Annotated in this window: 57 protein-coding genes (2 of these 57 running past the window's edge); 37 read left to right on the top strand and 20 right to left on the bottom strand. The window is 71.5% G+C overall.

The genetic code is table 11. The features are described 5' to 3' along the window. The 5 genes from WJM95_RS14995 to WJM95_RS14975 all read right to left on the bottom strand — a co-directional run. Nucleotides 1-1761: the 5' portion of an RNA degradosome polyphosphate kinase gene (locus tag WJM95_RS14995; RefSeq protein ID WP_339130249.1), read on the bottom strand. Its footprint begins 471 nt before the window's first position; the window shows 1761 of its 2232 coding nt (coding positions 1-1761); it begins with the start codon at nucleotides 1759-1761; the stop codon falls past the left edge of the window. 307 nt (nucleotides 1762-2068) lie between these two features. Continuing rightward, nucleotides 2069-3004 (bottom strand): hypothetical protein, encoded by a 936-nt coding sequence (locus WJM95_RS14990; RefSeq protein ID WP_339130247.1) that lies wholly within the window; start codon nucleotides 3002-3004, stop codon nucleotides 2069-2071. After that, nucleotides 3001-3963: a hypothetical protein gene (locus WJM95_RS14985; protein ID WP_339130246.1), complete on the bottom strand. Its 963-nt coding sequence runs from the start codon at nucleotides 3961-3963 to the stop codon at nucleotides 3001-3003. The genes WJM95_RS14990 and WJM95_RS14985 overlap by 4 nt, the downstream gene beginning before the upstream one ends. After that, a complete protein-coding gene (locus tag WJM95_RS14980) occupies nucleotides 3960-4883 on the bottom strand; it encodes an ABC transporter ATP-binding protein (protein ID WP_339130244.1) in 924 nt (307 codons plus the stop codon). The genes WJM95_RS14985 and WJM95_RS14980 overlap by 4 nt, the downstream gene beginning before the upstream one ends. Continuing rightward, nucleotides 4880-5266: a GntR family transcriptional regulator gene (locus WJM95_RS14975; RefSeq protein ID WP_339135571.1), complete on the bottom strand. Its 387-nt coding sequence runs from the start codon at nucleotides 5264-5266 to the stop codon at nucleotides 4880-4882. Before WJM95_RS14975 ends, WJM95_RS14980 begins: the two co-directional genes overlap by 4 nt. A gap of 189 nt (nucleotides 5267-5455) precedes the next feature. Between WJM95_RS14975 and WJM95_RS14970 the strand changes: the two genes are divergently transcribed. The 5 genes from WJM95_RS14970 to WJM95_RS14950 are packed head-to-tail and all read left to right on the top strand — an operon-like array spanning nucleotide 5456 to nucleotide 10041. After that, the gene (locus WJM95_RS14970; protein WP_339130242.1) at nucleotides 5456-5998 is read left to right on the top strand and encodes an RNA polymerase sigma factor; all 543 of its coding nucleotides are present in this window, start codon (nucleotides 5456-5458) and stop codon (nucleotides 5996-5998) included. Then, the gene (locus WJM95_RS14965; protein ID WP_339130241.1) at nucleotides 5995-6906 is read left to right on the top strand and encodes a zf-HC2 domain-containing protein; all 912 of its coding nucleotides are present in this window, start codon (nucleotides 5995-5997) and stop codon (nucleotides 6904-6906) included. The genes WJM95_RS14970 and WJM95_RS14965 overlap by 4 nt, the downstream gene beginning before the upstream one ends. Next, nucleotides 6903-7763 (top strand): ABC transporter ATP-binding protein, encoded by an 861-nt coding sequence (locus WJM95_RS14960; RefSeq protein WP_339130239.1) that lies wholly within the window; start codon nucleotides 6903-6905, stop codon nucleotides 7761-7763. The genes WJM95_RS14965 and WJM95_RS14960 overlap by 4 nt, the downstream gene beginning before the upstream one ends. Then, nucleotides 7760-9331: an ABC transporter permease gene (locus WJM95_RS14955; protein ID WP_339130238.1), complete on the top strand. Its 1572-nt coding sequence runs from the start codon at nucleotides 7760-7762 to the stop codon at nucleotides 9329-9331. Before WJM95_RS14960 ends, WJM95_RS14955 begins: the two co-directional genes overlap by 4 nt. Beyond that, nucleotides 9319-10041: an ABC transporter gene (locus WJM95_RS14950; protein WP_339130237.1), complete on the top strand. Its 723-nt coding sequence runs from the start codon at nucleotides 9319-9321 to the stop codon at nucleotides 10039-10041. Before WJM95_RS14955 ends, WJM95_RS14950 begins: the two co-directional genes overlap by 13 nt. 36 nt (nucleotides 10042-10077) lie before the next feature. Here the strand turns inward: WJM95_RS14950 and mshD are convergent, their stop codons facing one another. Further along, nucleotides 10078-11004 carry a mycothiol synthase gene (gene mshD / locus WJM95_RS14945; RefSeq protein WP_339130235.1) on the bottom strand — a complete coding sequence of 309 codons (927 nt, stop codon included), beginning with the start codon at nucleotides 11002-11004 and terminating at the stop codon, nucleotides 10078-10080. A gap of 343 nt (nucleotides 11005-11347) precedes the next feature. Here mshD and WJM95_RS14940 point away from each other — a divergent pair, with 343 nt between their 5' ends. Then, a complete protein-coding gene (locus WJM95_RS14940) occupies nucleotides 11348-13144 on the top strand; it encodes a bifunctional metallophosphatase/5'-nucleotidase (RefSeq protein WP_339130234.1) in 1797 nt (598 codons plus the stop codon). A gap of 62 nt (nucleotides 13145-13206) precedes the next feature. Here the strand turns inward: WJM95_RS14940 and WJM95_RS14935 are convergent, their stop codons facing one another. The 4 genes from WJM95_RS14935 to WJM95_RS14920 all read right to left on the bottom strand — a co-directional run bounded on the left by WJM95_RS14935 (nucleotide 13207) and on the right by WJM95_RS14920 (nucleotide 16916). Beyond that, nucleotides 13207-14676: a HAMP domain-containing sensor histidine kinase gene (locus tag WJM95_RS14935; RefSeq protein WP_339130233.1), complete on the bottom strand. Its 1470-nt coding sequence runs from the start codon at nucleotides 14674-14676 to the stop codon at nucleotides 13207-13209. Continuing rightward, a complete protein-coding gene (locus WJM95_RS14930) occupies nucleotides 14676-15407 on the bottom strand; it encodes a response regulator transcription factor (protein ID WP_037622391.1) in 732 nt (243 codons plus the stop codon). The genes WJM95_RS14935 and WJM95_RS14930 overlap by 1 nt, the downstream gene beginning before the upstream one ends. 79 nt (nucleotides 15408-15486) lie before the next feature. Continuing rightward, complete coding sequence (locus WJM95_RS14925) at nucleotides 15487-15666, bottom strand: hypothetical protein (protein WP_339136052.1); 180 nt, start codon at nucleotides 15664-15666, stop codon at nucleotides 15487-15489. 14 nt (nucleotides 15667-15680) lie between these two features. Further along, a complete protein-coding gene (locus WJM95_RS14920) occupies nucleotides 15681-16916 on the bottom strand; it encodes a trypsin-like peptidase domain-containing protein (protein ID WP_339130232.1) in 1236 nt (411 codons plus the stop codon). A gap of 500 nt (nucleotides 16917-17416) precedes the next feature. On the opposite strand from WJM95_RS14920, the gene WJM95_RS14915 reads away from it, so the two are divergent. After that, the gene (locus tag WJM95_RS14915) at nucleotides 17417-19129 is read left to right on the top strand and encodes a trypsin-like serine protease (protein ID WP_339130230.1); all 1713 of its coding nucleotides are present in this window, start codon (nucleotides 17417-17419) and stop codon (nucleotides 19127-19129) included. A gap of 115 nt (nucleotides 19130-19244) precedes the next feature. On the opposite strand, the gene WJM95_RS14910 is transcribed toward WJM95_RS14915, so the two are convergent. Further along, nucleotides 19245-20267 (bottom strand): LacI family DNA-binding transcriptional regulator, encoded by a 1023-nt coding sequence (locus WJM95_RS14910; protein WP_339130229.1) that lies wholly within the window; start codon nucleotides 20265-20267, stop codon nucleotides 19245-19247. A gap of 23 nt (nucleotides 20268-20290) precedes the next feature. After that, nucleotides 20291-21109: a response regulator transcription factor gene (locus tag WJM95_RS14905; protein ID WP_339130227.1), complete on the bottom strand. Its 819-nt coding sequence runs from the start codon at nucleotides 21107-21109 to the stop codon at nucleotides 20291-20293. A gap of 256 nt (nucleotides 21110-21365) precedes the next feature. Between WJM95_RS14905 and WJM95_RS14900 the strand changes: the two genes are divergently transcribed. The 8 genes from WJM95_RS14900 to WJM95_RS14865 all read left to right on the top strand — a co-directional run bounded on the left by WJM95_RS14900 (nucleotide 21366) and on the right by WJM95_RS14865 (nucleotide 27383). Beyond that, the gene (locus tag WJM95_RS14900; RefSeq protein ID WP_339130226.1) at nucleotides 21366-22250 is read left to right on the top strand and encodes an alpha/beta fold hydrolase; all 885 of its coding nucleotides are present in this window, start codon (nucleotides 21366-21368) and stop codon (nucleotides 22248-22250) included. Between the two features lie 195 nt (nucleotides 22251-22445). Continuing rightward, complete coding sequence (locus WJM95_RS14895; protein ID WP_037622382.1) at nucleotides 22446-22700, top strand: MoaD/ThiS family protein; 255 nt, start codon at nucleotides 22446-22448, stop codon at nucleotides 22698-22700. An 8-nt stretch (nucleotides 22701-22708) separates the two neighbouring features. Further along, entirely contained in the window at nucleotides 22709-23896 is a 1188-nt protein-coding gene (locus WJM95_RS14890) for a hypothetical protein (RefSeq protein ID WP_339135569.1), read from the top strand. A 179-nt stretch (nucleotides 23897-24075) separates the two neighbouring features. Then, nucleotides 24076-24819, top strand: a complete 744-nt coding sequence (locus tag WJM95_RS14885; RefSeq protein WP_339130225.1) for a DUF2993 domain-containing protein — start codon at nucleotides 24076-24078, stop codon at nucleotides 24817-24819. A gap of 545 nt (nucleotides 24820-25364) precedes the next feature. After that, nucleotides 25365-26210, top strand: coding sequence for a sulfurtransferase (locus tag WJM95_RS14880; RefSeq protein WP_339130224.1), 846 nt, complete (start codon nucleotides 25365-25367; stop codon nucleotides 26208-26210). Nucleotides 26211-26240: 30 nt separating this feature from the next. Continuing rightward, entirely contained in the window at nucleotides 26241-26528 is a 288-nt protein-coding gene (locus WJM95_RS14875) for a DUF1416 domain-containing protein (protein ID WP_054232391.1), read from the top strand. A gap of 161 nt (nucleotides 26529-26689) precedes the next feature. Beyond that, entirely contained in the window at nucleotides 26690-26953 is a 264-nt protein-coding gene (locus tag WJM95_RS14870) for a DUF3099 domain-containing protein (RefSeq protein WP_339130222.1), read from the top strand. Nucleotides 26954-26987: 34 nt separating this feature from the next. Further along, complete coding sequence (locus WJM95_RS14865; protein WP_339130221.1) at nucleotides 26988-27383, top strand: VOC family protein; 396 nt, start codon at nucleotides 26988-26990, stop codon at nucleotides 27381-27383. A 61-nt stretch (nucleotides 27384-27444) separates the two neighbouring features. Here the strand turns inward: WJM95_RS14865 and WJM95_RS14860 are convergent, their stop codons facing one another. Further along, the gene (locus WJM95_RS14860) at nucleotides 27445-27807 is read right to left on the bottom strand and encodes a DsrE family protein (RefSeq protein WP_339130220.1); all 363 of its coding nucleotides are present in this window, start codon (nucleotides 27805-27807) and stop codon (nucleotides 27445-27447) included. A gap of 155 nt (nucleotides 27808-27962) precedes the next feature. Here WJM95_RS14860 and WJM95_RS14855 point away from each other — a divergent pair, with 155 nt between their 5' ends. The 6 genes from WJM95_RS14855 to WJM95_RS14830 all read left to right on the top strand — a co-directional run bounded on the left by WJM95_RS14855 (nucleotide 27963) and on the right by WJM95_RS14830 (nucleotide 32915). Further along, nucleotides 27963-28730 (top strand): hypothetical protein, encoded by a 768-nt coding sequence (locus WJM95_RS14855; protein ID WP_339130219.1) that lies wholly within the window; start codon nucleotides 27963-27965, stop codon nucleotides 28728-28730. Continuing rightward, entirely contained in the window at nucleotides 28727-29605 is an 879-nt protein-coding gene (locus WJM95_RS14850) for a hypothetical protein (RefSeq protein ID WP_339130218.1), read from the top strand. Before WJM95_RS14855 ends, WJM95_RS14850 begins: the two co-directional genes overlap by 4 nt. Beyond that, complete coding sequence (locus WJM95_RS14845; RefSeq protein WP_339130216.1) at nucleotides 29602-30567, top strand: hypothetical protein; 966 nt, start codon at nucleotides 29602-29604, stop codon at nucleotides 30565-30567. Before WJM95_RS14850 ends, WJM95_RS14845 begins: the two co-directional genes overlap by 4 nt. Nucleotides 30568-30828: 261 nt before the next feature. Beyond that, nucleotides 30829-31404, top strand: a complete 576-nt coding sequence (locus WJM95_RS14840) for an FABP family protein (RefSeq protein WP_339130215.1) — start codon at nucleotides 30829-30831, stop codon at nucleotides 31402-31404. A 76-nt stretch (nucleotides 31405-31480) separates the two neighbouring features. Further along, entirely contained in the window at nucleotides 31481-31906 is a 426-nt protein-coding gene (locus WJM95_RS14835; RefSeq protein ID WP_339130214.1) for a Fur family transcriptional regulator, read from the top strand. Between the two features lie 43 nt (nucleotides 31907-31949). Beyond that, nucleotides 31950-32915 carry a folate-binding protein gene (locus tag WJM95_RS14830; RefSeq protein ID WP_339130212.1) on the top strand — a complete coding sequence of 322 codons (966 nt, stop codon included), beginning with the start codon at nucleotides 31950-31952 and terminating at the stop codon, nucleotides 32913-32915. A 3-nt stretch (nucleotides 32916-32918) separates the two neighbouring features. On the opposite strand, the gene dtd is transcribed toward WJM95_RS14830, so the two are convergent. Further along, nucleotides 32919-33344, bottom strand: a complete 426-nt coding sequence (gene dtd, locus WJM95_RS14825) for a D-aminoacyl-tRNA deacylase (protein ID WP_339130211.1) — start codon at nucleotides 33342-33344, stop codon at nucleotides 32919-32921. A gap of 194 nt (nucleotides 33345-33538) precedes the next feature. Between dtd and WJM95_RS14820 the strand changes: the two genes are divergently transcribed. The 3 genes from WJM95_RS14820 to WJM95_RS14810 all read left to right on the top strand — a co-directional run bounded on the left by WJM95_RS14820 (nucleotide 33539) and on the right by WJM95_RS14810 (nucleotide 36816). Continuing rightward, a complete protein-coding gene (locus tag WJM95_RS14820) occupies nucleotides 33539-34195 on the top strand; it encodes an AmfC protein (protein ID WP_339130209.1) in 657 nt (218 codons plus the stop codon). 145 nt (nucleotides 34196-34340) lie between these two features. Beyond that, nucleotides 34341-35357 carry an asparaginase gene (locus WJM95_RS14815; protein ID WP_339130207.1) on the top strand — a complete coding sequence of 339 codons (1017 nt, stop codon included), beginning with the start codon at nucleotides 34341-34343 and terminating at the stop codon, nucleotides 35355-35357. Nucleotides 35358-35526: 169 nt separating this feature from the next. After that, a complete protein-coding gene (locus WJM95_RS14810; protein ID WP_339130205.1) occupies nucleotides 35527-36816 on the top strand; it encodes a GNAT family N-acetyltransferase in 1290 nt (429 codons plus the stop codon). Between the two features lie 199 nt (nucleotides 36817-37015). Here WJM95_RS14810 and WJM95_RS14805 read toward each other — a convergent pair whose 3' ends face one another. Beyond that, nucleotides 37016-37201, bottom strand: coding sequence for a hypothetical protein (locus WJM95_RS14805; protein WP_339130203.1), 186 nt, complete (start codon nucleotides 37199-37201; stop codon nucleotides 37016-37018). 187 nt (nucleotides 37202-37388) lie between these two features. On the opposite strand from WJM95_RS14805, the gene WJM95_RS14800 reads away from it, so the two are divergent. Continuing rightward, nucleotides 37389-38291: a GntR family transcriptional regulator gene (locus tag WJM95_RS14800; RefSeq protein ID WP_339130201.1), complete on the top strand. Its 903-nt coding sequence runs from the start codon at nucleotides 37389-37391 to the stop codon at nucleotides 38289-38291. Here WJM95_RS14800 and WJM95_RS14795 read toward each other — a convergent pair. Next, entirely contained in the window at nucleotides 38281-38475 is a 195-nt protein-coding gene (locus WJM95_RS14795) for a hypothetical protein (protein ID WP_339130199.1), read from the bottom strand. The genes WJM95_RS14800 and WJM95_RS14795 overlap by 11 nt on opposite strands. Before the next feature lie 188 nt (nucleotides 38476-38663). On the opposite strand from WJM95_RS14795, the gene WJM95_RS14790 reads away from it, so the two are divergent. The 7 genes from WJM95_RS14790 (at nucleotide 38664) to WJM95_RS14760 (ending at nucleotide 46625) form a co-directional block, all read left to right on the top strand. After that, entirely contained in the window at nucleotides 38664-39554 is an 891-nt protein-coding gene (locus WJM95_RS14790) for a winged helix-turn-helix domain-containing protein (protein ID WP_339130198.1), read from the top strand. Then, nucleotides 39551-40297, top strand: a complete 747-nt coding sequence (locus tag WJM95_RS14785) for an HAD-IA family hydrolase (RefSeq protein WP_339130196.1) — start codon at nucleotides 39551-39553, stop codon at nucleotides 40295-40297. The genes WJM95_RS14790 and WJM95_RS14785 overlap by 4 nt, the downstream gene beginning before the upstream one ends. Nucleotides 40298-40542: 245 nt before the next feature. Next, nucleotides 40543-41676, top strand: coding sequence for a phosphotransferase (locus WJM95_RS14780; protein WP_339130194.1), 1134 nt, complete (start codon nucleotides 40543-40545; stop codon nucleotides 41674-41676). Continuing rightward, nucleotides 41673-42422: an HAD family hydrolase gene (locus tag WJM95_RS14775; RefSeq protein ID WP_339130192.1), complete on the top strand. Its 750-nt coding sequence runs from the start codon at nucleotides 41673-41675 to the stop codon at nucleotides 42420-42422. Before WJM95_RS14780 ends, WJM95_RS14775 begins: the two co-directional genes overlap by 4 nt. Nucleotides 42423-42554: 132 nt before the next feature. Continuing rightward, complete coding sequence (locus WJM95_RS14770; RefSeq protein ID WP_339130190.1) at nucleotides 42555-43511, top strand: ATP/GTP-binding protein; 957 nt, start codon at nucleotides 42555-42557, stop codon at nucleotides 43509-43511. 195 nt (nucleotides 43512-43706) lie between these two features. Further along, complete coding sequence (locus tag WJM95_RS14765; protein ID WP_339130189.1) at nucleotides 43707-44336, top strand: TetR family transcriptional regulator; 630 nt, start codon at nucleotides 43707-43709, stop codon at nucleotides 44334-44336. A 183-nt stretch (nucleotides 44337-44519) separates the two neighbouring features. Next, nucleotides 44520-46625, top strand: a complete 2106-nt coding sequence (locus tag WJM95_RS14760) for an AAA family ATPase (RefSeq protein ID WP_339130187.1) — start codon at nucleotides 44520-44522, stop codon at nucleotides 46623-46625. A gap of 10 nt (nucleotides 46626-46635) precedes the next feature. Here WJM95_RS14760 and WJM95_RS14755 read toward each other — a convergent pair whose 3' ends face one another. Beyond that, nucleotides 46636-47307: an SDR family NAD(P)-dependent oxidoreductase gene (locus WJM95_RS14755; RefSeq protein WP_339130186.1), complete on the bottom strand. Its 672-nt coding sequence runs from the start codon at nucleotides 47305-47307 to the stop codon at nucleotides 46636-46638. Nucleotides 47308-47443: 136 nt separating this feature from the next. Here WJM95_RS14755 and WJM95_RS14750 point away from each other — a divergent pair, with 136 nt between their 5' ends. The 3 genes from WJM95_RS14750 (at nucleotide 47444) to WJM95_RS14740 (ending at nucleotide 49073) form a co-directional block, all read left to right on the top strand. Further along, the gene (locus WJM95_RS14750) at nucleotides 47444-47974 is read left to right on the top strand and encodes a helix-turn-helix transcriptional regulator (protein WP_339130185.1); all 531 of its coding nucleotides are present in this window, start codon (nucleotides 47444-47446) and stop codon (nucleotides 47972-47974) included. A 57-nt stretch (nucleotides 47975-48031) separates the two neighbouring features. Then, complete coding sequence (locus WJM95_RS14745; protein ID WP_339130184.1) at nucleotides 48032-48619, top strand: hypothetical protein; 588 nt, start codon at nucleotides 48032-48034, stop codon at nucleotides 48617-48619. A 115-nt stretch (nucleotides 48620-48734) separates the two neighbouring features. Continuing rightward, complete coding sequence (locus WJM95_RS14740) at nucleotides 48735-49073, top strand: DUF2516 family protein (RefSeq protein WP_339130183.1); 339 nt, start codon at nucleotides 48735-48737, stop codon at nucleotides 49071-49073. A 129-nt stretch (nucleotides 49074-49202) separates the two neighbouring features. On the opposite strand, the gene WJM95_RS14735 is transcribed toward WJM95_RS14740, so the two are convergent. The 3 genes from WJM95_RS14735 to WJM95_RS14725 all read right to left on the bottom strand — a co-directional run bounded on the left by WJM95_RS14735 (nucleotide 49203) and on the right by WJM95_RS14725 (nucleotide 53107). Continuing rightward, entirely contained in the window at nucleotides 49203-50549 is a 1347-nt protein-coding gene (locus tag WJM95_RS14735; protein WP_339130182.1) for a SpoIIE family protein phosphatase, read from the bottom strand. A 382-nt stretch (nucleotides 50550-50931) separates the two neighbouring features. Then, entirely contained in the window at nucleotides 50932-52023 is a 1092-nt protein-coding gene (locus WJM95_RS14730; protein ID WP_339130181.1) for an NlpC/P60 family protein, read from the bottom strand. A gap of 268 nt (nucleotides 52024-52291) precedes the next feature. After that, entirely contained in the window at nucleotides 52292-53107 is an 816-nt protein-coding gene (locus tag WJM95_RS14725) for a class I SAM-dependent methyltransferase (protein ID WP_339130180.1), read from the bottom strand. A gap of 485 nt (nucleotides 53108-53592) precedes the next feature. Between WJM95_RS14725 and mshA the strand changes: the two genes are divergently transcribed. Continuing rightward, complete coding sequence (mshA, locus tag WJM95_RS14720; protein ID WP_339130179.1) at nucleotides 53593-54930, top strand: D-inositol-3-phosphate glycosyltransferase; 1338 nt, start codon at nucleotides 53593-53595, stop codon at nucleotides 54928-54930. An 83-nt stretch (nucleotides 54931-55013) separates the two neighbouring features. Then, nucleotides 55014-55343 carry the 5' portion of a YbjN domain-containing protein gene (locus WJM95_RS14715; RefSeq protein WP_339130177.1) on the top strand. Its footprint extends 162 nt past the window's final position, so 330 of the gene's 492 nt are visible here — the first part of the coding sequence; its start codon is at nucleotides 55014-55016; its stop codon lies off the right edge, out of view.

Here is a 55343-nt window from a genome sequence, read left to right as displayed (position 1 = left end):
CTTGATGCGGACGAAGGCGGGACGCCCGGCCTTGTGGTGCTGGACTTCCTTGTTGATCCGCGCGATCAGGCCGTCGCGCAGGGACTTGGGCGCGACGAGCAGACGGCGGTAGGTCTCGCGGCGCGAGTAGCCCGAGAGCCGGTTGAAGAGGTCGGAGAGGTCCGCGCCGACCTGGGGGTCGGCGGTGAGCAGTCCGAGGTCCTCGTACAGCCGGGCGGTCTTCGGGTGGTAGTTGCCGGTGCCGACGTGGGAGTAGCGGCGCAGGGTGTCGCCCTCCTGCCGGACCACGAGCGACAGCTTGCAGTGGGTCTTCAGACCGACGAGGCCGTAGACGACGTGGCAGCCGGCCTCTTCGAGCTTGCGGGCCCACTTGATGTTCGCCTGCTCGTCGAAGCGGGCCTTGATCTCGACCAGGACGAGGACCTGCTTGCCGGACTCGGCCGCGTCTATCAGCGCGTCCACGATCGGGGAGTCGCCGGAGGTGCGGTAGAGCGTCTGCTTGATCGCGAGCACGTCGGGGTCGGCCGCGGCCTGTTCCAGGAAGGCCTGCACCGAGGTAGAGAAGGAGTCGTACGGGTGGTGCAGCAGGACATCGCGCTCGCGCAGGGCGGCGAAGATGTCCGGCGGGGAGGCGGACTCGACCTCCGCGAGGTCGCGGTGGGTGCCCGCGATGAACTTGGGGTACTTCAGCTCGGGACGGTCGAGCGCGCCGATGCCGAAGAGGCCGGTGAGGTCCAGGGGACCCGGCAGCGGGTACACCTCCGCCTCGGAGATCTTCAGTTCGCGTACGAGGAGGTCCAGGACGTACCGGTCGATGGACTCCTCGACCTCCAGGCGCACCGGCGGGCCGAAGCGGCGCCGCATGAGTTCCTTCTCCAGGGCCTGGAGCAGGTTCTCGGCGTCGTCCTCCTCGACCTCCAGGTCCTCGTTGCGGGTGAGGCGGAAGGTGTGGTGCTCCAGGACCTCCATGCCCGGGAAGAGCTCCTCCAGGTGGGCCGCGATCACGTCCTCGATGGGGACGTAGCGGTTCGGGGAGGCCTCCAGGAAGCGGGAGAGCAGCGGCGGGACCTTGACGCGCGCGAAGTGGCGGTGGCCGCTGACCGGGTTCCGTACGACGACGGCGAGGTTCAGGGACAGGCCCGAGATGTACGGGAAGGGGTGCGCGGGGTCGACCGCCAGCGGGGTCAGGACCGGGAAGATCTGGTGCCGGAAGAGGGTGAACAGGCGGGCCTGCTCCTTCTCCGTCAGCTCGCTCCAGCGGACGAGGTGGATGCCCTCCTCCGCGAGCGCGGGGGCCACGTCCTCCTGGTAGCAGGCCGCGTGCCGGGCCATGAGCTCCCGGGAGCGGGCCCAGATCATCTCCAGGACCTCGCGGGGCTGGAGGCCCGAGGCGGACTTGGTGGCCACGCCGGTGGCGATGCGGCGCTTGAGTCCCGCCACCCGGACCATGAAGAACTCGTCCAGGTTGCTGGCGAAGATCGCCAGGAAGTTGGCGCGCTCCAGCAGGGGCGTGTTCGGGTCCTCCGCGAGTTCCAGGACGCGTTCGTTGAACGCCAGCCAGCTGCGCTCGCGGTCCAGGAACCTGCCTTGCGGCAGCATGATCCCGTCCTGCCCCGCGTCCTCGTACTCGTCGAGGTCGGCGTCGAGGTCGGGCTCCAGGTCGGACACGTTCGCCGCGACGGTGTGCGGGCGGTGGGCGGCGATGGAGCCGACGGAGGGCTGCGGGTGCTGCACGGGTGCCTGGGCGCTTCGCTGGTTCATGGACCCATTCTTCCGTGCCGAGGGCGAGACCGGCGCGTCGGAGAGTGCGGGCACCAGGGCGCTGATGCGGAACCTTCCGTTCCGTTCGGCTGGCGTACGCTGACTCCGCGTGGACGGTGCGGACTCGTTCTCCGGCGGGGGAGAAGGCTCGGGCACGGCGGGCTGCATGGGTCGAGCGTCGCAAGGTCACCTGAATCGATGGTTACGGCGACATGACGTGCGGGATATCTGGGGGAGGCTCCCGGACGTCTGCACGCCCGGGAACCGTGTACACACCCACCCGCGCACCCGCCGGTACTACCGCGGGTCACCCATGGCGGCGGCGCAGCAGCGCGAAGGCCGCGGCGGTCGCGAGTCCCGCGACGGCCAGGAGCAGACCGCTCTCCACGAGCTGGAGGGGCCAGAAATGGGACTCCGGCTGATAGGTGGCCCAGATCCCGGACCGTCCGTCGGCGCTCGGCCGCGCCCCGCGTTCGAGCACCAGGGCGCCGTGCGGGACGTGGAGGGCCGCCTGTCCGGTGACCTTCTCCGCGGGCCACAGGCTCATCCGGAACGCGTCCAGCACGCTGTGCAGGACGTACGCGGCGGCGAGGGCGGCGGCCGCGGCGGGCAGGGCCCTGCGCAGGACCAGGCCCGCGAGCGCGCCGAGGGCGAGACCGGCGAGGGCGTACGCGACGGCCGCCGGGCCGGTGGAGACGAAGACGTTCGTGTTGAACCAGCCCCCGGACAGGTCCCCGTTCCCGGTGCGGCGGGTCCAGCCGACGAGCAGGACCGCCAGCGCGGTTCCCGCCGTCAGCGGGACCGCGGGGACGGCGAGCCTGGTGGCGAGCCAGCGCGCCGGGGTGACGGACTGGGTCCAGGCCAGCCGCGCGGTGCCGCTCTCCAGTTCGCGGCCGGTCAGCGCGGCACCCGCCCAGACCGCGACCGGGTACAGCAGATAGGTGACGCAGGCGGAGGCCAGGTCGAGACCGTAGGTGTGGATCCGCTCCGCGGCGGTCTCCTTCGTGAACCCGCAGTCCGCGGAGAGGATGCCCGACGGGCCGCAGTCGCCGGTGGCCGCGCGGGTGTCGGGGCCGATGGCGTGCATCCAGATCAGCCCCGCCGTGACGGCGAGCAGGGCGGTGCCCCAGGCGTACAGGGCCGTGCGGTGCAGCCGCAGCACGGTCCAGGTCAGGCCGGACGGGCGGTACGGGCGCCGCGGGACCGCCCCGGACGGGCGGCACGCGGTGGTCAGGGCACTCACGAGGTCGCCCTCCGCCTCAGGACGCCGAACGCGGCGGCGACCAGGATCGCGGTGGCGGCCAGCAGGACGCCGGTCTCCAGGAGCTGGCGGGGCCAGTAGTCGGGGGAGGGCAGGTACTCACGGGTGAAGCGGACGACGTCGTGCCGGGCGAGGCAGGCGCGGTCGGAGTAGCAGCCCGGGTCGGGGATCTCGGCGCCCGTGGAGGTGATCGCCCGGCTTCGGACGGACAGTTCGGGCTGTTGGTAACTGCCTTGGAAAGGCCAGGAGTTGGTGCGGAACGCGATGACCGCGCTCTGCGCGAGACCGGCGACGGCGAGGGCGGGCAGGGTGCGGCGCAGCACGAGACCTGCGAGAACACCGACTGCCAGACCGAAGAGCGGTGCCGCGACGGTGGCCGGGCCGACGGAGAAGTACAGCGCGCGCGGTCCGATACCGGCCAGCAGGAGGTTGCTGTGGGCGGACCACAGCATCCGGTACAGGGCGGTCAGCAGGCCCGTGCCCACGGTGATGAGCAGCGCGGGCACCGCCAGTTTGGCGGCGAGCCAGTGGGCCGGGGTGACGGACTGGGTCCAGGCGAGCCGTGCGGTGCCGCTCTCCAGCTCACGGGCGATCAGCGAGCCGCCGGCGAAGACGGCGACGGCGAACGAGGCGATGTTCAGCAGGGAGGCCGGGTCCTGGAAGAGGTCGTTGTAGGCGGTCGAAAAGGGGGAGCCGACGGTGCCGACGAAGCCGACGGTCCAGGCGTCCTCCTGCACCCCCGCGTAGCCGAAGGTGTCGAGCAGATGCTGCGTGGGGGCGGCGCCGGGGCCGTACAGCCACAGCAGCAGTGCGGCGGTCAGCACGACGAAGCCGGTCCAGATCCACAGGGCGGTGCGGTGCAGCCGCAGGACCGTCCAGACCAGGCCGCGCGGTACGGGCAGGCCACGGCTCGCGGGGGCCTTCGTGGCGGTGGCGCTCATCGGGTCACCGCCGAGGGGGCCGCGGTCGTGCCGGGGGTGAGCAGCGCGGGGGCTTCGGGGGAGCGCAGATGGGCGAGGACGAGTTCCTCCACGGAGGGGCGTTCGGTGTCCCAGTGGTCGTCCACCGGTCCGTCGTTGCGTATCAGGGCCGTGAGGCCGCGGCCTGCGGCGCGGGACTCGACGACGAGGTGCGGGGCGAGGTCGGCTGGGGTGCCGCGGCCGGTCACCAGGGTGTGCGCGTGGAGCAGGTCGTCCACGCCGCCGCCGAGCCGGACACGTCCGGCTCCCAGGAGCAGCAGGTGATCGCAGGCGTCGGCCAGTTCGGTGACGATGTGCGAGGACAGCAGCACCGTGGTCCCGCGTTCGGCGGCGTCCGCCATCAGGGTGCCCAGCAGTTCGTGGCGGGCCAGCGGGTCCAGGTCGGCCATCGGTTCGTCCAGCAGCATCAGGTCGGGCCGCTTGCCGAGCGCGAGGGCGAGTGCCACGCGGGTCCGCTGTCCGCCGGAGAGACCGCGGACTTTGGTGCCGGGGTCGAGCGAGCCCTGTTCCACGATCGCGGCGGCGTGCGCGGCGTCCCAGCGGGCCGGGTTCAGCTCGGCGCCCAGACGCAGGGTCTCGGCGATCGTGAGCTGGGGGTGCAGCGGCTTGTCCTGGGCCAGGTAGGCGATCCGCTCGCGGACCTCGGCGGGGGCGGCGCCGAGCACGGTGAGGGTGCCGGCGGCGGGGCGCAGGAGCCCGGCCGCGGTCGCCAGCAGCGTCGACTTGCCCGCGCCGTTGGGGCCGACGAGGGCGCTGATCCGCCCGGCCGGGAGGCGGAAGGAGCAGTCGTCGAGGGCCGCGGCGGAGCGGCGGCCGTGGCGCACGGTCAGACCGCGCGCCTCGACGGCGACGGTGGATCGGGTGGTGCCGGTGGAACTCACTGGTCCCCCTTCGGGAAATGTGCGTCCAGTACGGAGGCGAAGAGCGCGGCCACGTCCTCGTGGTCGAGGCCGGCGGCGCGGGCGCTTCGGGCCCAGGCGTCGAGTTCGTCGCGCAGGGGCGAGTCGGCCGGGGCGGCGCCGAGGGTCTTGCGGACGAAGGTGCCGAGACCCCGCCTGGCCTCGACCAGTCCCTCGCGCTCCAGTTCGCGGTACGCCTTCAGGACGGTGTTCGGGTTGATCGCGGTGGCTTCCACGACCTCGCGGGCGGTGGGCAGCCGGTCGCCCGGTTCGAGGAGGCCGAGCCGGAGCGCCTGCTTGGTCTGCTGGACGATCTGCATGTAGGTGGCGACGCCACTGCGCCGGTCGATGCGGTACACGACCACTCGGACAACCACCCTTTCACTAATTGAGTAGTGAAAGGGTGATGCAAGATCGTGGCCGCCGTCAAGTCCGGCGCCCGCGCGTGGTGTTGTCCTGGTGCCGGATCGGGCCTCCCACCAGGCACGCGAGGGCGTCAGGAAATTTCCCGCCGATCCGTGAACCGATCGGTGGGGCTCGTCCGATGAGGGGATGTGAGGGAAACGAGAAGCGACGGAGAGCTGCTGCGGGCCATCGCGGCGGACGGGGACCGTCGCGCCTTCGAAGAGCTGTACCGGCGGTACGCGCCATGGCTGACCGCGCGGCTGCGCGGCCGGTGCGCCGACGCCGGGATCGTCGACGACGTCGTCCAGGAGACCTTCCTCGCCGTCTGGCGCGGCACCGCCCGCTACCGCGAGGAGGGCGACCCGGCCGGCTGGCTGTGGCGCATCGGCTCACGGCGTCTCGTCGACACGATGCGCGGCGACGGCGCGCGCGGCCGGCTCCGCAGCGCGCTCGCCAGGCTCCGGCACCGCGACGAGGCATCGGCGGAGGAACGCGTGCTGGCGGGCGTCGAACACGGCGACCTGGCGGGCGCGCTGACCAGACTCTCGCCCGAACTCCGGGCGGTGCTCCAGGCCACGGTGATCGACGGACTCACCACCAGGGAAGCGGCCGTCCTGCTCGGCATTCCGCCGGGCACGGTCAAGACGCGGGCACTGCGTGCGCGCAGGCAGTTGCGGGAGGCGTTGGCATGAGCGACGACCGTCATGGAAGCGATGGCGACGAGATGAGCGGTGACGGCCGCGGGGCCTGGCACGTCCCGGAGGAGGACCTCCGGGCCTACACACGGGGCGAGCTGACGGCGCCGCGCCTGTGGTCCGCCGACACCCACCTCGCCGCGTGCGCGCGGTGCCGGGGCACGCTGGCCGAGGTCGCGGACCCGGTCGCCCTGGACGCCGGCTGGGAGCGGCTCGACGCCGAACTCGACGCCCCGCGGCCCGGCCCGGTGGAGTGGCTGCTCGTCCGGCTCGGTGTCGCCGACCACACCGCACGGTTGCTGGCCGCCGCACCCGCGCTGCGCCGCTCCTGGCTCGGCGCGATCGGCGCCCTGCTGGCCATGACCGTGGTCGTGGCCGACGCGGTGAGCGCCGGAGCCACCCCCACCCTCTTCCTCGCCCTCGCGCCGCTCCTTCCGCTCGCCGGAGTCGCGGTGTCGTACGGCCCGGGCATCGACCCCACGTACGAGATGGCGGTGGTCTCGCCCCTGCACGGCTTCCGGCTCCTGATGATCCGCACGGTCGCGGTCCTGACCGTGTGCCTCGGGTTCAGCGGCCTGGCCACCCTCGCCCTCCCCGCCTACGGACTGCACGCCCTGGCCTGGCTGCTGCCCGCCCTCGCCCTCACCGCGACCGGACTCGCGCTCACCTCCCGGCTCGGTCCCGTCCTCGCCCCCTCGCTCGTCGGGGGCGGCTGGGTCGCCCTGCTGGCCGTGGCCCGTGCGTACACGGAACCCGACACCACGCTCGCCCCCTTCACCGCGGCCGGGCAGGGCGTCGCCGGCGCCGTCGCGGTCCTGGCCGCCGCACTCCTCTATCTCGCACGGGACCGGTTCGACGCCTCGCACCTCCCGTTCACCGATCTCACCGACAGGAACGCAGCATGATCCCCACCGTCTCGGCCTCCGGCCTGACGCTCCGCTTCGGCGGCACACGCGCGCTCGACGACGTCTCCCTGCGCCTCGGACAGGGAGTCACCGGACTCCTTGGCCCCAACGGCGCGGGAAAGACGACCCTGTTGCGGGTGCTCGCCACCGCCGTGCCCGCCGACCGGGGCGCCTTCACCGTCCTCGGCCACGACCCGGGCACCACCGCCGGACGCCTGGAGGTGCGCCGCGCCCTGGGCTACCTCCCCCAGACCCCGGGATTCCACCAGGACTTCTCCGCCTTCGAGTTCGTCGACTACGTGGCGATCCTCAAGGAGCTGACCGACCGCACCGCCCGGCACCGCGAGGTCCGCCGGGTCCTGGAGTCCGTCGGCCTGTCCGACGTGCGGGGCAAGCGCATCAAGCGGCTCTCCGGCGGCATGCGCCAGCGGGTCGCCCTGGCCGCCGCGCTCGTCGGCGACCCCGGCTTCCTCGTCCTCGACGAACCCACCGTCGGCCTCGACCCCGAACAGCGCATGCGCTTCAGGGAACTGATCGCCCAGGCGGGCGAGGGGCGCACCGTCCTGCTCTCCACCCACCAGACCGAGGACGTGGCGATGCTCTGCCACCGGGTCGTCGTCATGGACGCCGGCCGCATCCGCTTCGAGGGCACCCCCGCGGAGCTGACCGAGCGAGCGGCCGGGCGGGTCTGGAGCAGCACGGAACGCGACCCGTCCGCCCGGGCCGGATGGCGAACGGGCACCGGCACCTTCCGCAATGTCGGCGATCCGCCCGAGGGCGCCGACCTTCTCGAACCGACCCTGGAGGACGGCTACTTGCTCACCCTCGACACCCAGGCCGCGGAGGTGGCGGCATGAGCGCCCCCACCGGCACGATCACGCGGACGGCCCCCACGGGGGTGGAGCCGTCCGCGCCCGGCCCGGAGTCCCGCACGGCCGCGATCCTGGCCCTCGCCCGCTTCGAGGCACGCGAACTCCTGCTCCAGATCCCGGTCCTGGCCTTCCTCGCCCTGTACATCGGCTACGTCGGCTGGCGGATGTTCTTCGGCGGCGACGGGTCGGAGGACTTCCCGGTCCTCCAGGACATCGACCGCTCCACCCAGTCGACACCCATGCTGCTGGGCATCGCCGTGTTCGTCTGCGTGAACCGCGCCGTGCTGCGTTCCCGACGGCAGTCCACCGACCAGCACTTCGACATCCTGCCCATGGAGCCCTGGCGGCGGACGGTGGCGCACGTCCTGTCCGTCCTGCCCATGGCCGCGATCACCGCGTTCGTCGTCGGCTTCGAGTACACCTGGGCCGCGCTGAAGCCGGGCGCCGTCGGCCACGGCTCACCCGCCGAACTGGTCGTGGGCCCGCTCGTGGTCCTGCTCGCCGGCGCCCTGGGCGTGCTGCTGGCCCGGGTGATACCGGTCGGATTCATCGCGCCGCCCTTCGTGATCGGCGCGTTCGTCCTCACCACCCTGGTCTCCGCGCTCACCCAGGGAACCCACTGGGTGAGCTGGCTCGGACCGGTCGTCCAGGACGTGGGGGCCGACCCCTTCCCCTCCGATCTGCTGGGCCGCCCCGCCGCCTGGCACGCCCTCTATCTGACGGGCCTCACGGTCCTGCTGCTCTGCCTCGCCGTGCTGGTGAGCGGCGGCCGGACGCGGCTGGTCACATCGGTGACCGCGCTCGCGCTCGCCGCGACGGCCGCCGGTGTGGCCGGGCAGTCCCCCGGCGACCCGGCCTCGCTGAACGCGGCCCGCACCAAGGCGTCCGTGAGCCCGCAGCGGGAGCAGACCTGCGTCCGGCACGGACGGTCCACGTACTGCGCCTTCCCTGAGTGGACCGGCCGCACCGCCGACTGGGCCGCCTCCGTCGACCGCATCCAGTCCCGCGCGGGCGGTTCCGCCGGAGGCGAGCGGATGACCGTCCGCCAGCGGATCGACGCCCGGTACGGCCTGGACAGCGATGCCGCGATCGCCCCCTCCACCACGCCGGGGACGGTCACCGTGGGCACACGCTGGGGCGGCAACCGCCTTCCCGAGTTCGCGGTCGGTGTCGCCTCGGTCCTGGTCGCGGGCGACGAGAAGACCGCGGGCGAGATGTGCGACGCCCGCGCGGTCACCATCATGTGGCTGGCACTGAGCACCCAGCCGGACCCGATGACCTCCCTGCGCAACGTCCGGCTCGATGACAGCATCGAGGGCTCCGCCGTCGCGCTGGCCCCCACGAGCCCCGTCTCCATGTCCGCCCAGCAGACCACCGTGGTGCGCGAACTGCTCCGGCAGCCGCACTACAGCGTCGCCGCGAAGGTGAAGGCGCACTGGACGGAGCTGACCTCCCCGAAGACGTCCACGGCACGGGTGGCCGAGCTTCTCGGTGTCCCGGTCGGCGGCAAGGCGGCCGCGGCCGACAAGGGGAGCGGATCGTGCGAGGAGTAGTGAAGACGGCGGGAGCAACGTCCGCGGCCCGCTCCGCCCGAGCTGCCGGGCCTCCTCCCACCCACGTCGTGGCCCGGGCCCTGCTCCGCCCCGTCTGGCGCACTCTGCCGCGCTGGGCCCTGCTCACCGGCGCCGTCGTCGGGCTGCTGCCGGCCGGCCTGACCCGGACCGCCTCCGGGCCACCGGACACATGGCTGTGCCTGAACCTCCTGCGGGCCTCCGCCCTCGCCTTCGCGCTGGGGCTGGCGTTCCTGCTCGACGATCCGGCACGGAACACCACGGCCACCGTGCCGGTCAGACGCCCTGTGCGGACCGGACTGCGGCTGGGGCTCGTCGTGCCGTTCACGGCGGCCTGCTGGACGGCCGCGCTGTTCCTCATACCCTCCGGGGGCCGGCCCCCGGAGGGCGCGATCACCCTGGAGGCAGCCGCCATCACGGTCCTCGCGCTGGCCTCCGCGCTCGTCGCCGTGCGGTGCTCGGAGGCCGGCGAGCCGGGGATCGCGATATCCGCCGGACTCGTGGGCGCGTTCTTCGCCGCCGCCCTGCTGCTGCCCGAACGCTGGGAGCTGTTCGTCGCAGCGTCCGACCCGCACTGGGACGACGCGCACCGGCGCTGGGCGGGCGTCCTGGTCGTCGCCCTGCTGGCGGGAGCGTTCTCCCTGGCCGAACCCCTGCGGCGGCGCCGGACAACCGTCCTCGCCCACCGCTGAGTTCGGGCCGCCGGGCGCCGCCCATGCGCCGATGGATCAGGACTCCGTCCGGTACATCAGGTCCGTCTCGTGGGTGACGAAGCCGAGACGCTCGTAGACGGTGACCGCCGCCTTGTTGTCGGCGTCGACGTAGAGCATCGCGGTCGGCAGGGCCTGGGCGGCGAGATGGCGCAGTCCGATCGTGGTCAGCGCCTTGCCGAGTCCGCCGCCCTGGGCGCCGGGGCGCACGCCGAGGACGTACACCTCGCCCAGGCCCTCCTCGGCGTGGACCTTGGTCCAGTGGAAGCCGACGAGTTCGTCTCCGCGGAAGGCGAGGAAGAAGCCGGCCGGGTCGAACCACGGCTCGGCGGCCCGGTCGTCCAGATCGCGCTGGGTCAGGGAGCCCTGCTCGGGATGGTGGGCGAAGGCGGCGGCGTTCACGGCGAGCCAGGCCGCGTCGTCCCGGCCCGGCACGAAGGTCCGGACGGTCACGCCTTCCGGCAGCTTCGGCTCGGGCAGGTCGAGATTCTCCAACGGGCGGCGCATCTGCCGCAGTTCACGGAAGAGGGTGAGACCCAGGACCTGGGCGAGGTGCCGGGCGGCGGAGTGACCGCCGTGCGCCCAGACGCGCAGCCGCTTCCCGGACTCGTTGAGCATCGCCGAGCCGAGGGCGCGCCCGTGGCCGTGGCCCCGGTGCGCCGGATGGACGACCAGTTCGGCGGCCGGGGCCTCGACCGGGTCGGTGTCCTCCAGCTGTGCGTAGCCGATCAGTTCGGCGCCGACGGTCAGCAGGAGGTGCCGGACGCCCTCACGGCTTCCGCCCTTCAGCTGAAGCCGTCCCTGCTCGGACACGGCCTGCTGACCATCGGCCCGGGCGGCCTCCGCGAGCAGCCGGAGCACGTCCTCGGCCTGGTCCGGGGAGAGCACGGAGTAGGCCTCGATGGAGCGGGAGAGGGCGGAGGGTGCCACGTCGTCGCTGGTCATGCATACGAGGGTACGGCTCGGCGATGGGGGGACAAGGAGTTGGGCGACGGGGACACGGATCGTGGCGGGGGCCGGGGGCGGAGTCCGGTGGTGTGCTGCCGGTCCCCGATGACGTGGCCGCCGGTTCCCGGTGACCTGGTCGTCGGTTCCCGGTGCGCTGATGGCAATCACTCCGTAACGCCGAACCCCCTTTCGCGCTACGCGCGTTGAATCTAAAGTGCGTGCAAAGCCGCGGTCGCCCGCCCGCTCGCGCGCACGGTTCGCGGCGCGCAGGGCACGCACCACCCGCCCGGCTCACGCACGGCACACCGTTTCGGCCTCTCACCGTTCTCCAGGGGGAACCATGCCGCCCACGATCCGGTCCAGACGCAGTCATCGCCTCCTCGCGGCAGCCGCCGGGCTCGCCACCGTCGGGGCGCTGGCCGCCGCGATCCCGGCGAGCGCGCACCAGGACAGGGGGACACCGTCGCACCACCACGGCAGCGGCCGTTACCAGGACGTCCAGCTGCTGTCCTTCAACGACCTGCACGGCAACCTGGAGCCGCCGACCGGTTCCTCGGGCCGGGTCACGGAGCTCCAGGCGGACGGCACGACGAAGACCATCGACGCGGGCGGTGTCGAGTACCTGGCCACGCATCTGCGCGACGCCCGCAAGGGGCACAAGTACTCGATCACGGCGGCCGCCGGTGACATGGTCGGCGCCTCTCCGCTGATCTCGGGCCTCTTCCACGACGAGCCGACGATCGAGGCCCTCAACGGCCTCGACCTCGACGTCACTTCGGTCGGCAACCACGAGTTCGACGAGGGCGCCAAGGAACTGGCCCGGCTCCAGAAGGGCGGCTGCCACCCCACGGACGGCTGCTACGGCGGCAAGAAGTTCACCGGCGCCGACTTCCCCTACCTCGCCGCGAACGTGACCGACGAGAAGACCGGCAAGCCGATCCTCAAGCCCTACTGGGTGTGGAAGAAGAACGGCGTCAAGATCGGCTTCATCGGCGTCACGCTGGAGGGCACGCCGAACATCGTGTCCGCCGAGGGCGTCAAGGGCCTGAAGTTCGGCGACGAGGTCGAGACGATCAACAAGTACGCCAAGGAGCTCCAGCACCAGGGCGTGAAGTCGATCGTTGCGCTGATCCACGAGGGCGGCGCGCCCGCGTCGACGGCGTACAACTACGACTGCGACAGCCCCGGCGCCGGTGACGGCATCTCCGGGCCGATCGTCGACATCGCCAAGAACGTCACGCCGGCCGTGGACGCGCTGATCACCGGTCACACCCACCAGGCGTACGCGTGCACCATCCCCGACCCGGCGGGCCGGCCCCGCATGGTCACCTCGGCCTCCTCCTTCGGGCGCCTGTACACGGACACGACGCTGACGTACGACCGCTGGAGCGGGGACATCGCCCGTACGGCGGTGAAGTCCGCGAACCACGTGGTCACGCGTGATGTGGCGAAGGCCGCCGACATGACGTCGCTGATCACCAAGTGGAAGGCGCTCTCCGCACCGGTCGCCTCGCGTCCCCTCGGCTACATCGCGGGCGACATCAACAACACCGGCACCGAGTCGCAGGCCGGTGACCTGATCGCCGACGCCCAGCTCGCCTACGCCAAGTCCGTCGACCCGGAGGCCGATCTCGCGGTGATGAACCCGGGCGGCATCCGCGCCGGGCTCACCTACGCGTCGAGCGGCGGTGAGGGCGACGGTGTCGTGACCTACGGGGAGGCGTACACGGTCCAGCCGTTCGCCAACACCGTCAACCTGGTCGACCTCACCGGCGCACAGGTGATCACCGCGCTCCAGCAGCAGGTCGGCGGCGCCAACGAGGCGTCCCCGAAGATCCTCCAGATCTCCAAGGGCCTGACCTACACCCTCGACCTGACCAAGACCGGCGCGGCACGTGTCGTCGCCGGCTCGGTGAAGCTGAACGGCACGGCGATCGACCCGGCCGCGACCTACCGCGTCGCGATGAACTCCTTCCTCGCGGGCGGCGGCGACGGCTTCGCGGAACTCGGCAAGGGCGCCAACGTCCGGGTCGGCGAGGACGACCTGGCGGCGCTGGGCGCCTACCTGACGGCCAACTCCTCGGCCGCGACGCCGTACCCGGTCCCGGCGGCGGACCGGATCACGGTCGTCCAGTAGTCCGACGAACAGCGAGCCCCCACCCGCGTCCGGGTGGGGGCTCGCTCATGACCGGGAGCCGGTCAGAGGATGTCGGGCGGAGCCGTCGGAGCACCCGGAAGCCGTACGGCCGCGATCGTGCCGCCGCCCTGCGCGGGGCTCAGCGTCACCTCGCCGCCGCACTGCTGGACCGTGCGGGCCACGATGGACAGGCCGAGGCCCGAGCCGGGCAGGGCCCGCGCGTCCGGGGAACGCCAGAAGCGGTCGAAGACGTGCGGGAGTTCGTCACCGGGGATGCCGGGCCCGTGGTCGCGCACGGTCAGCTCGCCGTCCTTGAGCCGCACGTCGACCGTGCCGCCCGGGGGACTGAACTTCACCGCGTTGTCGAGGATGTTCACGATCGCCCGCTCCAGGGCGGAGGGCTCCGCCCGGACGAACCAGGGTTCCAGCTCGGCCGTGATCGCCAGCTCCGGGCCGCGCAGCCGGGCCCTTCGCAGGGCCGCTTCCACGGTGTCCTGGAGCGCCACGACCTCCACCCGGTCGGCCGTGTGTCCCGCGTCCGAACGCGACAGCGTCTGGAGGTCGCCGATCAGCGCCGCCAGCTCGGTCATCTGCGCCTTCACCGACGCGAGCAGCGCCTTGCGGTCCGCCGGGGGGATCGGACGGCCGATCTCCTCGCTGCGGGTGAGGAGTTCGATGTTCGTCCGCAGGGAGGTGAGCGGCGTCCGCAGCTCGTGCCCGGCGTCGGCGATGAGCTGCTGCTGCAACTCGCGCGAGCTGGCCAGGGAGGCGGTCATCGAGTTGAAGGAGCGGGAGAGGCGGGCGATCTCGTCGTCGCTCTCCTCGTCCACGGGGATGCGGATGGTGAGGTCCTCGGTGCGGGCGACGTGTTCCACGGCGTCCGTGAGCTCGTCCACAGGACGGAGCCCGGCCCGCGCGACCCAGAGCCCGGCCGCTCCGGCCCCCACGACTCCGATGCCACCGACGAGCAGCAGGACGAGGGCCAGTTCGTTGAGGGTGGCGTTCGTGGCCTTGAGGGGGACGGCGTACATGGTCGCGGCGTCCGGGATGAGCGTCGCCGTGCCGTCGGGATTGGCGAAGGTCAGCGGGACCGTGAGCACCCGTACCGGGTTGCCCTTGGTGTCGGTGCCGTCGCGGAAGGTGCCGTGGCCCGCGACCGGGTGCTTGGCGAGATCGGTGTCGCTGTCCGTGATCTTGATCTTGCCGGGCGAGACGGAGGCGACGCAGGACTGCCCGTCCGCCGTGACCACCTGGAGGTAGGACTCGAACTGGGCCCGGAACCCTCCGGCGTCCGGCGGTGTCTGGCCGGACGGCTCGTTCCGGGAATTGGCGCAGTTCTGGATGGTGTTGCTGATGTTCCTGCCCTGCGGGCGCGTCGCCGACGACTGAAGCTCGTTGTTCAGCTCGCCGTACAACTTGCCCTGCACGATGAACCAGCACGTCACCGAGACCGCCGCCACCGCGAAGGCCACCGCCGCCGCGACCAGCAGGGCCAGGCGGGAGCGCAGGGGCAGGGATCTGAATCTGCGCATCACTCCGCGCCACCGGAGCGCAGCACGTATCCCACACCCCGCACGGTGTGGACCAGACGCGGTTCGCCGCCCGCCTCCGTCTTGCGGCGCAGGTACATGACGTAGACGTCGAGGGAGTTCGACGACGGCTCGAAGTCGAAGCCCCAGACGGCCTTGAGGATCTGTTCGCGGGTGAGGACCTGGCGCGGGTGGGCCAGGAACATCTCCAGCAGCGTGAACTCGGTGCGGGTGAGCTCCACCGGGCGCCCCGCACGGGTGACCTCGCGCGTCGACAGGTCCATGCGCAGGTCGCCGAAGGTCAGCGCGTCGTCCTCGACCACCGCGCCCGCGGAGGCCGCGTACGAGCTGCGCCGCAGCAACGCCCGGATGCGGGCGAAGAGTTCGTCGAGTTCGAAGGGCTTGACGAGATAGTCGTCCGCCCCGGCGTCCAGCCCGGTGACCCGGTCACCGACCGTGTCCCGGGCCGTCAGCATGAGGATCGGCGTGGTGGTGCCCGCGCCGCGCATCCGGCGGGCCGCCGTGAGGCCGTCCATCCGGGGCATCTGGATGTCGAGGACGACCAGGTCGGGCTGGTAGGCGGTGGCCTTCTCCAGAGCGTCCGCGCCGTCGACCGCGACCTCGGTGTCGTACCCCTCGAAGGCGAGGCTGCGCTTGAGTGCGTCGCGCACGGCCGGCTCGTCGTCGACGATCAGGATGCGCTGGGTGTCACGGTCGCCTTCGGCGGAGCTCATGGGTGTCGGGTTCCTCGGGTGGGATGGGCGTGATCGGGTGCTTTCAGCCTCGCACGTTCCCGGCTGTCCCCGGAGGGGATCAGCCGCGTGCCGTGCGGCGGCGGCCGGAGGTCCGGTGCTGCTTGGGCCGCGAGACGGCGGGGGCCAGTTCGGGGGCGCGTCGTACGGGCGGGTGCAGCTCGCGGGCGACGGCCAGGGCGAGGCCGAGTCCGGCCGCGTCACCGGCCGGCGTGGGGTGCGGTACGCGCTTGATCATCATGGCGACCTCCGGGGTCAGCTGTCGGAACCGCCGGCCCGCAGCGCTGCCAGGTCGGACTTGACGGTGTTGATCGGGATGGCGAAGCCGAGGCCGACGCTGCCCGCGCTCGACGAGGAGGACGAGGAGTCCGAAGCGGCGGAGTACATCGCGGAGTTGATGCCGACGATGTTGCCGTTCATGTCGATCAGGGCGCCGCCGGAGTTGCCCGGGTTGAGCGAGGCGTCGGTCTGGAGGGCCTTGTACGTGGTCGTGGAGGAGCCGGTGTCGCCGTTGAACTGCCGGCCGCCGAACTCGAAGGGCCACTGGCCGTTGCCGCCGCCGTTCTGTTGCTGCTGCTGGCCCTGGCTCTCGTCGGTGGAGACGGTCACGTCACGGTCGAGGGCGGAGACGATGCCGCTGGTGACGGTGCCGGTCAGGCCCTCGGGGGAGCCGATCGCGACGACCTGGTCGCCGACCTGGACGCCGTCGGAGTTGCCGAGCGTCGCCGGCTTCAGACCGGAGGGCGCGCTCTCCAGTTTGATCAGCGCGAGGTCCTTCTTGCTGTCGGTGCCGACGACCTTCGCGGTGTACGACTTGCCGTCGTTCAGCTGGACCTTGATCTCGGAGGCGCCCGAGACGACGTGGTTGTTGGTGACGATCTCCCCGCCGGTCGTGATGATCACGCCGGAGCCGGTGGAGGAGCCCGCGTTCGAGGTCGCGCTGATCTCGACGATGCTCGGGCTCACCGCCTTGGCGACACCCGCGACCGTGCCGCGCTGGCTGGTGGGCACCACGTTCGCGCTGGTGCTGCTGCTGCTCGCGGCGACGGTGTCGTTGCCGGTCAGCTCCTGGAAGGCGTACGCCGTGCCGCCGCCGATCGCGGCGGCGACGATCGCCACGGCGGCGAGCAGCGCGAACGGGCCCTTGGCGCGCCGCCGGTTGACGGGGGCCGCGTCGGGCGGTCCTGCCTGGCCGGGGGCCACCGTCGCGAAGGCGGCGGTGGAGCCGGCGTGGTCGGCGGGGTCGGGCCCGGGGTGGCCGGCGTACGGGCCGGCGGTGTGACCGCCGCCCCCGCCGCTGCCGCCGTGACCGGCTCCCGGCCACACGGTGGTGCCCGGCTCGACGTGGACCGGCCCGGCCGGGTCGTACGCCGGCGGCGGGGGCCACTCGGGGTTCACGGGGGAGGAGGGCTGCGACTGCTGCTCCGGGTACGCGGACCCGGAGTGGTCGCCCTGGGGGTACTCGCCGTTGCGGCGGAAGCTGTCGGTCATGAAAAAAGACTGTCCCCCGATCATGAGAGCACCCTGAGTGGCCCCTGAGAAGCCCGACAGAAGCTCGTATGCCCGATATAAAGACGCTTTCTGTGAACCGGCCCGGGGAACCCTGCGGACATCCTGGGAGCGGCCTGTGGGCTCTCGCGGCGGATCCGGCCGCACTGTCAGCGCGTGCCCGGGCGGGCACCGTGTGTGTTTCCGCCCCGCTCCGGCGAACGGCGGGTTGCGCCCGGGTGATGTCCCGGAACGCCCGGGACGAACTCTGTGCCGACCCCGGTGAAGGCCGTGTCCCGAGCGAACGGTGATGCCTACGATTCCCGGGCCGGAGGGGGGCTCCGCGGTTACGCCCGATGTCGATGCAAGCGATTGCTGTCGACGGTCGGGCCGGTGCGTCGTACGCCCTTCTCGGGCCACTGACGAGAGATCCACGCACCCACACCCAGGAGTCCTTAGTGATACCTGCCCTGCGCGCCCGTTGGAGACGCCCCGTCACGGCGTTGCCGACGGCCGCTCTCGCGTTGGCGCTGACCTGCGCCGGCGCCCTCGCGGCACAGCCCGCCTCCGCGGCCGGTGACCCGGCCGGACTGCCCGACGCGAGCGTCGCCCAGTCCACCGCGGCGCCCGCGCCGACCGCCTCCGACAAGGAGCTGCGCCACCGCGTCGTCGAGGCCGCCAAGGCCCAGGCGACCCCGGACACCGCGCCCAGGAAGACGCCGTTCATCATCGGCGGCAGCGAGACGGCCATCTCCTCGGCGCCGTGGATGGTCCAGCTCTCCTACTACGACAGCGCGGCGGGGACCGGCTACTTCTGCGGCGGCACCCTCGTCGCCCCGAACAAGGTCCTGACGGCGGCCCACTGCGTCGCCGGTCTGGACTGGGCGCACAACGGCGCGGTCGTCGCCGGCGCCACCGGTCTGCTGGACACCGCCAACGGCACCGTCGCGGGCGTCTACCGCCAGTGGAACCACCCGCACTTCGACAGCTCGACCCTCCAGAACGACATCGCGGTCCTCACCCTGGACCGTCCGCTGGAGCAGCAGTGGGCGAAGCTGGTGTCCGCGGGCGACAGCGCCTCGTACAAGGCCGGCAACTCCGCGACCGTCTACGGCTGGGGTCTGACCTCGGGCGCCGCGGGCGCCGACCTGTCGGCGAACCTGCGCAAGGTCACCCTGCCGCTGGTCTCGGACGCGACCTGCAACAGCGCGATGAACTCGGTCCTCCACGAGGACGACTTCGTCGAGGGCTCGATGTTCTGCGCGGGCACCCCGGCGACCGGCGTCGACGAGGGCACCAAGAGCCCGTGCAACGGTGACTCCGGCGGCCCGGTGATGTTCGGCGGCAAGATCGTCGGCATCGTCTCGTGGGGTGTCTCGGGCTGCACCGCCCAGGGCGCCTACCCGGTCTTCACCAAGGTGTCCTCGTACACGTGGGCGGCCCAGCCCCGTATCGACGACACGGACCTGACGTTCGACGGCCGTGCCGACCTGCTGGAGCGCACGCCCTCCGGCGGCCTGTTCGAGCAGGACAGCAAGGGCACCTCGCTGGCCGCCCGCGCCTACCAGGGCAACGGCTGGCAGAACGCCAGCTGGGTCCTCCAGGCCGATCTGGACCGGGACTTCTACCAGGACCTGATCATGCGGGACAAGGGTGACGGCAAGCTCTACCGCAGCTACATGAACCACAGCTCGGGCGAGTTCGAGTGGATGCAGATCAGCTCGGTGTGGGGCGGCTACAAGTCGTACGCCGTCCCCGGCGACCTGACCGGTGACGCCCGCCCCGACCTGGTCGCGGTGGACGCGGACGGTTCGGTCTACCTCTACCCGGGCAAGGGCACCGGCCAGTTCTACGGCCGCGTCAAGATCGTCGACAAGGCTTGGAAGAACGTCAGGATCTTCGGTCACGGCGACCTGTCCGGCGACGGCCGCGCCGACCTGCTGGTCCGCAACAGCTCGGGTGTCCTGTACCTCTACCGCGGCACGCAGGTCGAGAAGACCCCGTTCTCGGCGCGGATCCAGGCCCGTACGGGCTGGAACTTCTCCTCGTACGTGGCCAACGGCGATGTGACCGGTGACGGCATCGCCGACGTCGTCGCCCGCGACTCGGGCGGCACGCTCTGGCTCTACCCCGGCACCGGCAAGGCCTCCAGCAGCCTCTTCGGTACCCGCAAGAGCCTCGGCACCGGCTTCAACCAGTACAACCTGCTGTTCTAGGTCCCGCCGGGTCCGGTGCGGCCCAGCCAAGATCCCCGCGTCCCCTCAGGGGGCGCGGGGATCCGCGCTGTCTGCCGGGTGAGAAGCGCGCGAGGGGCGGCGGTGCCGGGCGGGGCTACTCGCAGCCGCAGGACTGGCGCACGACCAGGCGCGAGGGGAACAGCTTCAGCCGCTCGCGGCGGGAGCCGGGGACCCGCAGACCGTCGTCCAGGACGAGGTCCACGGCCGCGCGGGCCATCGCCGAGCGGTCCGATGCGATCGTTGTCAGAGGAGGGTCGGTCAGGGCCGCTTCCTTGACGTCGTCGAACCCGGCGACCGCGAGCTGTCCCGGAACGTCGATGCGCAGCTCGCGCGCGGCGCGCAGGACGCCGATCGCCTGGTCGTCGGTGGAGCAGAAGATGGCCGGGGGCCGGTGCGGTCCCGCGAGCAGTTCGAGGCCGACCTTGTAGGCGTCGTAGCGGTTGTACGGGGCCTCGAAGAGGCGTCCCTCGGTCGGCTTGCCGGCCTCCTGCATGGCGCGCCGCCAGCCCTCGACGTGGTCGGAGACGGGGTCGCCGACGGCGGGCGTCTCGGCCGTGCCGCCGAGACAGGCCACGTACTCGTACCCGTGCTCCAGCAGGTGCCGGGTGGCGAGCTGGGCGCCCCCTATGTCGTCGGTGACGACGGCGACGTCGTCGATCGCCTCGGGGCGCTCGTGCAGCAGCACCACACGTGCGTCCCAGGCGTCGATCTCGGCGGCCGCGTGGTCGTTCAGCGCGTGGCTGACCAGGATCAGCCCGGACACCCGCATGCCGAGGAAGGCCCGCAGATAGTGGACCTCGCGCTCGGCGATGTAGTCGGAGTTGCCGACCAGGACCATTTTCCCGCGCTCGGCGGCGGCCTGTTCGACCGCGTGCGCCATCTCCCCGAAGAAGGGCTGGCGCGCGTCCGGCACGATCAGGCCTATGAGCTCCGTCCGCCGCGAGGCCATGGCCTGGGCGACCCGGTCGGGCCGGTACCCCAGCTCCTTGATCGCGGCGAGAACACGCTCGCGCGTGGCCGGGGCAACCGGCCGGGGTCCGTTGTTGATGACATAGCTGACGACGGCGGTGGAAGTACCCGCCAGCCGCGCCACATCATCCCTAGTCACCTTGGCCACGCGCGGAGTCTACGCGGATGGACCTACCTCTGGGCAGGGCGTACGGCAGCTTCCTGGGGCTGCTCGGCGGCCTGCGTGGGAGCGGTCCCGTCCGGGCGCGCCGTCTCGTCCGCATCATCCGGCTTTGGCTGGGCCGCCTTGGCCTTCGCGGTGTCCGCGGCGCGCTCCACCTTCTCCGGGGTAACGAATCGGTAACCGACGTTCCGGACGGTTCCGATCAGCGACTCGTGCTCGGGACCGAGCTTCGCGCGCAGACGGCGTACGTGGACGTCGACCGTGCGGGTACCGCCGAAGTAGTCGTAGCCCCAGACCTCCTGGAGCAGCTGGGCGCGGGTGAAGACGCGGCCCGGGTGCTGCGCGAGGTACTTCAGGAGCTCGAACTCCTTGAAGGTGAGGTCGAGGACCCGGCCCTTGAGCTTGGCGCTGTAGGTCGCCTCGTCCACGGAGAGGTCGCCGTTGCGGATCTCCATGGGGGAGTCGTCGTTGACGATCTGCTGGCGGCCCATCGCGAGCCTGAGGCGCGCCTCGACCTCGGCGGGGCCCGCCGTGTCGAGCAGGACGTCGTCGATGCCCCAGTCGGCGGTGACGGCCGCGAGGCCGCCCTCGGTCACGACGAGGACGAGCGGACAGCCGGGTCCCGTGGAGCGCAGCAGCTGGCACAGGCTGCGCACCTGCGGGAGGTCACGTCGTCCGTCGATCAGGATGACGTCGGCACCGGGGGTGTCGACGAGTGCCGGGCCTTCCGCCGGAGCCACGCGCACGTTGTGCAGCAGCAGGCCGAGAGCGGGAAGCACCTCCGTCGACGGCTGAAGGGCGTTGGTCAGGAGCAGAAGAGAACTCATCGCGACTCACCCGCTCGGGTCGTCCTGCCTTCGTGCACGGTTCGCTCGCCCATAACGTCTGGTTCCTCCTCGGTCCCTGCGAGGACGTTTGCGGCACTGCTCTGTACTTGCGGCTCCCGTGCGCCATGGGATCCGCAGCGCCCTCTTCAAGGGCCGTACACCTGCGGTTTCCCGCTTCGTATACAACGCTTCCGAAAGCACAAAAGGACCCGGGGGCTACTCTGCCCGAGTCCTCATGCCCAGCAGAATAGCCCACATGAGCCCTGGTCCGGCAGGTCAAGTGACGCGATCTTCCAAGAGTCCACGCCTTGAGACGGCGCCGAGCGCCCCGCTGCGGACGTTTCTGCGTACCGCCGACGGGGTGACGATCGACGCGGCCCACGACCCCGGAACGCAGTCGGACGGTGACCTTGCGTTCATCGTCGCACACGGATTCACCGGCGATCTGGACCGTCCGCACGTCCGCCGCGCGGCCGCTGTCCTCGCCCGCCGCGGTGCGGTGGTCACCTTCTCTTTCCGCGGCCACGGCCGATCGGGCGGCCGGTCGACGGTCGGTGACCGCGAGGTCCTCGATCTGGCGGCCGCGGTCGCCTGGGCGCGTGAACTCGGGCACACCCGGATCGTGACCGTCGGGTTCTCGATGGGGGGCTCGGTGGTGCTGCGGCACGCGGCACTGTACGGGGAGAAGGGGCCGGGGGCCTTGGCGGCCGGGCCGCTGCCCGGCCCGGAGCACGAGGGGCGTGCGCGGGCGCGTACGGACGCGGTCGTCTCGGTGAGCGCGCCGGCCCGCTGGTACTACCGCGGTACGGCTCCCATGCGACGGCTGCACTGGCTGGTGACCCGTCCGGAGGGCCGGATCGTGGGCCGGGTCGGTCTGCGGACCCGTATCGACCACCGTGAATGGGACCCGGTGCCGGCGTCCCCGGTCGAGTGCGTCCCGGACATCGCGCCGACCCCGCTCCTCGTCGTCCACGGTGACCGGGACGGCTATTTCCCGCTCGACCACCCGCGCACGCTGGCCGAGGCCGCCGCGGGCCACGCCGAGCTGTGGCTGGAGCACGGCATGGGCCACGCCGAGAATGCCGCCACCGACGACCTCCTCGTCCGCATCGGCGACTGGTCCGCCACCCACGCGGGCTAGGCCCTGTCCCACGCGGGCTGGGCCCTGTCCCCCGCGGGCTGGGCCCTGCCGTCACATTCCCGTCTGCCCCGCGACGGCCCGCCCTCCGGGCGGACGGCGGGAATTTGACGACAGGGCCTAGCCTGACGGAGTTCACGCAAGCAGGTGCGCGGACACCACACACCAGCACACACAGATCTCCGATTGAGGAACGAGATGGCAAAGGGCACGGTGCGTTACTGGGCCGCCGCCAAGGCCGCGGCAGGCGTCGGCGACGAGCCGTACGACGCCGGCACGCTCGCCGAGGCACTCGACGCGGCCCGCGAACGACACCCCGGCGAATTCGTCCGCGTCTTGCGGCGATGCTCGTTCCTGATCGACGGTGATCCCGTGGGGACCCGCGGGCATGAGACGGTACGGCTGGCCGAGGGCGGCACGGTCGAGGTGCTCCCGCCGTTCGCAGGAGGGTGAGCGAGACGATGAGCAACCAGCCGTACGAGGGTCGCCGCGAGGCGTACGACCCGTATCAGCAGCCGCAGCACCAGGATCCCCCTCAGGGTGCCGACTGGCCGCCGCAGCAGCACACCCAGCAGTGGGAGGGGCAGACCTGGGAGACGCAGGCGCAGGCGCCGGTCCAGCAGACCGACCCCTCGTACCTGCCCCCGCAGGGCTACCAGACCTACGGCGAGCCCCAGGGCTACGGCGATCCCCACGCGTACGGCGAGCCTCACGCGTACGGCGGCGCCGTGGGAGCGGCCCTGCCTCCCGAGGCCCCGGCGCAGCCCTGGAACCCGGCGCACGCCCACGCACCCGGCGCCGAAGCCCCCGCGCGTGACGGCGGGACCCTGCCCGAGAGCGCGGAGGGGACCGGCATCGCCTACGGGCCCGCGACGGTCACCGGCCAGAGCCGGATCACCGACGCCCAGCGCGCCCGCGCCGAGGGACGCTCGCCGATCATCGAGCCCGGGATCCAGCCGGCCGCGCTGACGGCGCTGCTCGGGCTGCTGCTCTCCGGGACGGCGGCGATCGGCCAGTACGCCCTCGTCGTCCCGCTCGTCCTGCTCCAGGCCGTCACCGCGGCGGGCTGGTTCCGGCTGAACGGGATGTGGCCCGCCCGCCAGGGCATCGCCCTGGCGTTCCTGGGCGCGGTGACCGCCGACGTGGCGCTGCTCGCGGCCGGCCGGGAGAACGCGCCCGCCGCGATCCTCGGCACCCTCGGCGTCTGGGTCCTGCTGACCCTCGTGCTGCAACTGCGCAGCCACGCCGACCCCGACACCCGGATGTACGGCCTGATGGCGACCGTCGTCTCCGCGGCGCTGGCGATCATCGCGACCGGGTATCTGGCGGCCGAGCCGGACGCCGTCACGGTGGGCGCCGCCGCGGTCGCCGTGGCGGTCCTGGCCCGTGCGCTGCCGCTGCCCACGGCGGCCTCCGTGGCCGTCGCGCTGCTGGCCGCGGCCGGCGCGGGCATCGCGGTCGGCGGGATGACGGACCTGGGCACGCAGGGCGCCTTCCTCGGGCTCGGTGCGGGCGCGTGCGCGCTGATCGGCCACCGGGTGGCGAGCTACGACTACCCGTCCCGCTTCGTCCAATTCACCGCGGGCGTGGCACTGCCGCTGGCCGCCGCGGCTCCGGCGGTCTACCTGCTGGGACGGGCGCTGGGCTGACCGGCCCGCCGGGTTCCCGGTCCCGCCCGCCCCTGGCCGTCCGGCCGCGCCGGTTCGTCACAGGTGATCGACAACCACTCCGAAGGGCCCCCGATCCGGGGGCCCTTCGGAGTTAGGCTCGGAAGCGGTGGCCACTCGGCCGTCCAGACGGGGCCGTCCCAGGTGGGGGAACAACGAGCATGCGCGCACTGCGAATATCCCTGATTCTGTTAGTCGTTCTCGGCGGACTCTTCGTGCTCGCCGACCGGGTGGCGGTCGGGTTCGCGGAGGACGAGGCGGCGGGCCGGATCAAGAGCACCGAGGGCCTCGCGTCCACCCCCGACGTGTCCATCGGGGGCTTCCCGTTCCTCACCCAGGTCGTCGCCGGGGAGTTCGACGACGTGAAGATCGGCATCAAGGACTACGAGGCGCCGACCGGCGGCACGGGGTCCTCGGCCCGCACGATCCGCATCGACGACCTCGACGCCGAGATGCACGGCGTCGCCTTCAGCAGCGGTTACAGCTCCGCCACCGCCGGCAGCGCCACCGGCACCGCGTCGATCTCGTACGCCGAGCTGCTCAAGGCCGCCAAGTCCGGGCCCTCGGAGATCGCGCCCGGGGTCAAGGCCCAGATCATCGGCCTCTCCGACGGCGGCAACGGAAAGATCAAGGTCACCGTCTCGGGGACCGTCCTCGGCGCGAAGCTGCCCGAGCCGGTCTCGGTGCTCAGTTCCGTGACCGTCTCCGGCGACACGGTGAAGGTGCACGCGGACTCCCTGCCCAAGCTGGGCGTCCGGCTCGCCGAGGGCCGGATCCGCTCGATCACCGACTTCCAGCAGAAGATCCAGCAGCTTCCGGGCGGTATCAAGCTCGACAGGGTCGAGGCGGCCCCGAACGGTGTCGAGATCTCGGTGAAGGGTTCGGACGTCCGGCTGGTCGGGTAGGCGTCCGGTCGGCGGGCCGCGGCCCGCCGACCACGGGGCATCGGCGCTCCGGCGGTCCCGCGCGACCTGGAGCGGCCGTGCTCCGGCGGTTCGAACCGCCGGGAGCGCGCCCTCCGAGGGCCGTCTGTCCGAAAGGCGAGACGGGCCTGTCCGTACCGCAGATGCCCTGCCGGGCAGGTGCCCGGTCCGGGCCCCCGAAATCCGTGCGGGCCGGGCCCCGACGGCTCTCGTGTCCCACAGTGCGGACGATCGCGTCTCAATATCCGACACACCGGTGACATGCCCGCCTGTCCGTCCCTACGATCGGACCCATGAAGCGACAGGCGGATCTCACGAAGCGGCGGGCAGTAGACCTGTGCCGCGTCGCCGCCATGCTCTGTCGCACCTTCTGAGCGGAAGCGTTCCCGCCTTCCGCGAGCCGGGCCCCTGGACCTCTCTTGTCCGGGCCACGATTGCGCCGCGCAAGCCCTCACCGGCACGCACCGCACCGCGCACCCTCTCCACACCGCACCACCCCGCCGCAACTGCCCCGGAGGAGAACGAGCATGAGCCGCAGCGACGTCCTGGTAGACGCCGATTGGGTCCAGGACCACCTGGACGACCCGAACGTGGCGGTCGTCGAGGTCGACGAGGACACGTCGGCGTACGAGAAGAACCACATCAAGAACGCCATCCGGATCGACTGGACCAAGGACCTCCAGGACCCGGTCCGCCGTGACTTCATCGACCAGGAGGGCTTCGAGAAGCTCCTCTCGTCGAAGGGCATCGCCAACGACACGCTGGTCGTCCTCTACGGCGGCAACAACAACTGGTTCGCGTCCTACGCCTACTGGTACTTCAAGCTGTACGGCCACGAGAACGTGAAGCTGCTCGACGGCGGCCGCAAGAAGTGGGAGCTCGACTCCCGCGACCTGGTCGACGGCTCGCAGGTCCCCGAGCGCGCCGCCACCGCGTACAAGGCCAAGGCCCAGAACACGGCCATCCGCGCCTTCCGCGACGACGTCGTCGCCGCGATCGGCTCGCAGAACCTGGTCGACGTCCGGTCGCCCGACGAGTTCAGCGGCAAGCTCCTCGCCCCGGCCCACCTGCCGCAGGAGCAGTCGCAGCGTCCGGGCCACGTCCCGAGCGCCCGCAACATCCCGTGGTCGAAGAACGCCAACGACGACGGCACCTTCAAGTCGGACGACGAGCTCAAGGAGCTCTACGCCGCCGAGCAGGTCGACCTCGCCAAGGACACGATCGCCTACTGCCGCATCGGTGAGCGTTCCGCGCTCACCTGGTTCGTGCTGCACGAGCTCCTCGGTGTGCAGAACGTCAAGAACTACGACGGCTCCTGGACCGAGTACGGCTCCCTCGTCGGCGTGCCGATCGAGCTCGGCGCCAACAAGTAATCCCCAAGGCCTGAAGGACGGAATCGAAATATGTGTGGAGCGAAGGCCGGCGGCCCCGACGCCTCGACGATCAAGCCCGGTGAGACCACGATCCAGGGTCAGGTGACCCGCGACGGCGAGCCGGTGACGGGCTACGTCCGTCTGCTGGACTCGACCGGCGAGTTCACGGCGGAGGTCCCCACCTCCGCGACGGGTCAGTTCCGCTTCTACGCGGCCGAGGGCACCTGGACCGTCCGCGCGCTGGTCCCCGGTGGCACCGCCGACCGTACGGTCGTCGCCCAGACCGGTGGCCTCGCCGAGGTCGCGATCGCCGTCTGAACGGCGGACCGCCGTCCGTGACGGCGGTCGACGAAACGGCCGAAGGGCCGCACCCCCGGGGGTTGGACGCTTACCGGATCGGGGTGCGGCCCTTCGGCTCGCCCGCTTCCGGGGCCCGCCGGCACTGCGCCGGACGGGTTGTCCGGGCCTACGCTGGTGGTATGTACGCGCGCAGGCGGCATCTGTATTTCGCCATGATGGGGACGTGCATCGTGCTGTTCGTCCTCGCATGGTCGGTCGTACGGCTCTGGTCGGTTCCCGCGGCCGTCGCCATGTGCGTGGTCGCCATGCTGATTCCGCCGGTCGCCGCGATGGTGGCCAACCGGCGGGGGCCCGAGGACCGCTGGTGGGACGACCCGTCCGGGGACCCGAAGTCCGACGAGTGGTGGGACGAGCTGGACGGCAAGAAGCGGCGGCAGCCGTGAACCGACGGCAGCGGTAGGAGCGGAAAAGGCGTCTATGTCGCGTACGAGGTTGTCCACCGTGGTGCTCGACGCGCCCGACGCCCGTGAACTCGCCGACTTCTACCGGAGGCTGCTCGGGTACGAGGTACGGGCCGAGGAGCCCGACTGGGTGCTCATCGGACCCCCGTTCGGCGGGGTCGCGCTCGCCTTCGAGACCGAGCCGCTCTACACACCGCCGGTGTGGCCGGCCGGCCCGGGCGACCAGCGGATGATGCTCCATCTGGACATCGAGGTCGACGACCTGGCGGAGGAGACGGCCTACGCCGTCGAGCAGGGCGCCCGGCTCGCCGAGAACCAGCCCCAGGAGGACGTACGGGTGCTGTTCGACCCGGCGGGCCACCCGTTCTGCCTCTGGGTGGACACGCGCAGCCGGCGCAGACGGGGCCAGTGACGGCACGGTGGCCGGGGGCGGCCGGGGCCAGTGACGGCACGCCGACCGGGAGCGGCCGCGGTCAGTAGACCAGCGCCTGCGTCCCGTCCGCCATCGCCTCCTGCACGAACACCTGCGCCCCCGCGATCCGTACGCCCTCCAGGACGTCCTTCTCCGTGATGTCGCGCCGGGCCGCGCACTGGGTGCACAGGGTGACGCGCCCGGCCGCCAGGACCGAGTCGATCAGATCGGGCAGCGGCGCCGCGTGCGGCAGTTCGAACTCGGCGGCGCGCCCCGGCAGCGCGAACCAGGAGGACTCGCCGGTCAGCCAGAGGGAGACCTCCACACCACTGGCCACGGCCACCGCGGCGACGGTGAACGCCTGTGAGCAGCGTTCCGGGGCGTCGGCCCCCGCCGTCACCTTGATCACGAGCTTGTTCGCCATGACCGTCATCGTAATCCGAATCGTGATCAACGTCCGGACAACCCCGTGTGGGGGCCACGAGTCTCCTGTGCGCGGATACGGAATCCGTGATTCACCTTCTGTGGGGGGACGTCTTGGTAGGACCCGAAGGATCCGAACAACCGGAAAGACCGAGCGTGTCCGCAGACACGACGATTGTCGACCCCGGTACGACGGCGGACGCGCCGTCAGAACCCGTGCCCCGTCGGCGCGGTCGTACGACTCTGCTCATCGCCACGGCGGCCGTGCTCGGCCTCGTCGCCGGCACCTGCACCGGATTCCTGGTCCAGGCCCACCGCGCGCCGACGAAGCTGCCCTCGCTGTCGCAGCCGGTGGTGACCCAGGCCAAGGGCCCCGGTCCCGACCCGCTGTCCGCCGCCCAGGACCACCGGGTGAAGACGGACGGCGACCTGCGCAAACTCCTGATCACCCGGCCGAAGGGCACCAGGGAGGCCCACTGGACGGGCTCCGACGGCTGGATGGACATGACGGAGTACGCGGACTCCTACAAGAAGCCCGCCAACGCGTTCCCCGACCTCATCAACAACGAGTTCCGCCGCGCGGCCGTGGCCGGCTGGGAACAGGGCGGCACGACCACCGTGGAGATCCGCCTGGTGCAGTTCCGCCAGGAGGAGAGCCTCAAGGCCGACGAGTACGCCGACAACGAGTACTTCTGGGCGGAGAAGGAGGCCGGCACCCGCAGCTGGTCCCTCCCCGGCACCGGGGACGGCATGGCGTACGTCCACACCCGGCCCGAGACGAAGCCCGGCTACCTCCCGATGTACTCGGCGGAGGCGCACGCCTGGCGCGGTGACATCGCCATGGAGATATGGATCTACGGCACCAGGCCGATCGCCAAGGAAAAGATCATGGACCTGGCCAAGCGGCAGGTGGGACGACTGTGAGCGAGCACCCGACCGAGACCCCCGCCGAGGGCCACACCGAGACCCCGGCCGGAGGCGTCACCGAAGCGCCGGCCGAGGGCGTCACCGAGACCCCCGCCGAGGCCGTGGAGGAGGCCGTGAAGCCCAAGCGGCGGCTGCGCCCCCGCCGTGTCGCCGCCGTCTCCGGTGCCGTCCTGCTGGTCGCCGCCGTGATCGGTGGTGTCGGCTGGACCGCGGCGACCGTGGACGCGGCCGACCGCGAGCCGGGAAAGCCCACCTGGCGCTTCCCGAAGCAGGTGAAGGACAAGGACGAGAAGGCGAAGGACGCCAAGGGACTCGCGGGCATGCTCCTGCCCTACGACAAGGCCTACGGGCGCGGTCCCGACCTCGGCGAGTTCGGCGCCGACGCCCGGCTGAATGGCCGTCAGGCCACCGCGCTGCGCAAGGAGTCGCTCCGTGACCTGCCCCGCGCCCAGCGGCGGCAGCTGGAGAAGGAGATCGACGACGAGCACATCAAGGGGGTCGTCATGCGCAGTTACGCGAGCGCGGACTCCTACGCGGTCTACAAGAAGCAGTCCTTCACCGCGAGCGTCACGCTGTCCCAGATGGAGAACCAGCGGACCGTGCGGAACATCTCGAAGTCGCACAACGCGCTGCTCGCATCGCTCGGCATCTTCCGCAAGGGCCCGAAGATCGAGGGCCACAAGAACGCCGGGTGCTTCCTGCCGCCCAAGAGCAAGGCCGAAAAGCTCGACATGATGTTCTGTTCCGCGTACGAGGGAGACGTGCTGGTGAGCGCCACCGTCTCCGGCGTCAAGCCGCTCGACGGCCCGACCGTCGCCCGCTTCCTGACCGCCCAGCTCGACCGGATCACGGACCCGGGGGAGGCCGTATGACCGAGAACCTTGCCGCGCCCGACATCGCGGAGGCGGCCACAGCACCGGAGACGGCCGTGGAACCGGCGCCGGTGACGACGCCGGGGACCGCCGGCGGAACGGCGCCCACGGACGGGACCGCGCCGGAGGTGCCGCCCCTGGCGCCGGCGGACGCCCCGGCTCCCGCCGAGGACCTTCCGGTGGCACCCCGGGTGAAGAAGGACCGCCGTGTCCTCCGTGCCGTGCTGCGCTGGACCGCGGCCACCGTCGTGTTCGCGACGGCCGGCGCCGCCGCCGCGTACGGCATCACGGACATGCGGCGCACCGACGTCCCGGGCCTCGCGACCGTGTCCGACGGGCGCTGGACCTACCCCGACATCCGGTTCCCGCCGCTGCCGTCGGGCAGCCCGAGCGCCTTCGCCGAGGCGAACGGGGCGAACATCCACTACGCCGACCTGCGCAGACTCCTGCTGCCCGTTCCCGAGGGCGCGAAGGCCGACAAGGACCTGCGCGGCACAGACGGCTGGCTGGCGAAGACGGACTTCCTCGACGCGTACGCCTCGAAGGACGACCGCGATCGCCTCGGCCGGCTGCTGACGGACTACGCCCTGCGGCACATCGCCGCCCGGGGCTGGACCACCCCGGACGGCACCCACACCCGGATCTATCTGCTCCGGTTCGACTCCGCCGCCATCGTCGACTCGCTCCAGCAGGACGAGCTCACGAGCTGGGACAGCCCGAACTTCGCGCTGCGGGGCGCGGCCGACGTGCACAGCGACGGGAGTCTCCCGCAGTCCGTCCAGGTCGTGAACGTCCCGCACTACACGTACGAGGAAGCCAAGCCGTACGGCGCCGAGCAGGTCAGGCAGGCGTACCTGGTGGCCGGGGACACCCTCGGTCTGGTCGTCCAGTCCCGGAAGGGCGCCGCGAGGAAGATCCCCTTCCAGCAGACGGTCGTCCTTCAGAGCCAGTTGCTCGGCTGACGCGGCCGGGCCCGCAAGGCGCACCTGGAAGAGAGGGCCGGGCCCCAGCCGCGTAAGCTGGGGCCCGGCCTTTGTGTACCTCCCCAGTCCCGGCCGAGCCCGGGCGGGGACCCGTTCCGCTCACCGAGGAGCACCCCGTGGAGATCTTCTTCGAAACCCTGCTGGTCCTGGTCTGCGTCGGCGTGCTCGCCTTCGCGGGGCTGACCGTGAAGAAGCTGTACCAGGGCCAGCGCTGACCCCCACCAAGGAACTGTTCAGCTCATGATCGAGATTCCGTCGGACCTCCACAAGGACCTGGTCCCCCTTGTCTTCCTGCTCGGCGACTGGGCGGGAGTCGGCGTCCACGACTTCCCCGGCTCCGAGAAGTGCAACTTCGGGCAGGAGGTCAGTTTCACGCACGACGGGCGGGACTTCCTGGAGTACCGCTCGCACAGCTGGGTGCTCGACGAGAACGGCGAGAAGGTCCGGCCGCTGGAGACGGAGTCCGGCTTCTGGCGCGTCGACGCCGACCGCAAGGTCGAGGTCGTGATGACCCGCGACGACGGCGTCGTCGAGATCTGGTACGGCGAGATCGCCGACAAGAAGCCGCAGATCGACCTGGTCACCGACGCGGTCGCCCGCACGGCCGCCTCCGGCCCCTACAGCGGCGGCAAGCGCCTGTACGGCTACGTGAACAGCGACCTGATGTGGGTCGGCGAGAAGCAGACCCCCGAGGTCGAGCTGCGCCCCTACATGTCCGGGCACCTGAAGAAGGTCGTCACCCCGGAGGACGTCGAGCGCTGGGCCAAGGCCCTGCCCGACGACATGCCGGACGACGGAATCGCCTTCTTCAAGTAGGCGGCCCGCGCACCGCCCCGAGCCGCCCCGCCGTTCCCCGGGGCGGCTCCCACGGGAATGGTCCTAGACTTCCAGTGTGGTGAGCACCGACTGGAAGAGCGACCTCAGGCAGCGCGGCTACCGGCTGACGCCTCAGCGCCAGCTTGTCCTCGAAGCAGTGGACACCCTGGAACACGCGACCCCCGACGACATCCTCGGCGAAGTGAGGAAGACGGCGTCGGGGGTCAACATTTCCACGGTCTACCGGACCCTGGAGCTCCTGGAGGAGCTCGGGCTGGTCAGCCACGCCCATCTGGGGCACGGAGCGCCGACGTACCACCTGGCCGACCGGCACCACCACATCCACCTCGTCTGCCGCGACTGCTCGAACGTCATCGAGGCCGACGTCTCCGTCGCCGCCGAGTTCACCGCGAAGCTCCAGGAGACCTTCGGCTTCGAGACGGAGATGAAGCACTTCGCCATCTTCGGCCGCTGCAAGGACTGCCAGGCCCTCCAGAAGTGACAGAAATAAAATCTGCGACCGCGCGGTCGTACTGTGTATGTCCATGAAGAGCCCCCTCCTGTCCCTGCCGGGCGCCGTACCCGCCGAAGGCGTGGACGAAGGCGTCGCCGGCCACTACGGCGACCTGTTCCGTGAGCAGCGCGTCCTCGCCGACGGCGTCGGCTTCGTGGACCTCTCGCACCGCGGTGTCGTCACCGTCACCGGCGACGACCGGCTGGCCTGGCTGCACCTGCTGCTCACGCAGCACGTCACCGACCTCCCCGCCGGACAGGCCACCGAGGCGCTGATCCTCTCCGCGAACGGCCACATCGAGCACGCGCTGTATCTCGTCGACGACGGCACGACGGTGTGGATGCACACGGAACCCGACACCCAGGAGGCGCTGGTCGCCTACCTGGAGTCGATGAAGTTCTTCTACCGGGTCGAAGTCGCCGACCGCACCGCCGACTTCGCCGTCGTCGAGCTCCCGGCCGGTTCGATCGCCGAGGTCCCCGAGGGAGTCGTCGTCCGCGAGACCCCGTACGGCCGTGATCTCTTCCTGCCCCGCGCGGACCTGGAGTCCTTCGCGGAGAAGGCCGGACCGCCCGCTGGACTCCTCGCCCACGAGGCCCTGCGCGTCGAGCAGCACAGGCCCCGCCTCGGCTTCGAGACCGACCACCGCACGATTCCGCACGAGCTCGGCTGGATCGGCACCGCCGTCCACCTCCAGAAGGGCTGCTACCGCGGCCAGGAGACCGTCGCCCGCGTCCAGAACCTGGGCAAGCCCCCGCGCCGCCTGGTCTTCCTCCACCTCGACGGCAGCGAGGTCGTCCTGCCCCCGCACGGCACCGAGCTGCGCGTCGCGGACGGGACCCCCGACGGCCGCGCGATCGGCTTCATCACCACCTCCGTACGCCACCACGAACTCGGCCCGATCGCCCTGGCCCTCGTGAAGCGCAACGTGCCGGTGGACGCCCCGCTGATGGCGGACTCGACGGCGGCGGCACAGGAGGTCGTGGTCGAGCCGTAGGGCTCACATCTCCAGGAGGACGGTGAACGGGCCGTCGTTCGTCAGCGAGACCCGCATCTGGGCGCCGAAGCGGCCCGTGGCGACCGTGGCGCCCAGAGCGCGGAGCTGGGCGACCACCTCGTCGACCAGGGGCTCGGCCACATCGCCGGGAGCGGCCGCGTTCCAGGTGGGACGGCGGCCCTTGCGGGCGTCCCCGTACAGCGTGAACTGGCTGATGACGAGCAGCGGCGCGTCGATGTCGGAGCAGGACCGCTCGTCGGCCAGCATCCGGACCGACCACAGTTTGCGGGCGAGTTGGGCCGCCTTCTCCTCGGTGTCCTCGTGAGTGACCCCGACCAGGACACACAGGCCCTCGCCGCTGATCTCGCCGACCGTCTCGCCGTCCACGACGACGCTCGCGCCGTCCACTCTCTGCACCACCGCACGCATGCGGACCATGATGCCGTGTCATGGCTGCGTCGCGCCGTGCGGGCCCTTCGCGTGATTTTCCGGGGTAACCAACCCGCCATCTGGGGCCGATCGGGTCACTCGGTCACATAGCGGCCATCTGGGGTGGCACCATGCGGGGTGTTGCGGTCCGGCCGTTGGGCGGACCGCGCCGGTCGAGGGGACGGTAGAGGTACATGAGCACATCGAGGACCGGGCAGCAGACGGCGGCCGTGTCATTGACCCGCACGAACGCGACGGCGGAGGCGATGACGGCCCGGCCGCCGGTGCAGCGCACCGACAGCGGCCCGCTGGCGGCCGATCCGGCCCTGACCGGCATCGCCGTGCTCCGGCTGCCCGAGCTGCGGACGCTGCGCCGGGACGCCCAGCGGGACGAGGCCGACCTCAGCTATGTGCGGCGGCTGCTCCAGGGACGCATCGACATCCTGCGCGCCGAGCTCGCGCGCCGCGGGGAGCGCCGGCTGTCCGGCCCGGCCTCGGGACACCGCTCGCCCGTGGAGCAGGGGAAGCCCTCCGTCGTCGAGCGGCTCTCGGAGATCCTGACGGACGCGCCGGCCCGGTACCGCTCCTCGGCCCGCCACGTGACCGTGGGCACCCCGCACGGCGAGGAGTACCGCGCGCTGGCCGCCGACATGCTCGCCGAGGTGGAGCTGTCGGACCTGAACGCCCGGACGGACGAGGAGCTGGGCGCGGGGCTCGGCCGTCTCGTCCGCTACGAGCAGCAGGTCTCCCGGCGGCGTCAGCGGCTCCAGCGCACGGCCGACGATTGCAGCGCCGAGATCGCCCGCAGGTACCGTGAAGGGGAAGCACAAGTAGACGACCTGCTCATGTGACGTGGCGGCCCCGGCGATCCCGGGGCCGAGGGGCGCGCCGGGTTCCAGGAGGCGCGTTTCCGCTCCGCGCAGGCGGGGGCGCGGTCCGGGCCACGCCCCGGCCGCCGCCTTCCGAGCGGGTCCCCGTTCCGGAAGGCCACCGCCGATGTCCGCAGCTCCCCGCACGCCCGAAGGCCCGTCCATATCCGCCGGCGCACCGGGTACACCCGGCGCCGCTCCCGCCGCGCTCCCGGTGCTCGCCGAGGTCGTACGCTCCGGGTTCGTCGAGGGCCACCACCGCGGCAGCCTGGTGGTGCTGGCCGCCGACGGCGGCGTCGAGCTGGCGCTCGGCGAGGTGACGGCACCGGTCTTCCCCCGCTCCTCGAACAAGCCCATGCAGGCGGCGGGCGTCCTGCGCGCGGGCCTGGACCTGACCGGGGAGCGTCTCGCGCTCGCGGCCGCGAGCCACTCCGGTGAGATCTTCCACCGCGATCTGGTCCAGAAGATGCTCGTCGAGCACGGGCTGGATGCCGGGCAGCTCCAGTGCCCGCCGGACCTGCCGCTGGACCCCGTGGAGGCCGAGACCTACCTCGCCTCCGGTGCCGTCCGCGACCGGGTCACCATGAACTGCTCCGGCAAGCACACGGCGATGCTGGCGGTGTGCGCGCAGCGCGGCTGGCCCACCGAGTCCTACCTCGACCCCGGGCACCCGCTCCAGCAGCTGATCCACTCCGTGGTCGAGGAGGCCGCCGGGGAGCCCGTCGCGGCTGTCGGCACGGACGGCTGCGGGGCGCCGCTGATGGCCATCACCCTCACGGGTCTCGCCCGCGCCTTCCGCTCCTTCGTCCTCGCGGCCCCGGGCTCCGCCGAACGCCGGGTGGCGGACGCCATGCGCGCCCACCCCGAGTACGTGGCCGGCACCCGGCGCCCCGACACCTGGCTGATGCGCGAGGTCCCGGGTGTCCTGTCGAAGATGGGCGCCGAGGCCGTCCAGGCGGTCGCCCTGCCCGACGGCCGCGCCCTCGCCTTCAAGATCGACGACGGCGGGAGCCGCGCGCTGGGCCCCGTCCTGGCCCGGGCCCTCACCTTGCTCGGCGTGGACGCCCCGGTGGTCACCCGCATCGGCAGCGCACCGCTGCTGGGCGGCGCCCGAGAGGTGGGCGAGATCCGGGCGGCCTTCTGATTCCGGGGAGCGGGCGAGATGGGGGAGGTGTTCCGATCCGGGGATCCGGGGCGTGCCGCGGCTTCGTGACCGGGGCCCGCTCGGAGTACGGGAGTGGGGTCTCCCCGGGTCGTGGGCCCCGGGGAAAATCCCGCGACACCTCGGCCGGGGGCGGCCTAGCGTGGGCCCCATGACCTCGCACGGTGCCAGCGACGCCCTTGACCCGAACGCCGGCGACACGATCGACGTACGGCCGATCACCGCCCGGGAACTGCCCGACTGGCTGCGTGCCGTGAAGACGGGGTTCCTCCAGCCGCCGGTCGTCTCGGACGAGGAGCAGGTGAACAGGGCCTCCGGGGTCATCCTGTCGAGAACCCTGGGCGCTTTCGACGGTTCCCGCTGTGTGGCGACGTTCAGGTCGTTCCCGCAGGAGCTCACCGCGGTCGGCGGGGCGGCCGTCCCGGCGGACGCGATCTCGAACGTGACCGTCTCGCCCACGCACCGCCGCCGGGGCCTGCTCACCCGCATGATGAAGGCCGACCTGGCGGCGGCGAGGCAGCGCGGCGACGTCGCCGCGACGCTCATCGCCGCCGAGTACCCGATCTACGGCCGTTACGGCTTCGGCCCCGCCACCACCTCCACCGAGTGGACCGTCGACGTACCGCGCACCGGCCTCGACCCCCGCTGGGCGGGTCCGGCCGACGGCGGCCGGATCGACCTCCTGGACGCCGAGGACGTACGCAAGTCGGGCCCCGAACTGCACGAGCGGTTCCGGCGCGCCCGGCCGGGCGCGATCGACCGCAACGACCGGTGGTGGCAGGTCAACACCGGCGTGCTGCGGTTCGGCGGCACCTGGAAGGAACCGTTCTACGCGTCGTACCGCTCGGCGTCGGGCGAGATCGAGGGCCTGGTCTCCTACACGGCGGACGACAGCTGGGGCGACTCCAACCAGCCCGCCAACACGGCCGAGGTGAACTGGCTGCTCGCGGTGACGCCTGCGGCCGAGCGCGCCCTGTGGAACTACCTCTGCTCGATCGACTGGATCACCCGGGTCAGGACCGGCCGCCGTGCCCCCGACGACCTGCTGCCCCAGTTCCTGCCGGACCCGCGCGCAGCCCGCGTCACCCGCCACACGGACTGGCTCTGGGTACGGATCCTGGACGTCGTCCGGGCCCTGGAGGCGCGCACGTACGGGGCCGAGGGGACGCTCGTCCTGGACGTGGCGGACGGGAGCGGTCCCGACGGCGGCCGCTACCGCCTCACGGCCGCCGCGGACGGCACGGCGGCCTGCGTCGCGACCGCGGAGGCTGCGGACCTGTCGCTCTCCGTCGCCGATCTGTCGACCCTGTGGCTCGGGGACGAGTCCGCGGTCAGGCTGGCGGCGCTCGGCCGGGTCCGGGAACGGCGGGAGGGCGCCGCCCGTCTGGCCGACGCCCTGCTGCGGACGTCCAGGCGACCGTGGTGCCCGGACGTCTTCTGAACCGTGGCTGTCTGCGGGCGGGTCTCCTTCCGTGCGGGCGGGTGACGACTCCTGCGGTCGCCGTGAGTGCCGCGACCGACGATCCGTAGCGATTCGGTTGTGGTGGTACGGGGTGACGCGGTGGTGCGGACTGACCGTGCTCCCGGCTCCCCTCCGGAAGGGAGCGCGGTCAGCCGGACTGGCGGACGACGGCGTCAGCTCAGCCGGACTGGGCGAGCAGCATCACGAGGATCACGGCCCCGATGCCGCTGACGGTGGTGTTCCGGGCCTTGAGCCCGACGGACAGCGCGACGAACGCGATGATGCCCATCGGCCCGTACTCCCACTGGATGACTTGCTCGAATCCGATGGCAAGGGCGGCGACGGCGAGGGCGACGAGCGGCATGACGGTCCCTCCTCGGGGACGGGGAGGCGGACCCCCGCGACGATGCTTGGGCGCCAACCATCTGCAATATCTGCCATGTTGCTTAAGTTGGTTACCAACTTACCCTTCCTGTAGCGTTGTTGGAACGACTCATAACCATCTATCAAGTAACTGCCTTAAGATGGCCGGAAGTTGTAGGGTCTTGGTCATGGACCCGGAACATGCCGTCGTCAACGGGCGGAACAGGTCACCACGGCCGCCGAGGTCACACCGAGAGGTGGCCGACGAACTGCGCAGCCGGATCAGGTCCGGCCAGCTGCGGGCCGGCCAGCGCATGCCGACCCAGGCCGAACTGGCCGGCGAGTTCGGCGTCGAACGCGGCGCGGTGCGCCAGGCGTTGCGCATCCTCCAGTCCGAGCACCTGCTGGCCAACGTGTCCAAGGGGAGTCCGGCGACGGTCGCGGACCATCCCGAGAGGGCGCTGACCGGGCCGCAGGCCCAGCCGCAGTCCACGATGGTGGCGCTCGCCCCGCGGATCACGGCGGCCTTCGAGGTCCCGCACGTGGAGATCGACGCGCTGTGTCTGACCGCGGTGTCGCTCACCCTCGCCATGGGCGAGCCGTTGCGCGAGATCCACGCGGGACGCATGAAACCGGCCAAGGTCGACGTCCGGGTGATGCTTCCCAGCCGGGACATCGACCTCGCCTTTCCCGCGTCGGTCGACGGCCTGGCGGACGACCGCCCGCGGCTTCGCTGGCTGGCCCAGCGCAACGCCCAGATGCGGGTGCTGCGGCACAATCTGCTGGCGCTGCGGACCACGCACGGCATCGACGTGCGGGTCTCCTTCCGCGCGCTGCCCTTCACCCCGCCCGTGAAGCTGTACCTGCTCAACGAGGCCGAGGCGCTCTTCGCGTACTACACGCTCGCGCGGCGGGGCGAGGAGATCGACCACGAGTACCTGGAGATGTACGACGCCCAGGGCACGCAGTCGATGCTGTTCCCCTTCGGCCAGGGGGTGGGACCGCGGGACACCACGTTCGTGGAACAGTCCCACCTCTGGTTCGACGCGCTCTGGGAGACGATCAGTTCGGAACTGCTGATCACGAACTGATGGCCGGACCCGCGACCAGCAGGGCCAGGACGCAGGCCCCGATGGAGCTGCACGTGGGGTTCTTCGCCTTGATCCCGACGGCGAGCAGCAGTAGTCCGACGATGCCCGTCGGTCCGTACTGCCATCGAACGAGCTGCTCGCAGCCGACGACGAAGACGGCGGAGAGGAGGGTGATGGCGGGCATGGTGGTTCCTCCTGCATCTCTTCGGTGACCTGTGCGGGGAGATCGGCGCCATGGGCGGGAGAGGGGAGGCAAAACTTCCGCCATCTTGGCCAAGTTGGCAACCAACTCTGGCTAGGTTGTCCCCACTTGGTAAGTGTCTATAAACAACTTTCGAGTAACTCCCCAAAGATGGGGGAGAGTTATACCGTTTGGTCGTGACTCAGGAGAACGTTGTGGTGAGTGACAGCAGTAGAAGGCTTTCGCCCCAGGAGATCGCCGATGTCCTGCGGGACCGCATCCGGACCGGCGAGCTGAAGGCCGGCGACCGTCTGCCCACCCAGGCGGAACTGGCCGACGAGTTCGGCGTCGAACGCGGCACGGTCCGCCTCGCCCTGCGTGAACTCCAGGAAGACGGCCTGCTCAGCAATGTCAGCAAGGGCAGTCCGCCGCGGATCGCTGAGGTCACCCCCACCCGGAACGGGCCGCAGCCGACCATGGTGGGCCTCGCCCCCCGTCTCGCCGAGACGTTCTCCGTCCCCCATGTGCGGATCGACGCGGTGTGTCTCACCGCGGAGACGCTGACGCTGGCACTGGGCGAGCCGCTCCGCCAGATCCACGACGGCAGGCTCCGCCCGGAGCGCGTCGACGTCCGGATCCTCCTGCCCAGCCGGAAGATCAACCTGGCGTTCCCCATCTCCGTCGATGGCCACGGCGGCGACGACGACCCCGTCCACAGACGTTGGCTGGAGCAGCGCAACGCCCAGGGCCATGTCCTGCGCCACAACCTCCAGTCCCTGAGCAAGACCCACGGTGTCGAGGTCCATGTCGCCTTCAGGGCGCTGCCCTTCACCCCGCCGGTGAAGCTGTACCTGCTCAACGAGTCGGAGGCACTGATGGCGTACTACACGATCATGAGGCGGGAGGAGTCGACCCAGGAGGACGGAGTGCTGGACATGTACGACGCCCTCGGCTCCGCGTCTCTCCTCTTCTCCTTCGAGAAGAGGGCCGGCGGACGGGACACCGCGTTCGTGGAAGAGTCCCAGACGTGGTTCGACGCCCTCTGGGAAACCATCACCACGGACCTGAGACTTTCCCCGTGACTTCTGATGGGACGCAGACCGACGCGGTGGCGGCACGGACGCAGAACCTGCGGGACACGATCACCCGGGCGCGCTTCGTGCTCTTCGACTTCGACGGGCCGGTGTGCCGCCTCTACGCGGGGCACGCTGCCGAGAGAGTGGCCAGGGACCTGGTCGAATGGCTCGAACGGCAGGGTATGCACGGCCTGTTGACCCCGGAGGAGCGTGAACATCCCGATCCCCTCGTGGTGCTGCACGCGGTCGACCGGCGGCGCCCGCGCAGCGACCTCGTGGCCGAACTGGAGGAGCGGTTCACCCAGCAGGAGCTCAAGGCCGTGGACAAGGCCTGGCCCACCGAGTACGCGGACGCGGTGATACGGACCTGGACGGCGGTCGGCGCCCGTCTGGCGATCACGACCAACAACTCGCCTCACACGGCCGCCCGTTACCTGGAGGGCCGTGACCTGGCCGCGTGCTTCGCCCCCCACATCTACGGCCGCACCCAGGAACTGCGCCACCTCAAGCCCGACCCGAACTGCCTCAACCGGGCCCTGAACGCTTTTCGGGCGGATCCGTCGAAGGCGCTGATGATCGGCGATGCCCCCTCGGACCTGTACGCGGCCGAACGGGCCGGGGTTCCGTTCCTCGGCTACGCGCGCAACCCCGACAAGGAGAAGCTGCTGCGGGACGCCGGGGCCGAGCACGTCGTGGTGTCGCTGGAGACCGTGCTGCGGGTGCTGCGTGCGATGCCGGGCCGGCGCTGACGGCGCTTCCGTGACGACGGTGCGCCACTCCTGATGGCGCGCGCTGCACCGGGGGAGTGAACCGAGAAACGGTCGGCGCGGCGGCTGGCGCTCTTCTGGGATTATGCCCGTGCACGAGTGGCGACAGAGTACCGTCCTCCCTCTTCGAATGTGGCTTCCTTGATTGTGGTTGCGCGAGAGAACGGTCCATGTCACCCGAATCGGCATCCCCGGCTCGTGAGCGAGCCATTGAGTTGAGTAGCGACGTGAGTGCGGTCGAGGGTCCGCTCCACGGCTACCACCACGTGACGTATGTCTGTCCTCTGCCGGGCGCGACCGGAAAGGGCGAGCCGGCTCGCTGGAAAGGCCGGGAGCCGCGTCCCGGACTGCTCTGGTTCGACCGGCGCTGTTTCGCGTCCGAGGAGCAGTTGCTGCGCGCGCTGGACGGGCGGATCGACGGCATTCCCGACCTCATCCAGGTGGGCCCCACCGGTCTCCAGCGGTTCATCGAGGGAAAGACGCTGGGCGCGCTGTACGGATCCGGCGGCGAGATCCCGCCCCACCTCACCGGGCAGATCGTCTCCCTCTTCGAGCAGTTGGCCCGGGTCAGGCCCGATTCCCTCACCGCGGAAAGGACGTGCACCTCCGCCGACCGCTCCTTCGAAGGTGACACCGACGGATTTCTGGAACGGCTCATCCTGTTCACACAGGAGCGGGTGTACCAGCGGAATAGGCCTGAATTCGAGGGCCTGTTCCACGCCCTCGGGCTGTACGGCATCTCCTTCGACCATCTGCGAAAGCACGCGTCGGGACTCACCGACCGCCCTTTCCGCCTCCTGCACGCCGATCTGCACCGCGAGAATTTCGTGGTCGACAAAGAAGAACGGCTTTGGACGATCGACTGGGAACTGGCGATGTTCGGGGACCCGCTCTACGACCTGGCCACCCACCTCTATCTGATGCGGTATCCGGCGGACCAGGAGGGCTGGATGGCCGAGCAGTGGTGCGAGGCCGTCGAGAGCGCCGCCCCCGGCGGTTCGGCCGACTGGGAGGCGGACCTGCCGAAACTGCTCGCGTACAAGAGGGCCCAGTCCGTCTTCACCGACGTCATCCGGACGGCACTGTCGCTGAAGCAGGAGCGGAGGGTCGACGAGGGTCTTCTCGCGCAGGCGGGCGCCAGACTCCAGAAGGTGCTGAGCGCCGGGGCGGAACCACTGGGGATGAGCGAGGTGCCGACCCCGGATAGCGTCACGGCCGCGCTCGGAAGATGGCGGTCGGATCGCTGGGCCCATGTTTACGAAGGCGATACGCGCGGCACTTCTTCCTGGGTGGCGGGGCGGCTGCCTCTCCAGCAAGTCCGGGTGGGTGGACCGGAACCGAGTGTCGATTGGTTGCTGTGATTCAGGACGACCGGACCGGATACGGAAAGCTGAATGACCGTGGCGCCATGCGAAGGCTTGCGCGGTACCTGACGCCCGACCCGTGTGTGATCTTCGACTTCGACGGGCCCCTCTGCCGGCTCTTCCCGGACGGGTCCTCGGCTCCGTTGGCGGAAGACCTGCGTCGGATCGTGGTCGCACGTGGCGCCGAACAGTTGCTCGTGGGGGAGGCTCGTGCGTCCATCGACCCGCAGGTGGTGCTGAAGACCGTCTACCGGCAGCGCCCTCGCAGTCTCCTGGCGGCCGAGCTCGAGGCGCGACTTGCGGAAGGTGAGACGGCCGCGGCCGCGATCGCGCCGCCCACACCCGGTGCGGATCTGCTGGTCCGCGAGTTGTCGCGACTCGGCGTGCGTGTTGCGGTGGCGACGAACAATGCGCCCGCCGCTGTCACCGCCTACTTGCGAAGAGTCGAGATCGAAGGATGCTTCGAGGGTCACATCCATGGTCGTACCGACGATCCCACCCTTCTCAAGCCCGACCCTGATTCCGTCGAGCGGGCACTGCGGGGTCTCGGGGCCGCGGCTCACGACGCCGTGATGATCGGAGACATGCCTACGGACGGGGAAGCCGCACGCGAAGCCAAGGTGGCATTTGTCGGCTACGCCCGCGACGAGGCGGGTGCCGGTCCGCTCTGGGCTGCGGGTGCCGAACTCGTGCTGTCTCACATCGAGTTGTTGTCGACCGTGATTCGACCACCTCTTTCCTGACCGCACGCGTGGCGGGCATCATGGACATGCTCAGTCCAACACAGTTGCCAGCAGGGGGATTTGGTGACCGGAGGAAGCTCGTCGTCGCTGAGCGGCAGGATCGCGGCAGGCTGGGCGCGTGCGGAGGGGACGGTGACCAAGGCGCTGCTGCTGGTCATTTTCCTCATCGGGCTGATCGCGCAGTTCGTGAAGCCCGTGGGTGACGCGCTAGAAGGAAAGGCGTACCTCGGCGGGGCCCTGCTCAGTCTCGTGGGCTATGTGCTCTACGCCGAGGTTCAGCGGCTGAATACAGCTCATGAGGTTCAGCGCGAGGAGACGGGTGTTCTGCATGCGGTGGCCCGACGCCTCGAAGAGGAGTTGCAGCGCCTGAGTGAAGGCGTTCGGCACCTCGACGAGGGACGTCTCCTGGGGGCGCGGGAACTCGTCACTCCGGACGACTTGAAGGCCGAGTTCGAGAAAGCGCTCGAGGCTGGTGGTGACGTCCGGCTTTCCGCCATGGGGTTTACGGGGGAGACGTTCGCGCGGCCGCTCGAACGGATACTGGAGAGCATCCCGGAGAATCCGCAGCGAACGCTGCGGATACGCGTTCTCGTGCCCGATTTCACGCAGTCCATCGAGGTGCCAGGGCTGGTCGGGGCGGACGGAAAGGTCACGGACGCCCCCGCGTTCCGCATGAGCCTGGCGCGACAGATCGAGGGTCACGAGGCACTCCTCAAGCGGCAGGCGGTTCGGATGCGGCACAAGCGTCAGGGTGACCTTGACGTCCAATTCCGTGCCATGCACATGTCGCCCTCGCTCAAGCTCTACCTGATCAACGACGACCAGGTCTTCGAGGGCATCTACGACAAGATCGAGCTGCGCCACGGCGAGTACGACTCGGGAAGTCCGGCGGGTGAAGGGGATGAGGCATCCGGCGGGCAGATCCTGGATCTGCTGGGCTACGACTCGTTGCTGACGCGATGGCGTTGGGACGAGGACCAACGGTCGAGGGATGTCATCGCCCGTCGGCAGAGGCTGTTCGACACGTTCTGGGATGTCGCACACGAACTGTCGGAGATCTCTGCGAGGAGTGGGGCGCGGGCTTCGTAGGCCGCACCGGCGTCGCGGCTGGTCGTGCATGCCGGGACGTCGAGCACTTCTGGAGAACTGAGCGGGCGCGAGATGGTCACGGGAGCGCGCTGCGTGCGATCCGGGTGAACGCTTGGTTCCGGTCTCGCCCGTTCGGATGTGCCGGAGGATTCCTGGCGGGGAACGGAGCCCCCGGCCATGCGTAGGCTCGTGACCATGAGTGACACCGGTCTGCGCGAACGCAAGAAGCGGCGGATGTACCAGTCCGTCTCCGACATCGCCATCGGCCTCTTCCTGGAGAAGGGTTTCGACGCCGTGTCCGTCGCCGAGGTCGCGGCCGCCGCCGAGATCTCCAAGCCGACGCTGTTCCGGTACTTCCCGTCCAAGGAGGACCTGGTCCTGCACCGCTTCGCGGACCACGAGACCGAGGCCGCGCGGGTCGTCGAGGAGGGCCGGGCCGAGGGGCGCTCCGCGATCGACGCGCTCCGTGAGCACTTCCTGGACGGTCTGCGGCGCGAGGACCCGGTCACCGGGCTCAACGAACACCCCGGCATCCTCGCCTTCCACCGGCTGCTCTACGGGACGCCGTCGCTGGTGGCGCGGATGTACGGGTACCTGGAGCGGTCCGAGGCCGCGCTCGCCGAAGCACTCGCGGAGCCGCTGGGGGCGGGGCTCGACGCGCGGCTGGCCGCCGGACAGATCACGGCCGTGCGCCGCATCCTCGCCGAGGAGAACCTGCGGCGGATCGCGACGGGGGAGCGGGTGACGGCCGTACGTCCGGACGCCGAGGCGGCCGCCGGGCGGGCCTTCGCGCGGCTGGCGGCCGGATTCCCGGGGCTGGCGTGACCGGGTCCCGCGCGGGCGAGCCTTTCGGGCGTGTTGGTGGGACCGGGTCGGGCGTGTTGGTGTGACCAGGCGGGACGCGCTGATGTGACCAGGTTGGACGTGCTGATGTGACCAGGCTGGGCGTGTTGATGTGACTGGGTAAAAAATGTTACTCGGTTACGTCATTCCGGTACGCTGGACGGAATGACGCCGACCGACCGCGCCCATCAGCCTGTCCCGCAGCCCGCCCCCGACCTGCCGCTCACCCGCGCCCTCTCGCGTGAACGCGCCTTTCACGACGTCTGCCGTGCCGCGCTCACCGCGATGGTCGACGGCGCCGAGGAGCACGTCGTCACCGGCGAGGACGTCTCCGCCTCCGGAGCCGACGCCGAAGTGCTCGGCCATCAGCTGCGCAGCCGGGCCAAGGAGATGCGGGAACTGCCCCAGGGCCCCCTGTTCTTCGGCCGGCTGGACTTCCAGGACTCGGCCGCGGCGGCCGGCGATCACGCCGGGCAGAGCTATCACATCGGGCGGCTGCGGATCAGGGAGCACCCCGCCGCCCCGCCCCTGGTCGTCGACTGGCGCGCACCCGTCTCGCGCGCCTTCTACCAGGCCGGCGCCCGTGACCCCCAGGGCGTCGCCGTCCGCCGGCGCTTCGGCTGGGCCCCCGGCAGCCGGGGCGACTCCGCCGACCTCACGGGACTGGAGGACGAACCCCTCGGGACGGAGCCGACCGGCCCCGGAGCCGACGGGGGCGCGGCCCCCGCACCGGCGGGCTCGATCCTCGCCGAGGAGATCGAGCGCCCCCGCGTCGGCCCCATGCGCGACATCGCCGCCACCATCCAGCCCGAACAGGACGATCTCGTACGGGCCGATCTCGCGGCCTCGGTCTGCGTGCAGGGCGCTCCGGGCACCGGCAAGACGGCCGTCGGCCTGCACCGGGCCGCCTACCTCCTCTACACGCATCCGCAGCGCGTCCGGCGCGGCGGCCTGCTGATCCTCGGCCCCAACCGCGTCTTCCTCTCGTACATCGCGGAGGTCCTTCCCGCGCTCGGCGAGACCGGGGTGCGCCAGTCGACCGTCGGGGAGGAGATCGCGTCCCGCCCGGTGACCGGCGAGGACGGCGAACGGGCGGCGGTCGTCAAGCACGACGCCCGGATGGCCCGGGTGCTGCGCCGGGCGCTGTACGGGAACATCGGCGCACCGGCCGACGGCCTCGCCGTACCGGACGGCACCTACCGCTGGCGGGTCCCCGTCGCCGTACTGCGCCGGATCGTGGAGGACGTACGCGCCGAGGAACCGCCGTACGCCGTGGGGCGGGAGCGGGTGCGGACACGGGTCGTGCGCCATGTGCGGGCACGGGCCGAGCTGCGGGCCGGACCGCAGACGAACGCCTGGGCGCAGCGGATCTCGCGGGCCCGGCCGGTCGGTGCGTACGTCGACGCGGTGTGGCCCCGGGTGCGCCCCGAGGAACTGCTCGCCCTGCTGCTCAGCGACGCCGGGGCGCTGGAGCGGGCGGCCGACGGGATCCTCGACGCCGACGAGCGGAGGGCGGTCCTGTGGGAGAGGCCGCCGCGTTCGTGGAAGTCGGCGCGGTGGTCGGCCGCCGATCTCGTCCTCCTCGACGAGATCGCCGGGATGATCGAACACCCCGAGGGATACGGCCACTTGGTGATCGACGAGGCGCAGGACCTGTCGCCGATGGAGTGCCGGGCCGTCGCGCGGCGGGCCGCCTTCGGGTCGCTGACCGTGCTCGGGGACCTCGCGCAGGGCACGACTCCCTGGGCGGCGCGGGAGTGGGGCGAACTCCTCGCCCATCTGGGCAGACCGGACGCCGTCGTCGTACCGCTGACGGCCGGGTTCCGGGTGCCCGGGGTGATCGTCGGGCTCGCCAACCAGGTGCTGGAGCGCCTGGGGGTGGACGTCCCGCCGGCCCGGTCGCTGCGCGGGGACGGCGAGTTGAGGATCCGGCCGGTCTCCGATCCGGTGGCCGGGACCGTCGCGGCCGTACGCGAGGCGCTCGCGCACGAGGGGGCGATCGGTGTCATCGCCGCCGACGCGGAGGTCGCGGCGGTGCGGGAGGCGCTGGGCGCCGCGGGGATCGCCGCCGCCGGGGCCGACGAGCCGGGCGCCCGGGTCGCGGTGCTGCCCGCGAGTCTGGCCAAGGGGCTCGAGTACGACCATGTCGTGGCCGTGGAGCCGGCGGCGATCGCGGAGGCCGAGGAGCGGGGTCTGCACCGCCTCTATGTGGTGCTGACCCGCGCGGTGTCGCGCCTGGACGTGGTCCACGCGCGCCCCCTGCCCTGGTGATCCGGGGTCTTCACCAGGACAGCGGCCGGCCGTCGCGGAAGAACCCCCCGGTGGGGCCGTCGTCCGGAAGGGTGGCCGCCCAGACGACGCCCGCGGCCCCCTCGTCGACCGGCCGCCCGCCGGGTCCGCCCATGTCGGTGGCGACCCAGCCGGGACAGACGGCGTTCACGAGGATCCCCTCGGACCGCAGCTCGGCGGCGAACATTCTGGTCAGGGCGTTGAGGGCGACCTTGGACGCCGAGTAGGCGGGAGTCCCGCCGCCCATGACCGCCAGGGACGCGGCCTCGCTGGAGACGTTCACGATCCGGGGATGCCGGCTCGCACGCAGCAGCGGGAGCAGCGCCTGCGTCAGCTGCCAGGGCCCGTAGAGGTTCGTCTCGGCGGCTTCCCGTACGACGTCCAGGTCGGCGGTGGTGGCGCGCTGCCAGGTGTCGTACGTGATCGCCGCGTTGTTGATCAGCACGTCGAGGGCGTCGATGTCCCGGGCCGCCGCGGCGATGTCCGCCCCGGAGGTGACGTCGAGGCGGAGGGGGCGGACGCCGGGCAGCCCGATGTCCCGGGCCGCACGGTCGGCGGCCCCGGCGGACCGGGCCGTCAGATACACGGTGTGCCCGCCGGAGGCCAGCCGCCGGACGGTCTCCCGCCCGATCCCACGGTTACCCCCGGTGACGAGAGCGATCACGGGGTCCCTCCTGTCGCGAGGCGATGGTCCTTTCCCAGGATGATGTCCGGCGTGAGCAGGCTGCCTCCGCGGGGGGCGGCACACTTTTGCAAGCGGGTGCTTGCAAAAGTTAGCGACGATGGGGCAAGGTGGAGCCATGGCATCGCTCAACGTCGGCAATCTCGGTGAGTATCTGCGGGAACAGCGGCGCACCGCGCAGTTGTCCCTGCGGCAGCTCGCCGACGCCGCCGGGGTGTCCAATCCGTATCTGAGCCAGATCGAGCGCGGGCTGCGCAAGCCGAGCGCGGAGGTGCTCCAGCAGGTCGCCAAGGCCCTGCGGATCTCCGCCGAGACGCTGTACGTGCGAGCCGGCATCCTCGACGCCGAACGGGACCGCGACGAGGTGGAGACGCGTGCCGTCATCCTCGCCGATCCCACGCTGAACGAGCGGCAGAAGCAGGTGCTGCTCCAGATCTACGAGTCCTTCCGCAAGGAGAACGGATTCGAGATCGTGCCGGCGGACGAGACCGGTCACGGCGTCGGGGCGAGCGGCGGCGGCGAAGGCCGCGGCACCGCCGGACCCGGGACTCAGGACGGGGAGGACGCCCAGCCTTCACCGGACACCACCGTCCGCGGCCCCCGCACGGCCGACGGCAGCGATGCCGGTCCGCAGCAGACCGCGAGTTGACCGCTGCGCGGACCACGAAAACCCTCAGCTGAAAGCGATTACGGGAGGACCATCGTCATGGCCATCACCGACGACATCCGCAAGGCCGCCACCGACCCGACCCCGCTCTACTTCCTCGCCGGCACCGCCGACCTGGCCGTCCAGCAGGCGAAGAAGGTCCCGGGCATCGTGGAGCAGATCCGCGCCGAGGCCCCGGGGCGGATCGACACCGTCAAGAACATCGACCCCAACGCCGTCCAGGAGAAGGCCACCGCGCGCGCCAAGGTGGCGCAGGAGACCCTCCAGACCAAGGTGACGGAGCTCATCAGCAGCCTCGACACCGACCTGAAGAAGCTCGGCGAGTCCGCCCAGGACCTCGCCCTGCGCGGTGTCGGCGTCGCCGCCGAGTACGCGGTCAAGGCCCGGGAGACGTACGAGAAGGTCGCCGAGCACGGCGAGCAGACCGTGCGGACCTGGCGCGGCGAGGCCGCCGAGGAGATCGAGGACTTCGCCATCGCCGTCGAGCCGAAGGCCGAGCCGGTCGAGGTCAAGGAAGAGGCGAAGCCGGCGGTCGCCGCCGAGGACTCCGCCTCCAAGAAGAGCCCGGCGAAGAAGGCCTCTGTGCGCAAGCCCGTCGCCAAGAAGACGACCCCGCCCGCGAAGTAGGCGGGCGCGGAGACAGTATTCCGCCGTGCGCGGACGGGCCGGGCACTCTCGGAGTTCCCGGCCCGTTCTCCGGGTACGGTGGCCGTAGGGACGACTCGAACGGGCGGTGGACATTGTGCTGATGACGGCATTCGGCGGTCTGATGTGGCTGATCTTCACGGCCATGCTCGTGCTCGCCGTGGTGGCCCTGGTGCTGGCCGCGATCGCCCGCGAGGACGCCTACCGCGCCGCCGACAAGCAGAACAAGGTGTTCTGGCTGATCATCCTCGGCATCACCGTGGCGGTGAACCTGCTGGTGCCGATGCTCTTCCTCCAGCTGGCGGGCCTGGTCGCCACGATCGTCTTCTTCGTCGACGTCCGTCCCGCGCTGCGCCAGGTCTCCGGCGGCGGTCGGGGCCGCAGGGGCGGCAGCAGCAGCGACGGCCCGTACGGCCCGTACAACGGCGGTCGGTGACTCTCCGCCGTACGGCCCGTACAACGGCGGTCGGTGACTCTCCGCGACGCCGTCCCCCTCGCTCGCGGCGCCGCCCCACATCACCGGCGACCATGCCCGCGGCCCGGAACTCCGGGGTGACCGGACCCGCTAGCGCATCCGGTCCAGGAGCAGCACGGCCACGTCGTCCGCCAGCTCCCCGCCGTTGAGTTCGCGGGCCTCGTTCACCGCGGCGCGCAGCAGATCCTCGCCCTGGAGTCCCTGGGCGAGCTGGCGCCGGACCATCTCCACCATGCCGTCCAGCCCCAGGCGTTCCTTGCCCACGCCGGTGTGGCCCTCGATCAGACCGTCGGTGTAGAGCATCAGGCTCCACGCGGCACCCAGTTCCACCTGCATGCGCGGCCACCGGGCGTTGGGGAGCAGTCCGAGCGCCGGGCCGTTGTTGTCGTACGGCAGCAGCTCGGCGGGCCGGCCCGGGCGCGCGATCAGCGGCGAGGGGTGACCGGCCAGGCAGAGCCCGGCGCGGCGCCCGTCCGGCGCGATGTCCACGGTGCACAGCGTCGCGAAGATCTCGTCGTTCTCGCGCTCGTGCTCCAGGACCTGCTGGAGCGTGGAGAGCAGTTCGTCGCCGCACAGGCCCGCGAACGTCAGCGCGCGCCAGGCGATCCGCAGCTCCACACCGAGCGCGGCCTCGTCGGGCCCGTGCCCGCAGACGTCGCCGATCATCGCGTGCACCGTGCCGTCGGCCGTGCGGACGGTGTCGTAGAAGTCGCCGCCGAGCAGGGCGCGCGAGCGGCCGGGCCGGTAGCGGGCGGCGAAGCGCAGGAGGGAGCCGTCCAGCAGCGGGGTCGGCAGCAGGCCGCGCTCCAGACGGGCGTTCTCCTGGGCGCGGAGCTTGGACTCGGTGAGTCGCCGCTCGGCCTTGTCGGAACGTTTCCGCTCCACCGCGTACCGGATCGCCCGGCTCAGCAGCCGACTGTCCAGCTCGTCGCGGAAGAGGTAGTCCTGGGCGCCGACACGCACCGCCTCCGTGCCGCGCTCGGCGTCGCCCGAGGCGGTGAGCGCGAGGACGGCGTGGCCGGGCGCGAGCCGCAGGACGTGCTTGAGCGTCGCCAGCTCGTCCTCGCTGTCGGCCGCCCGGCCCGGCGCGGGCAGCGCGAGGTCGAGCAGGATGCAGTGGACGTCGTCGGTGAGCAGCCGCTCGGCCTCGGTGAGGTTGCGGGCGGTGCGGACCCGGACCGGCTTGCCGGCCGCGTCGAGCATCTCGGGCACGCCGAGCGAACCCGCCGGGTCGTCCTCGATGACCAGGAGGGTCAGATGGGTGGTGGCGGTGATCGTGGTCGTGGTGCGGTCTTCCGGTGTGGTGCGGGCTTCCGGTGCGGTCCCGGCGGGGCCGCCGGTGGTGTCTCCGGATGGGCCGCCGGGTGAGAACACGGCTTGAGCCTGACCACTTTCCACGGCCGGGATCGCTCTCTGCCGCGGTACGGGTACGGGCATCGTCTGGGTTCCTTCCCTCCCCCCGAGGGCGTGGTGGGCGAAGGACCTCGACCCACCGACGGGGACCATAGCGCCCGCCGGTGCCGCAACGGAATGGCGTACGGCGCGGCACCGGGCAAAGGGCCACCGTCATATGCCGCATCCCGTAACGCACTTGGACAGGACGCGTTTGCCCCGGGGATGACGAAGGTCACTTCCCCCGGGGCGGGGAGCCGGGGCAACCGTGCGGTGGGTCACGTGCGGTGGGTCACGCGCGCCGCAGTCCTTGAGGGCGCACGCCGTTCACGGCCCGGGCCGGCCGGTGTGCCTGCGCCTGCGCCCGCCGCCCGGCGCGGTGCCTGTGCCCGGCGTGGTGTCGGTGCCCGCCTGCCGGCGCAGTGGCCTACGCGTCCGGCCGTACGACGCCCAGGATCCGCATGGACCCCGCCCCCGTGATCGTCACCGTGCGGCCCGGCCGCGGGGCGTGCACGATCGCGCCGTCCCCTATGTACATCCCGACATGGCTGGCGTCGTCGAAGTAGATGATCAGGTCGCCGGGGCGCATGTCCTTGATGTCGACGTGCTTGAGCTGCTTCCACTGCTCCTGCGAGGTGCGGGGGATCGGGTGCCCGGCGGCCGCCCAGGCCTGAGAGGTGAGTCCCGAGCAGTCGTACGTCTTCGGGCCCTCGGCCCCCCATTCGTACGGCTTGCCGATCTGGTCGGTCGCGTACTTCACGGCCTTCTTGCCCTGCTCGGACGCGTCGCTCTTGATGTCCGCGAGGACGCCTGAGCTGAGCCAGACCGACTGCGCCTGGTACGCGGCCTCCTCCTCCAGCTTGGCGAGCCGCTCCTTCTCCTTCTTCTCCAGCCGGGATTCGAGCTTCTCGGCGTCGGAGATCCGCTGCTTGATCTTCTTCTTGGCCTCGGCCCTGGCCTCGCGGTCGGCCTCCAGCTTGCGCCACTGGGCGGAGGCGTCCTTCGCGTACTGCCGCAAGTCCTGCTGGGTGCGCGCCATCTCGTCCAGCAGGCCCTTGGTGGCGTGCTCGCCCTGGCGCACCACTCCCGCTCCGTCCAGGAACTCCTGCGGGTCGTCGCTCAGCCACAGCCGGGCCTCGGGCGGCAGCCCGCCGCCGCGGTACTGCGCCCGGGCCGCGGCGCCCGCGCGGTCCTTCAGCGCGTCGAGCTTCGCCTGGCCCTTGACGATCTGCTGGGCCAGTCCGACGATCTCGGCGGACTGCTTCTGCGCCTTCTCCTCGGCCGCGTTGTACGCGTCCGTGGCGACCGCGGCGTCGTGGTAGAGCTTGTCGAGCTTCTTGCGGACCGCTTCAAGGTCCTTGGTGCTCACGGGAGTCGGGATCGCCGCCGGGGTTCTGGTCGGCGCCGGCTTCGGTTCCGGGGTCGCGTAGGCCGTCCCCGATGACGCCAGCACCACGCAGGCACACGCGCAGGCCAGCGCCATGGCAGCCGTGGTCAGGCACCGCTTGCCGGATCCCATGTTCCGCCCCCCACCTGATTTACCGTCAGTAACTTATGGACGCCTGGGGGATCGTGCCATGTCGGCGCGCAATGCGACAGAGCCGGGCAAGAACTCCCGTCCCCTCGCATGCGAGGCAGGCAGGAACTCCCTTCCCCGGGGCCCGCTTCGGCATGACGATCTCATCCCCCGGCCTGTGTGACGTGCGACTCACCGAGATCGTTCCCCGCCGGTCACGCACTCGCCGTCTCCCGGACGCCGACGCGACCCGCCGAAGCCGTGCACCCCGTCAGCCGCGGGGCGCCAACGCCTCCCAGCGCACCGTCACTTCGCCCTGGCGCCAGCGGGCGATCCCGTCCACGACCGGCCAGTCGGCCGTCAGGTCGCGGACCGTGCGTATCCAGCGCTGTCTCGCGCCGTAGGCGGCGTACGGCGCGGCGGCCGCCCAGGCGCGGTCGAAGTCGCGCAGGAAGGAGTGCACGGGCTCGCCCGGCACATTGCGGTGGATGAGGGCCTTCGGCAGCCGCTCGGCCAGGTCGGACGGGCGGTCGAGGGAGCCGAGCCGGGTGGCGAACGTGACCGTGCGCGGGCCTTCCGGGCCGAGGGCGACCCAGACGTGCCGACGGCCGATCTCGTCGCAGGTGCCCTCCACGAGCAGCCCGCCCCGGGAACCCGGGCCCGCCGGCGCGAGCCGTGCGCAGAGCCGCCGCCAGACCTCGGCGACCTGCTCCTCGTCGTACTGGCGCAAGACGTTCGCCGCCCGGATCAGCTGCGGCCGGCCCGGCACCGGGACCTCGAAGCCGCCGTGCCGGAAGGCGAGGCCCTCGCGTTCGTACGGGCGGGCGGCGGCGACCCGCGCGGGTTCGATCTCGATGCCGAAGACGTGGGTGCGGGGGGCGGCGGTGCGCAGCCGGGCCAGCAGTTCGACCGCCGTCCACGGCGCGGCGCCGTAGCCGAGGTCGACCGCCACGGGCTCTGCTGCCCTGCGGAGTTCGGCGCCGTGCGTGGCCGCGATCCAGCGGTCCATGCGGCGCAGGCGGTTGGGGTTCGTCGTCCCGCGCGTCACCGTGCCCACGGGGCGGCGGGACGCTGCGCGGGTTGTCATGCGTACGAGAGTAGGCGGCCACGGCGGGGGCCGTGTGAGCCTGTGGACAGCGGACGCCCGCTCTCGCGGCGCCTGTGGACAACCGGCGTCGGCCGCCGCCGGCCGTGGACAATGCGCCCGCCGTCGCCACCGGGTGTGGACAGTGAGTGCCGAGCGTCACCGCCGGTTGTGGGCAAGGTGTGCCCGCCCTCGCCACGCCAGTGGACGGCGGACGTCCGCCGCTGCCGGCCGGGGCGCGGTCGGAATGCGCAGCCGGCCGGGGCGCGGCCGGATCGTGCCGCCGGATCGTGCCGCCGGATCGTGCCGCCGGATCGTGCCGCCGGATCGTGCGCAGGGAAGCAGACGCGCTCCGCGATCGAACGGTTGAGCGACTTCGGGCAATGATTCGGTAAAGGGGAAATGGAGCGGACACGTCCGGCGTTCCACCTCCTGGAGGGCGTGACACGTCCTCCGACCGGCATGCCCGCAGCAAGGAGGATGGCCACGTGAGCCAGTACGTGAGCAGGCTCGGGCGCCGCGCCCCGGCGGCACCGTCACGGCTCAGGCTGCACCGCAGGCCCCGCCGAGTCGCCATGCTCTCCGTGCACACCTCGCCCCTGCACCAGCCCGGCACGGGCGACGCGGGCGGCATGAACGTGTACATCGTCGAACTCGCCCAGCGGCTCGCCGCGATCAACATCGAGGTCGAGATCTTCACGCGGGCCACGACCGGGGCGCTCCCGCCGGTCGTCGAACTGGCACCGGGCGTCCTCGTCCGGCATGTCGACGCGGGCCCGTACGAGGGCCTCGCCAAGGAAGACCTCCCCGCGCAGCTGTGCGCCTTCACCCACGGCGTGATGCAGGCCTGGGCCGGTCACCGTCCCGGCTACTACGACCTCGTGCACTCGCACTACTGGCTCTCCGGCCACGTCGGCTGGCTGGCCGCCGAACGCTGGGGCGCCCCCCTGGTGCACGCGATGCACACCATGGCCAAGGTCAAGAACGCGGCGCTGGCCGACGGCGACACTCCCGAGCCCGCCGCCCGTGTCATCGGCGAGACCCAGATCGTGCGCGCCGCCGACCGCCTCATCGCGAACACCGCGGAGGAGGCCGACGAACTCGTACGCCACTACGGGGCGGACTCCGGGAGCGTCGCCGTCGTCCACCCCGGGGTCAACCTCGACCGCTTCCGTCCCGCCGACGGCCGTGCCGCCGCCCGTGCCCGGCTCGGCCTCCCGCAGGACGCCCTGATCCCCCTCTTCGCGGGCCGCATACAGCCCCTCAAGGCCCCCGACGTGCTGCTGCGCGCGGTCGCCGTCCTGCTCGACGAGCGGCCGGAGCTGCGCGGACGGATCGTCGTCCCCGTGGTGGGCGGTCCGAGCGGCAGCGGGCTCGCCAAGCCCGAGGGGCTCCAGAAACTGGCCGCGCGGCTGGGCATCGCCGACGTCGTGCGGTTCCGGCCGCCCGTCGGACAGGATCAGCTCGCGGACTGGTTCCGGGCCGCTTCGGTGCTGGTCATGCCCTCGTACAGCGAGTCCTTCGGGCTGGTCGCCATCGAGGCGCAGGCGGCCGGTACACCCGTGCTCGCGGCCGAGGTCGGCGGTCTGCCCGTGGCCGTCCGCCACGAGGAGACCGGCTTCCTGGTGAAGGGCCACCGTCCCGCCGACTACGCGCGCGTGCTGCGTGCCTTCGCCGACGACGACACGCTCGTTCCCCGCATGGGCGCCGCCGCGGCACGGCACGCGGAGCGCTTCGGCTGGGACACCGCCGCGGCGGCGACGGCGGACGTGTACACGGCGGCGGCACAGGACCACCGACGCAGGCTGCGGGCCCACCACGCCTGACGCCGCGGTCCGTTCCTCGGGCCGGCCGGGCGGGTTGTCCACAGGGTGCGTCGCCTCCGGCACCGGTCACGTACGCTCGGGCCATGGCTGACGCAGCGTCGATCATCGAGCGGGTCCTCACCGAGGCCGAGCTGGAGTGGGAGTGTCCCGGGGCGGGCTCGTACGTCGTGAAACTGCCCGGCACCCGCAAGCTCTCGACGACGGTCTCGCTGATCGTCGGCAAGCACTCGCTGTCGCTGAACGCGTTCGTGATCCGCCACCCGGACGAGAACCACGAAGCGGTGCACCGCTGGCTCCTGGAGCGCAATCTCAAGCTCTACGGGGTCGCCTACGCCGTCGACTCCCTCGGAGACGTCTATCTGGCGGGCAAGCTGCCGCTGGCCGCCGTGACCCCGGAGGAGGTGGACCGGCTT

Origin of the sequence: Streptomyces sp. f51 (genome assembly GCF_037940415.1) — a bacterium.
Lineage (GTDB): Bacteria > Actinomycetota > Actinomycetes > Streptomycetales > Streptomycetaceae > Streptomyces.
This window is presented reverse-complemented; position numbering and strand designations above follow the sequence as displayed.

Excerpts from the sequence above, each read along its gene's own strand:
- WJM95_RS14985 (WP_339130246.1), bottom strand. The coding sequence starts at position 3,963 with ATGAGCGCCACCGCCACGAAGGCCCCCGCGAGCCGTGGCCTGCCCGTA.
- WJM95_RS14965 (WP_339130241.1), top strand. The coding sequence starts at position 5,995 with ATGAGCGACGACCGTCATGGAAGCGATGGCGACGAGATGAGCGGTGAC.
- WJM95_RS14960 (WP_339130239.1), top strand. The coding sequence starts at position 6,903 with ATGATCCCCACCGTCTCGGCCTCCGGCCTGACGCTCCGCTTCGGCGGC.
- WJM95_RS14955 (WP_339130238.1), top strand. The coding sequence starts at position 7,760 with ATGAGCGCCCCCACCGGCACGATCACGCGGACGGCCCCCACGGGGGTG.
- mshD (WP_339130235.1), bottom strand. The coding sequence starts at position 11,004 with ATGACCAGCGACGACGTGGCACCCTCCGCCCTCTCCCGCTCCATCGAG.
- WJM95_RS14940 (WP_339130234.1), top strand. The coding sequence starts at position 11,348 with ATGCCGCCCACGATCCGGTCCAGACGCAGTCATCGCCTCCTCGCGGCA.
- WJM95_RS14935 (WP_339130233.1), bottom strand. The coding sequence starts at position 14,676 with ATGCGCAGATTCAGATCCCTGCCCCTGCGCTCCCGCCTGGCCCTGCTG.
- WJM95_RS14930 (WP_037622391.1), bottom strand. The coding sequence starts at position 15,407 with ATGAGCTCCGCCGAAGGCGACCGTGACACCCAGCGCATCCTGATCGTC.
- WJM95_RS14925 (WP_339136052.1), bottom strand. The coding sequence starts at position 15,666 with ATGATGATCAAGCGCGTACCGCACCCCACGCCGGCCGGTGACGCGGCC.
- WJM95_RS14920 (WP_339130232.1), bottom strand. The coding sequence starts at position 16,916 with ATGACCGACAGCTTCCGCCGCAACGGCGAGTACCCCCAGGGCGACCAC.
- WJM95_RS14905 (WP_339130227.1), bottom strand. The coding sequence starts at position 21,109 with ATGAGTTCTCTTCTGCTCCTGACCAACGCCCTTCAGCCGTCGACGGAG.
- WJM95_RS14900 (WP_339130226.1), top strand. The coding sequence starts at position 21,366 with ATGAGCCCTGGTCCGGCAGGTCAAGTGACGCGATCTTCCAAGAGTCCA.
- WJM95_RS14895 (WP_037622382.1), top strand. The coding sequence starts at position 22,446 with ATGGCAAAGGGCACGGTGCGTTACTGGGCCGCCGCCAAGGCCGCGGCA.
- WJM95_RS14890 (WP_339135569.1), top strand. The coding sequence starts at position 22,709 with ATGAGCAACCAGCCGTACGAGGGTCGCCGCGAGGCGTACGACCCGTAT.
- WJM95_RS14885 (WP_339130225.1), top strand. The coding sequence starts at position 24,076 with ATGCGCGCACTGCGAATATCCCTGATTCTGTTAGTCGTTCTCGGCGGA.
- WJM95_RS14880 (WP_339130224.1), top strand. The coding sequence starts at position 25,365 with ATGAGCCGCAGCGACGTCCTGGTAGACGCCGATTGGGTCCAGGACCAC.
- WJM95_RS14875 (WP_054232391.1), top strand. The coding sequence starts at position 26,241 with ATGTGTGGAGCGAAGGCCGGCGGCCCCGACGCCTCGACGATCAAGCCC.
- WJM95_RS14870 (WP_339130222.1), top strand. The coding sequence starts at position 26,690 with ATGTACGCGCGCAGGCGGCATCTGTATTTCGCCATGATGGGGACGTGC.
- WJM95_RS14865 (WP_339130221.1), top strand. The coding sequence starts at position 26,988 with ATGTCGCGTACGAGGTTGTCCACCGTGGTGCTCGACGCGCCCGACGCC.
- WJM95_RS14860 (WP_339130220.1), bottom strand. The coding sequence starts at position 27,807 with ATGGCGAACAAGCTCGTGATCAAGGTGACGGCGGGGGCCGACGCCCCG.
- WJM95_RS14845 (WP_339130216.1), top strand. The coding sequence starts at position 29,602 with ATGACCGAGAACCTTGCCGCGCCCGACATCGCGGAGGCGGCCACAGCA.
- WJM95_RS14840 (WP_339130215.1), top strand. The coding sequence starts at position 30,829 with ATGATCGAGATTCCGTCGGACCTCCACAAGGACCTGGTCCCCCTTGTC.
- WJM95_RS14830 (WP_339130212.1), top strand. The coding sequence starts at position 31,950 with ATGAAGAGCCCCCTCCTGTCCCTGCCGGGCGCCGTACCCGCCGAAGGC.
- dtd (WP_339130211.1), bottom strand. The coding sequence starts at position 33,344 with ATGCGTGCGGTGGTGCAGAGAGTGGACGGCGCGAGCGTCGTCGTGGAC.
- WJM95_RS14820 (WP_339130209.1), top strand. The coding sequence starts at position 33,539 with ATGAGCACATCGAGGACCGGGCAGCAGACGGCGGCCGTGTCATTGACC.
- WJM95_RS14815 (WP_339130207.1), top strand. The coding sequence starts at position 34,341 with ATGTCCGCAGCTCCCCGCACGCCCGAAGGCCCGTCCATATCCGCCGGC.
- WJM95_RS14810 (WP_339130205.1), top strand. The coding sequence starts at position 35,527 with ATGACCTCGCACGGTGCCAGCGACGCCCTTGACCCGAACGCCGGCGAC.
- WJM95_RS14805 (WP_339130203.1), bottom strand. The coding sequence starts at position 37,201 with ATGCCGCTCGTCGCCCTCGCCGTCGCCGCCCTTGCCATCGGATTCGAG.
- WJM95_RS14800 (WP_339130201.1), top strand. The coding sequence starts at position 37,389 with ATGGACCCGGAACATGCCGTCGTCAACGGGCGGAACAGGTCACCACGG.
- WJM95_RS14795 (WP_339130199.1), bottom strand. The coding sequence starts at position 38,475 with ATGCCCGCCATCACCCTCCTCTCCGCCGTCTTCGTCGTCGGCTGCGAG.
- WJM95_RS14765 (WP_339130189.1), top strand. The coding sequence starts at position 43,707 with ATGAGTGACACCGGTCTGCGCGAACGCAAGAAGCGGCGGATGTACCAG.
- WJM95_RS14760 (WP_339130187.1), top strand. The coding sequence starts at position 44,520 with ATGACGCCGACCGACCGCGCCCATCAGCCTGTCCCGCAGCCCGCCCCC.
- WJM95_RS14750 (WP_339130185.1), top strand. The coding sequence starts at position 47,444 with ATGGCATCGCTCAACGTCGGCAATCTCGGTGAGTATCTGCGGGAACAG.
- WJM95_RS14745 (WP_339130184.1), top strand. The coding sequence starts at position 48,032 with ATGGCCATCACCGACGACATCCGCAAGGCCGCCACCGACCCGACCCCG.
- WJM95_RS14735 (WP_339130182.1), bottom strand. The coding sequence starts at position 50,549 with ATGCCCGTACCCGTACCGCGGCAGAGAGCGATCCCGGCCGTGGAAAGT.
- WJM95_RS14730 (WP_339130181.1), bottom strand. The coding sequence starts at position 52,023 with ATGGGATCCGGCAAGCGGTGCCTGACCACGGCTGCCATGGCGCTGGCC.
- WJM95_RS14725 (WP_339130180.1), bottom strand. The coding sequence starts at position 53,107 with ATGACAACCCGCGCAGCGTCCCGCCGCCCCGTGGGCACGGTGACGCGC.